We start from the raw sequence: 54542 nt of genomic DNA, 5'->3' as shown, positions 1-54542 counted from the left end.
CGTGGTCGTCGAGCAGGGCCTCCAGCCGCGGCCCGTTACACCAGAGGACCGACAGCGAGAGGTCGTAGCCGGCGAGCCAGTCGTGGAAGTCCGCGACCCGGTCGGGCGAGGCCCGCAGGGGAACGACCACCTTCGCGGGGTCGACCCGCTCCAGTTCCGAGAGGACGCGGTCCGGCGCCAGGCCGGCGTACTCGCGTTCGGTCATCGGGACGACCACCGAGGCCCGATCCGTCGGCGCGGCGGGCGTCGGATCGGTCAGGTCGTGGAGCGTCGTCACGCGTTCCTGGACGTACTCCATCGTCCCTCCCTGTGGGCGGCGCGGACAAAAGCCCGCGGGTGACGGAACGGCCGGACTGTTTTTTAAACCGGGACGCACAATGATGGCACATGAAATCGACGCGGAAGGGGCTCCGTGACGGCGAACTCGTCAAGGATACCTACGAGCGACTCACCTGCGCGGAGTGCGAGAAGGTGCTGAAAAAACGGGACGACCCGGACGAGGTGTTCGCGGTTCGGATCTGTCCCGAGTGTGGTCGGGAGTGGAAGGACCTGCGGTAGTCACTCGAAGACGGCGTCGAACGCCCGCGCACCCAGCGGGTCGAAGGTCCCCGCGGCGACGTTCTCGGCGACGTGATCCGGATCGCTCGTCCCGACGAGCGCGCAGGTCACGCCCGGCGCGCTCCGCGCGAAATTGAGCGCCCGCTGGGCGGGAGTGTCGCCCGCCAGTTCGGCGTCGACGGCCGCCGGCAGCCCCTCCACGAGCTCTCCCTGTGCGAGGCTGGCGCTGGTGAAGACGTCGAGGTCGAGCCCGTGAGCCACCTCCAGTGCCGAGCGCCGCTCGCCCTCGAACTCGTGGGCCGGTGTCGTGAACGCGTCCGCCATGACGACGTTGAAGGGGAGCTGGATCGCTCCGAACCCCGTCTCCTCGCGGCCGACCGTCCCGGCGGCGCGTCGCGCGCGCTCGACCACCGCCGGGAGCGACAGGTGCGCGTCGTGGTCGGGCGGCCGGCGGAACGCCTCCCACGTCGCCACGCCGTAGGCGCCCACGTCGCCGGCGGCGACCCGGCGCTCCAGTCGCTCGAACGTCGCTTCGAGCTGATCGTAGACGGCCTCGCGGGAGCGGACACGGAGCTGCGTCTCGGGGTTGTGGACGTAGTAGCAGTCGACCGTCTCGACGCCCAGTCGGTCGAGCGACCGGTCGACCATCGCGTCGATGGCGTCGGGCGCGATGCAGTGTTGCCCGGCCGCGAGGTCCGCGGGGTCGACCGGGCCGTTCTCGACGAAGCGCGCCCGGAGGTCGGCGGCGGGGTCCTCGGGGCGCTCCCCGTCGAAGGGCAGGAACCCGCCCTTCGTGGCGACGACCACGGCCGACCGGTCGACGTCGGCGCGGTCGAGCGCCCGACCCACCACGCGCTCGCTCCGCCCGCAGCGGTAGTTGGCCGCGGTGTCGACGACGTTGCACCCGCCCTCCAGGCCGGCGACGAGCGCCCGCTCGTACCCGTCGTCGACGGCGTCGGTCGGGTCGCCGAGATACGTGCCGAGGCCGACGCTGGAGACGACGCCGGGGCCGAACCGCCGGAAGTAGGTGCGGCCGAAGCGGTCGCCGAAGCGGTCGCGATACCCCCACGTGGCGCGTGCGGTCGCCATGGACGCGCTACGCGCGACGGCACCAAAAGGGCTACACGTCGCCTTCCAGCGCCCGACGCAGCCGGTCGGTGAGGGCGGCGCGCCGCGCCGGCCAGACGAAGTCGCCGTCCTCGATGGAGATCTGCCCGCCTCCCATGCGGGCGTGGCCGCCGCCGCTGGCGCCCGGCACCTCCTCGAGCGCCGACTCGATGGCACGGCCCATGTGGACCCGGTCGTCCCGTGACCGCCCCGAGAGGTAGAGGGTGCCGTTGCGGGTGCCACAGACGATGGCGGCGGTGACCCCTTCGAGACGGATGAGTTCGTCGGCGGCCTGTGGGATCGCGTCCACGTTCGAGATGTCGCCCACGTCGCTGATCGCGAAGGCGCCCTCCACGTTGCGTTCGCGGATCGCGGTCGCCTTGATCTCCAGTACCTCCGCGCTCACCTGTGGGTTGGCGATGCGGTCGAGCAGGTTCTCGTCGACGCCGGGCGAGAGGTAACTGCTCGCGTCGAAGTCGGCGGGGTCGATGCCGCCCGTGAGCCGGTTCGTGTCCGTCAGGATGCCGAAAAAGAGGCCGGTCGCCACCCGCGAGGGCACCACGTACTTCGCGTCGACCTCGCTCTCGTGGTTCTCGGGCGGTACGGGCGTGGCGTCCAGGTTCTGGAAGTACTCCGCGATCACGCTCGAACAGGCGCCATACTCGGTGCGCACGTCTGTAAAGGACTCGCCGCGTCCGTCCCCGGGGTGGTGATCCACGACCGCCAGCGGGCGGACCCGCTCGGAGTCGGTGAACCCCCGCGGCTGGTTGTGGTCGACGAGGATCACCGCCTCGGAGGCGAGGTCGTCCGCGCGCTCGATGGGGTCGAGTTCCACCTCCAGGACGTTCCTGAACGCGCGGTTCTCCTGGTGGCGGATCTGGCCCGGAAACTGGATGGTCGCCGTCGTGTCCACCTGCTCGGCGAGCGACGCCACGCCCATCGCGGCGGCCATCGCGTCGGGGTCCGGATTCGGATGGGTCAGGACCGCGACGTCGTCGTATTCGGAGAGCAGCGACGCGAAGCGGACGCCGGAGGGGCGGGTGAACTGGTGGAGGACGTAGCCGCCGCCGACGAGTACGGCGACGCTGACGAGCAGCGCGGCGAGCAGTTCCGGGTGCGTCCGGGCGAACGCCACCGCCCGCTGGACGATCTCCTCGGCGGCGACCGACATACCCACTCCGACAGAGCGGAGCGGCAAGAGTATTCTCCTATTGGGTCGTCGCGGCCCCGACGGAATGACGGGCCGTCAGTCGGCGCGAAACGCCTCGATTGCCGGCCGAAACCCCTCTCGAACCGTGGGGTATCGAAGCTCGTAGCCGAGTTCGTGGAGTCGGTCGTTGGCACACCGCTTGCTCGCCCGGACCCGTCGGCTCACCGATCCCTCCGCCGCCGCGCGTTCCTCGACCGTCCGCTTCTCCGGCGGCGAGACGTCACACTGCTCGGCCAGCCAGTCGGCGAACTCCGGCTTCCAGACGGGGTCGTCGTCGACGGCCAGGATCACCTCGCCGCGGGCGACGTCGGCGGTCAGGACGTGGGCGACGACGCCGGCGGCGTCGTCCCGGTGGATCGAGTTGAGATACCCCGCCGTCACCGGGCCGTCGAGGTAGCGATCCAGTCGGTAGCGGTCCGGCCCGTAGAGGCCGCCGAACCTGACGACCGTTCCGTCGATCCCGCGGTCGGCCGTCCCCTCCAGCGCGATCCGTTCGGCCTCCAGGAGGACGCGCTGCCGATCCGTCGCGGGGTCGGGCGTCGTCGACTCGTCCACCCAGTCGCCGCCGTGGTCACCGTAGACGCCCGTACTCGACGTGTAGACGAGTCGGTCCGGCGGCGACGGCCGGTCGCCGAGCGTCTCGACGACCGTTCGCAGGCCGTCGACGTAGGCGGTTCGGGCGGCGTCGACGTCGCGGCCCCCCGCGCTCGCCGCGTACACGGCCCAGTCGGCGTCGGGGACCGCGGCGAGCGACGCCGCGTCGGTCAGATCCGCACGGACGGCCTCGAAGCCCGCGGCCTCGATGGCGTCGAGACCGGCGTCGGATCGACGGACGCCGACGACCTCGTGGCCGGCCTGGGTCAACTGCCGGCCGAGTTCGATGCCGACGTAGCCACAGCCGAGAACGACGACCTGCACGGCGATCAGCGGGCGTTCCGACCCGCGACGTAGCTCTGGATCGCGGCGAGTTCGTCGAGCGTCATGCGGGTGCGGCCCTCGATGGCCTGCTGGATCTCCTGGCCCGAGAGGTCGAGGTCCACGTTCGAGGCGATGGTGTCCACGTCGAGGACGCCCGTCGTCATCCCCATCAGCAGGTAGTCCCGTACCTCCTGGACGATTCCCTGGGCCTCCCGACCGTCGAAATCGGTCGCGAGGATGGCCGCCGCCTCCGAGAGCGTCACCGTCGGCGAGTCGCCGCTGGCGAGGGCGGCGACCGTCTCGGTCGGGACGTCGGCGTCCGTGGCGACCGTCTCGATCCCCTGGGCGTCGATCACCGCGCGGAGTTCGGCGTCGTAGGCGTCGCGGAGCTGTCGGGGGGACAGCGCTTCCGGTTCGTCGACCGCTTCGTGGAGCATACGTTTGCTGAGAGGCGCGCCGACAAAAGGCTTCACTCCGACCGGGGACAGGCGCTCGCCTCCCAGGACGTACACTTCGGCTCCGGCCAGGTGCCCGAGCGTTCGTCCGCGTTGCCGTCCACGTCGCCGACGCCGGTCCGATACGGCGGCACCGCCACGGCGACGACCGTTCCCGTCTCGAAGTCGACCCGCTCGTCGCGGCCGAGACGCTCCCGGCTGCCGTCGCCGTCCACGTCCAGCCGGACGACCGACCCGTCGCGGACGTACCGGGTCGCCCCTCCAGGGGCCGGCGCACCCCGGTCCGTCCGGAGGGTGAACCGGGCGTAGGCCCCACGCACCTCCACGTCCCAGACGTTCACCGTCGCGTACCAGTACCCGGGGACGGGCGCCACCGGCAGTCCCGCGGGGACCGCGCCGACCGTCTCGTTCAGCCGCTTCCGGTAGAGCCGCTTCGTCGCCACGTCGCTCGCCCGGCCCAGGACGCGTCCCCGCACCCGCTCCACCACCGATTCGACCCGCTCCTGTGCGACCGACGTCGAGGGGGAGCGGAGGTCCTCGGCGAAGGCGGCCGCCAGTCGTGTCTCCAGTCGGTCCCTCCGGTCGGGGTCCCGACCCTCGGCCCGGCGGTCGGCCGCGACGGCTATCGCCCTCGCCAGCGAGCCGTTGGCGGCGGCGAGTCCCCGTCGTCCGGGATCCTCCCACCTGGCGAAGCCCTCCGCGACGGCCGCTTCGGCCGCCGTCCGCGTGAGCCGCGTCTCGTCCGCGACGACGTCCCGTGCGCGCTCACGCAGGCCGTCGAGCGACGTCGAAACCGCGTTCCCGAGGCTCGCCCGCCCGTCGACCGAGCCGTTCACCCCGTCGGACGCGACGAGGGTCCGCGCGGCCGTCCGGAGTCGGACCGCCGACGATCCGTCGCTCGCCGCCCCCGACACGGCGTCGGCGGCGTCGCCGTACGGGGCGGTGAACAGGTTGACGTTCTTCGCGGACAGCGGGCGGTACGGCCGATCCGGCGGCACGCCGCGTGCCCGCTCGTGACTCACCGAGGTCACCGTGAGGTAGGCGGGCGAGCCGTCCGGTACGGGGCTCACGTTCCCGCCAGGCGGCGTCCCGTCGATCCCCGCCCGCTGGGTCGGCACCGGCGTCGTCCTCGTTTCGAGAGTTCGCCGCAGGGCTCGCGGGGAGTCGATTCCGACTCGGCCGAGCACCTCGTCGAACGCCCGCCTGGTCTCCGCGTGTCTCGCCGCACGGCGGTCCAGCCGGCGGATCGTCTCGTCGACCAGCGCCGCCCGAGCGGCGACGCGGGCACGATCCGCGGCACCCCGATAGCGACCCGGCGGGTCGATCAGCGCCCCGCGCCGCTGGCGGAGGGTGGCCGCCAGCCGTCCCGGCGGGTTCGTGGTGTACGTCGCCACGGCTCCCGCCCGGACGCCGACGGTGACGTTCGACAGCCGGTTCCGGAGCCCCCGCAGGTCGCGGTCGGTCCACGACCGGAGGTCCGACGGCCGGTCACCGTAGACGGGGCGCTCGGTCACTTCGAGGGCGTCGGCGGCGACGGCCGCCGCCACCGCGTCGCGGCCGCCCTGCCTATCGACGAGTGTCGTCACCGCCTTCTCGGGTACGCCGGCGAGGTTCGGCCCGCCGAGCGCCCCGCCCCGTTCGAACAGTGGTCCGGTCGGCCGATCCGGTGCCGGCCCGTCCGGGGCGTACTCCCCAACGAGCGTCACGCCGACCCGGTACCGCTCCCGCCAGCCCCCGCTCGACACCCGGGTGTCGTTCCCGCGCTGCCACGTCCAGCGGACCCGGTGGTCGAGGACGACGAGTCGACTGAACGAGTCGAATCGGCGCTCGTTCGCCGCGGGCGTCGGCGGCTCGGCGACGGTCGCTTCGACCTCGTCGTCGGTCGTTACCGTCGTGTTGGCCAGTTCCCACCCGTCACCCGGCGGATCGGGCTCCGGACGGGGTTCGTGATACGTCCGCCGGCTCCGCGTCAGCAACCTCGCCTCGACCCGATAGGCGGCCCGGGTGACGCCGTCGAGCGACCGGTTCGACCGGATGGACGTCGTTCGGAGACCGGTCAGGGAGCGGCCGGCGAGCGGGGCCACGTCGACGTCGATGCGGTGGTTCGGAGACGGCGCCGACGTTCCACGGCGGGTCGGGAGGGCCGAGGACGGATCGACCCGAGCGTTCGGTCGCGGAACGACGCGCGTCGCCCGATCCGATCCGATCGGCGTCGCCGCGGTCAGGTCTTCGACCCCGAGTTCGAGGGCCGCCCGTCGCATCGCCTCTCGACCTTCCGGGTCGCTCCGCCCGAAGACCGCCCGTTGGGTTTCGAGGAGGGCGCCGTTGGTCGTCGTCTCGACGTGCCGGTTCGCGACGACGTTGGCGATGGGTGCACCTCCGTACTGAGCGTACCCCCGTGCCCACGCGACCGGATAGAGCCGTGCGGTCAGCCGCCGACCCAGCCCCGAACCCTCCAGCGGGCTCCGGTTCAGCCGCCGTTCGAACGCCGTCGCGCGGTCGTGAAGCGCGAGTACGGGCGTCGAGACGGTCACCGTCCGGGTCCGGTGTTCGCGGGCGACGATCCGCTCCCCGTCGCGGACCGTCACCGTCAGGTTCCGAACCGTCACCCGAAGCGCCGTTCCGTTCTCGACGCCCGCCACGCGCACCCGATCCATCGCCCGCCGGAGTTCGGACGGCGTCGTCGCCCCGGGGAGGGCAGCGACGGCACGGACGGATCCGCGCCGGTAGCGCGTCGCCCGCAACCGCTCGCGGAGGGTGAGGTAGATCCGGAGTCGCAGGGCGTCCCGGAACGGACGGTCGTCGCTCAACAGGCGTCCGAACGGCGTCTCCGCCGGCGCCGTCACCGGCTCGGCCGCGGCCGCGCGTGCCGCCTCGCCGACGGCCGAACGCAGGGCGGCGGTCGTCCCCGCCGACGCCCGCTCCATCGCCACCGCGGCGTCCCTGTCGATCCGACTCGGTCCCTGCGTGGTCACCGTCGCCGCGTACGTCGAGGCGCCGACCAGCAGGAGGACGCCGAGCAGGGCGAAGGGAACGCGCCCGCGACGGTCCTCGGCGAGGCGGGTCACGGCCACGTCCTCACGACGATCCGAACCCGACCGACGCGGACCCCCTCGGCCGCCGCACGCGGCGGGACGTCCGCCTCGCGAAGGTCCCGTTCGATCCGATCCGAGAGCGCGGCTGCCAGCCGCTCGTTGGCGGCGTCGACGCCGTCGTCCGTCAGGCTGGCGTGTTCCTCGACGCCGAACCGGCGCTCGGCGAGGCGATAGCGGTGGCGCAACACCGCCCCGTCCCGTCCGCCGGCGGCGACGCGCGTCCGCGTCGGCGGGAACAGGCCGTCGACGACGCCCCCCGCGACGGCGTCGGCGACCCCCTCGATTCCCCGCTCGTCTGCGGCGGCCCGGGCCGCACTCCGCTCGTTCGGGAGCCCGCTCGACGCCGTGATCGTCGCGGCGTGGACCGGCACGTCCGGCGGCGGCCGCCCGCCGACGACGACTCGTCCGCGCACCGAGGCGTCGGGGGACGGCCGCCAGACCGCGGTGATCCGCGTGTGGTTGGTGCGGATCGCCCCCCCGACCGCACGGACGACCGACCGAGTGAGACCGTCGCGGGCGTGTGACAGCCGCCGCCCGTCGACGGCGAGGCGGCCGACCGCGGCCCGCGCCAGGAGTTCCGCCAGCGTCCCGTGGGCGGTTCGGTCGAGTGCGCTCGCCCGGGTCGGCACCTCGACGCTCGTCGCCCCGGAGCGTGGCGTGAGCGTGTAGTTCACCGTCGCCGTCGTCGTCGCCAGCGTCGAGGCCACGTCGGGGGCGCGTCCCTCGCCCGTCGGCTCCCGCGGCGTCGCCGTCGACACCGTCACCACCGCGGCGCTGATCAGGAGCAGACAGAGTACCCCGTCGAGGACGGTACTCGTCACGTCCACACCTCCACCCGGAGGCGACCGGGACGGACCCGTCCCGGCTCCAGGCGGACGCCGATCGACCGACTCGCCGCGTCGGCTCGCCCGTCCCGTGGCGGGGCCGGTCCCGCCGTCCACCGCCGACCCGCCGCGGCGACGGTGACGTTCAGGCGGTACCCCGACGGTCCGGCACGGTGGGCGCGTCGCGTCCGGTTCGGATCGGCGACGCCGCCGGTTCCGAGCGCCGACGCGACGCGGTCGAGTGTCGGCGTCGCGAGGTCCCTGTCGGCCTCTCGACCGACGCCATCGAGCGCCGCAGCGTACGTCGTCACGGCTCCGGTCACCGCCAGGAGCACCACGAGTGCGGCCAGCGGTTCGACCTGCCCCCTACGCGACGAGCGTGACATCGCACCCCTCCCAGACGACGCGGCGGACGATCAGCGGGCCGTCGACCTTCCGCCATCGAGCGGGGCGGTCGCGTGCCGTCGAGGCGGCCGCACAGAGCGCCCCGGCCGAGTCGAACCGCGAGGATGGCGGCGCGCCGCGGAGCACGGCGGTCAGCCCCGGCCTCCTGGCGGCCGGCGTCACCGGCCCGAACGCGAACGTCGCGTGCGTGGTGCCGGCGTCGTTTCGGAGGCCGAGACGGGTCGGCTCGATCCGGACCTCCCGTGCGTCCAGCGGGTGTTCCGCGGTCACGGGTGCGGCGGCTCCGGCCGCTCGGTCGACCGTGTCCGCCGCGTCCGCGGCGGCCGGCGGCGGCGACGTCGGGAGCGTCACCCCGACGCCGAACAGCGCGACACTCGCGAGCGACAGGCCGAGCCAGGCGTACCAGGCGTCGACGGGAACGTCGAACATGGGTCGGGGTGACCTCGTCACCGCACTTGAATCCTCACAGGAACAGGCCGGCGCCGACGTACGCCGAGCAGTACGCGACGGTCGCGAGACACAGCGCCGCGCCGACGCGATAGCCGACGAGCGTCCGGTCGAGTCCGCGCGTCAACCCCGTCGAGAGAACCGTCAGCGCGGCCGCGAGCCACAGGACGTAGGCACCGACCGCGACGCCGAGAGCGGCCGTCGGGAGCGGGCCGGCGCCGAAGCCGGCGCTCGCTCCCGTCCCGGCGACGCGATCAGAGAGCGCGACCGTCGCACCCCCGACCAGCGGGCCGAAGACGGCCGCGGTGTTGGTGAGCGTGTCGGTCACCCGCGACAGTTCCCGACGCGCCTCGCGCTCGACGCGCCGGAGTTCCTCGACGTGTTCCGCCGTCGCCACGAGTGCGTCGCCCGCCGGTCGACCCTCCGTCGCCGCGAGGCCGAGGAGGGTCGCCATCCCCTCGACCCGACGACTCGGCAGGGTCGACAGCGGTCCCGCCTCGCCCCGGAACGCCTCCCTCACCGGGAGCCCGAGGCGTCGCTGCCGGCCCGCGGCCTCGTCGAGGAGGTCACCCGTCGCGCCGTCGACCCGCCCGGCCGCCTCCGCGATGGCCACCTCCACGGCTTCGCCGGCCGCGACCCGCCGCCCGACCAGATACAGGGCGTCGTGGAGGCCCTCCTCGGTCGCGCGCACTCGCTCCCGGACCCGCTTGGCCGAACGGAAGTGGACCACGAGCGCCGTGCCGGTCCCGAGGCCGAGGGCGGCGACCGGCGTCGCCCACGGCGCCACCGCTCTCGCAGCGACGACGGCCCCGACGGCACCGGCGCCAACGCCGGCGGCGACCCCGCCCAGTCGACGGTTCGGGGTGTCCGGGTGATCAGCCCCGATTCGCGGCGGCGGGAAGGCGACCGGCCGGCGGGCGAGCAGCCACGTCCCCGCACCGACGACCACGACGGGGAGCGCGACGTCGTAGAGGCCGACGACGAGCGGGAGGGAGACACGCACGCCCGTCGCTCGCGCCGCCGGAAGGACGCCGACCAGCGCCAGCGGCAGGAGGACGCCGAATGCGTACAGCCCCGTGACGGGGCCTCTGATCTCGCTCGTGAAGGCCGCCAGTTCGTCCCGGGCGCCCTCCAGAGCCGCCGCGACGGCGCGGTCGAGGTGCCGGTCGCGCTCGTCGGCGGGCGCCGCCGCCGCGGCCTCCAGCCGCGAGGCGGCGCGGGAGAGCGCCGGGAACCCCTCGCTCCACTCGTCGGCGAAGCGCTCGAACCCGCTCCGGGGCGTTCCCTCCGCACGGCCCACGTGCTCGTCGAGGCTCCGGGCGAGCGCGCCGTTCCCCGTTCGGGCGGCGAAGGCAGCCGCCCGCTCGACCGTCGGATCGATGCGCAAACACATCGCGGCCCGTCCGACCAGCGCCGCGGCCGATCCGAGCGCCCGCGTGCGGGCCAGTCGCGCCGCCAGTCGCGGGAGGCGGTTCGCGGCGAGTGGCAGTCCCGCCCCGAGCGCCGCCCCGGCGGTCGCGACGACGGCGCCCCACCGAGGCGTGGTCGCGACGCTCACCGCCGCGCCGAGGGCCACGGCGGCGGCACCGAGCAGCGTCCCGACGACCCGCGCCGCGCCGTCCACCGTCGCGGCGTCGGTCGGGAGGCCGAGATACGCGAGCGCCCCGTCGAGGGCCGGATCCGCCGTCGTCGACCACGGCCACGCCGCGGCGAGAGTCCGGAGGAGCGACGACGGGTCGCTCATTTCGCCACCCGTTCGCGGTGGGCCGCATCGACCGCCTCCGGGTCGGTGCGGTCGGTCTCCGCGAGGTCCGACAGGAGCGCTGCGCGCCCGTCGAGCAGGTCCAGCACGTCCGCGTAGGACTCGTCCGGCCGAGCGAGCGACGCGACGAGGCGGCTGTTCCCCCGGTCGACGACGCCGGTCGGTTCGGTGCCGTCGGCTCCGGGTTCGAACAGCGACTCGAAGGCGACCTCCGACTCGGCGTCGCGAACCTCCTCGATGCTCGCCACGTGTCGGCGCTCGCCGGCGGCGAGGGTCACGAGGAAGTCGGTCGCCGCGAACGACGACGCGGGCACGCCGAGGTCGGTCACCACCCGCTCGAAGGCAGCGTCGGCGCCGTCGCCGTGGATGGTTCCCAGGACGGCGCTGCTGGCCGCCCCGACCCGCATCGCCTCGTAGAGCGTCGCGGCCTCCTCGCCCCGAACCTCGCCGACGACCAGCGCCCCCTCGCCGAGGCGGAGCGCGGTCCGCAGCGCCTCCGCCGCGGAGAGCGCCGGTCCGTCGTCGGCCTCGACGCGGATCGGCTGCACGTCCCGGCCGGCGTCGCAGAGCCTCGCTGCCGGGAGTTCGGGCGTGTCCTCGACGACGACGGTCCGGGTCGACGGCGGCAACTCCCAGAGGAGCGCCGAGAGGAGCGTCGTCTTCCCGGCGCCGCGCGGCCCGGCGACCAACCCCGCGCCGGCGCGCTCGACGGCGACCGAACAGAGGGCCGCGGCGTCGGCCGGGAGCGTCCCGTTGGCGACGAGCGCCGGAAGCGTCCACACGTCCCGCCCACCCGTCCGGAAGGCGAACCCGTAGCCGTCGCTCGCCGGGTCGGTCACGCCGGCGACGCGGACGCGCTCGCCCTCGGCCTCCGTCGTGGCGTCTATCGTCGGGGACGCCCGCGAGAAGGCGCGCCCGCTCTCCCGCCGGAACCGGGAGGCCAGCGCCGCGGCCCCGCTCCGGGTCAGGTGGACGTTCGTCGGCAGTCGCGTTCCGTCGACGGATACGCGAACCGGGTTGTCGGCCACCGGCGCGGTGACCAGTACCTCCGACACCCGCGGGTCGGCGAACAGGTCCTCCAGCAGCCCGTGGCCGCGGGTGTGCCGTCTGAGGACGCGCTCCACCGCCGCCTTCGACACCGTTTCGTCCCGGGCGTCCACGGCCCGGACGGCACGGGCGACCGCCCGGTCGTCGCCCGCTCCCGCCCCGGCCGCCAGTCGGTCGCGGGCGTCGGCCAGCGTCGCCAGTTCGGCCGCGTCCAGTCGCCACCCCGGCGGGTCGAGGTGGTAGTGGCCGCCGCGAGCCGTGCGGTATCGCCGCACCGTCGCGCCCGTATCGAGGTCACGCCGCCCCACGAGCGACGCGTCGGGCGGCGGACTCGCCGTCAGTCGCGCGTCGGCAACCGCCGGCCCGACGGTCGCCCCGAGCGCCGCCTCGTAGCCGTCGACCCGGTCGGCGCCGGCGGCCAGTCCCGTGTCGGCGGCCAGCCTCGACACCGGTCCGGCGCGGCCGGTCGCGGCGCGCGCGGCGCCCAGCGGGTCGCGTCGCGCCCGCTCGGCCAGCGTCTCGTCGTGGACGGCGACGCGGGCGGCGAACCGCCCAGCCGCGACCAGCAGCGCCACCGCGCCGTCGTCGTAGACGCGCTCGCGGCCGTCGGTCGTGACGTGGACGGCGTCGACCGCCCGGTCGGCGAGCGCGTCGATCACCGTCTCCCGACAGTCGGGACTCGTCGCCAGCTCGCCGTCCTCGGGGCAGTCGTCGGCGTCGACCGCGAGCGTGGCGCCGCCCTCGGGGTCGCTCCCGGGCGGCGACCGCACCGTCGGCTCGCAGCGGCAAGCGGTTCCGTCGCCGTCCCCCTCGTTCCGCAGTCGGTCCAGTACGCGCATGCGGCGGCTTGGCCCCCCGATCACCCTTGAACCTCAGCCCCGGGAGACGACGACCCCGACGCCGTCATCGCGGACGAGCGAGACGACGAGCCGGTGTCGCCCCGGGCGCTCGACGACGACGGGTCCCGAGGGGGTCCGGAGGTCGACCCCGGGGAGCGGCCGCCACCGTGGGGGCCGATCGCCGATCCGGTAGCCGATGCGGTCCCGGTCGCCGTCGATCCGCAGGGTCGCGCCCGCGGCCACCCAGGATCGGGACGGGAGGCGATAGCGGACGATCCGTCGCGCGCCCGTCACGCCCGGTCGGGTGGGGTCCTCCCGCGCCAGCAGCGAGCGGACGGCGCGTTCGACTCGGTCCGTGACCCCACCGAGTTCCGTCGCCGTTCGCGCCCGTCGTCCCTCGTCGACGCCCGGAACGGCGACGGCGAGCAGCGCCACCGCCAGCAGGACCGAGAGGACGACGCGGATCACAGCAACCGACGGATCCGCTCGGCCAGCGTGGCCTCCGACGTCCCGTCGTCGGGCTCCGGGGTCGATCCCTCGGCCGCCAGTTCGGCCCGCGCCGTGTCGGCGGCGGCCGCCGCGAGCGTGGCCCTCCCCGGGTCGTCGGCCCCGCCTCGCGCCCCGTTCGCGGCCGACGGGGCCTCCGCCCGTTCCCCGGCGTGCCGACCGTCGGCCGTCCCGGAGTCGGGGTTCGGCGACGGCCGGTCGCCGTCGGGACGCGTGGGATCGGGGTCGGAGTCGCCGCGGCGGGTCGCGCGCTTCCCGGGCGCGATCCGGCCGTCGGTGTCGCGTTCGCCCGGCCGGGTCGGCGTCTCGTCGGGGTTTCGGGGGCGTCCTCGCTCCCCTTCCCGAACCTCGGCTTCGAGGCGTTCGACGCGGGCGATGGCGGCGTTCGCCCGCCGCTCCACCGCCTCGTCGACGGCGTCGACGCCGCCTGCGAACCCGCGGAGGGCCTGCACCGCGGCCTCCAGTTCCGCCAGTCGGTCGTCCAACTCCTCGACGGTCGCCTCGAGTTCGTCCACCCGGGACGCCGTTCGGGCGGCCTCGGGGAGGCCGTCGGCGGCGTGACCGTCGGTCAGTGCGCGTTCGAGTGCGTCGACGCGTTCGTCGAGGGCGTCGTCCATGGCACGCGGTGGCCGCGGCATCGCCCCTAAAGTCTCGGCCCGGGCGCCGCGCGACGACGGTTCTCGCCGCCGCTCGTCGGAGACTTCAAGAGGACGCATGACACACGTCGGACGTATGAAGTCCGTCCTGATTGGTGTCGGACAGGCCGGCGGCAAGGTCGTCGACGCCCTGTCCGATTTCGACGCGCGGAACGGGTTCGGTGCGATCATCGGATCGCTCGCGGTCAACAGCGCGCGCTCCGACCTCCAGTCCCTCCCCCTCGATACGGTCCTCATCGGTGGCTCGCGGGTGAACGGCCACGGCGTCGGCGGCGACAACGAACTCGGCACGGAGGTGATGCAGGAGGACATCCAGGAGGTACTGGGTGCCATCGACGGCCGGGTGACCGCCCACGCCGAGGCCATCTTCGTCGTCGCGGGCCTCGGTGGCGGCACCGGGAGCGGCGGCGCACCCTACCTCGTCAAGGAACTCAAGCGGGTCTACGACGTCCCCGTCTACGGTCTCGGCATCCTCCCCGGCCGCGACGAGGGCTCGCTCTACCAGGTGAACGCCGGGCGGTCGCTGAAGACGCTGACCCGCGAGGCCGACGCCACGCTGCTGGTCGACAACGACGCCTGGCGGTCGTCGGGCGAGAGCCTCGAATCCGGCTACGAGGCGATCAACGAGCGCATCGCCCGCCGGGTCGGCCTCCTCCTCGCGGCCGGGGAGGCCGTCGACGGCGTCGGCGAGTCCGTCGTCGACAGCTCCGAGGTGATAAACACGCTCCGCGGCGTCGGTGTCGCGACCCTCGGCTACGCCGCCGCGGAGGCGTCGGGCGACGCGGGCGCGAACGTCAACGTCGTCACGAGCACCACCCGTCGGGCGATCAGGTCCGGCCTGAGCCTCCCGGACACGACGAGCGCCGAGCGCGGACTGCTGGTCGTCGCCGGCCGCCCCGAGGCCATCTCCCGGAAGGGCGTCGAGCGCGCCCGCTCGTGGCTGGAGACCGAACTCGACACCATGGAGGTCCGCGGCGGCGACTTCCCGATGGCCGACGACCGACTCGCCGCCCTCGTCTTGCTCGGCGGCGTGGCGGACTCCGATCGCCTCGACGGCTTCCTCGAACGCGCCCGGCAGGCCGCCCGCGAGGAGGAGGCGAACGAGGAGCAAAGCGCCGCGTCGGCGTTCGAAGAGGAACGGATCGACGGCCTGCTCTGAGGCGGTGCGGAGGCGGTGCGGAGGCGACGCGGAGGCGACGCGGAGGCGACGCGGAGGCGACGCGGAGGCGGTGTGGAGGCGGTGCGGAGGCGACGCGGAGGCGGTGTGGAGGCGGTGCGGAGGCGGTGCGGAGGCGACGCGGGGCCGAGGCGACCCCGGCGCGACGACCCCCGCTCGACGGATCGTCGACGGTCGGCGGCTACTTCGACGTGACGAGGCTGCCGCCGTCGAAGTCGGTGCGGCCGTACTCGACGTCCATCAGGTCGAGGACTGTCGGCGCGATGTCGAACAGATCCGCGTCCGCGATGGACGCCGCGGGGTCGTCGACGAACAGCGTCGCGTTGTCGAAGCTGTGCATCCCGTTCCGGGGTCCGACGTCGAACACCTCGTCGTGACCCTTGAAGCCGGATTTGAGGTCGAAGCCGTGGTTCGGGATGGCGACGAGGTCCGGCGCGATGTCGTCGTGTTCGCCCCGGAAGGCGTCCTCCTTCTCGACGACGCGGGCACACACCGGGTTCCCGTCCGGACCCTCCAGCCCTTCGAGCGCCGCCTTCAGTTCGTCGCGAACCGCCTCGTACTCGTCTTCGGGCACCGACCCCCGGGGTTCGCGCCCCTCGAGGTTGATGTAGAAGCGGCCGGGGATCAGCGAGTAGGCGCGTGACTCCTCCGCGATGTCGGTCAGGTCGTCGTGGTCGTCGTCCTCGAAGGAGAGCCAGCCCTCCTCCTGGAGCCACGCGTTGCAGTGGACTTCGTAGTCGAGCGACGTGAAGCCGTGGTCGCTGGCGACGACGAGGGTCACGTCGTCGGCGAGGGTCTCGCGAATCCGCCCGATGTAGTCGTCGACCTTCCGGTAAAACTCCATGAAGGCCTCTTTGTTCTCGCCGTCGCGTTCGTAGTCCTTGAACAGGAAGTGGTTGACCCGGTCGGTGGTCATGAAGACGCCGAAAAACAGGTCCCAGTCGTCCCGTTCGAGGTAGTGCGTGAACGCCTCGAACCGGGTGTCGAGGGTGTCGTGGGCGTCCTCGACGAACTCGCTTTTGTCGTCTTTGTGCCCGAGTTTGGCGTTCACGTCGATGGCGTAGTCGATAGACTGCAGATAGTCGCGGAGTTCGTCGGGGTGGGCTGCCTTGTCGACGCCGGGCGAGAGGAACCCCGACACCATCCGCTGGACGTTCCGCTGTGGCGGGAAGGTCACGGGGACGTTCATCACCGTCGCCGTGCGGTCGGCCTCCTCCAGTCGGTCCCAGATGCGTGGCGCCTGGACGTCCTGTCCCATCGGCACGTACGTGTCGTAAGAGCCCGCCTCGCGGTCCTGAAACCCGTAGACTCCCGTCTCGCCGGGATTGACGCCGGTGGTGAGCGCCGGCCAGCAGGCGCTCGACTCCGGCGGCACGATGCTGTCGATGGCGCCCGCGCTCCCCTCCTCGGCGAGCGCCGCGAAGTTGGGGAACTCCTCGGGGTGGTTCTCGAGGAGGCTATAGGGCACCCCGTCGATGCCGACGAACGCGACGCGCGGATGGTCCTCACCGCGCAGTCTATCGAACAGACCCATACCACCGCATACCCGGGACGCCAATAAGAATCTTCGTTTCCGGCGGGTACGGGCGGTATCTACGACGCCGGACGGCTGTTAGGTAACCGTACCTCACCGCCCGCTCTCGGGACGGGTCGACTCCCGTATTGCGGCGCTAATCGACGGACGGAGCGGTGTTAACCGCGCGTACCAAACCCCCTATTACCGCGTCGTCCCTCCACCGTGATATGAGCACGAGTGCCGCGGGCAACGACCTCACCGACAAACAGCGCCGCATCCTCGCGTACCTCCGCGAACGAGCCGCCAGCAAGACGTACTTCAAATCGCGGCTCATCGCGTCGGAACTCGGCATGACCGCGAAGGAGGTGGGGGCGAACATGACCGCCATCCGAACCGGCGACTTCGACGTGAGCGTCGAGAAGTGGGGCTACTCCTCGGGGACGACCTGGAAAGTCGACGTTCAGGGGTCGTAGGCGACGAGGGAGTCGGCGTCGGCCGCGAACGCTCGCGTCTCGGCGTCGAAGGAGTCGGCGTAGCGGACCACGAGCGTGATGACGGTCTCCGGGCGGGCGACGGCGTAGCCGTCCGTCCGGTCCAGCAGCCCCGCGTCGTCGAGCTGTGAGGCGTACGTGCTCACCGTCGCCCGCGACACGTCGAGGGCGCTCGCTATCTCGCTGCCCGTCGCGTCGGGGTGACGAAGGAGCGTCAACACCATTCCGCGGGGCGTCTCGCGGCGCAAGTAGCCCAGCGCCACCTGTTCGAACGTCGAGAAGCGATCCGCGAGGAAGAAACGGCGGTAGTCGCCGTCGCGACGGGAGACGATGGCGCCGTCGTCCAGCAGTCGACGGAGGTGGTGTTGGGTCTCCCCCGTGCCGAGTTTCAGGTCGTCGCGGAGCTTCGAGAAGTGGGCACCGGGCGTCGTGCTCACGTAGCCGAGGATGGCGTCGCGGGCGTCGGTACTCCCCGTCTTCGCCCGTGCCTCCCCGGCACTCAGGCCGGCGAGCGGCGTCGCCGCTCCCAGCGCGGCGAAGCGTCGCAGCGTAGCCCGCTTGTCGGTGTCGACCCCCCGGTCCCCGTCCGGCATTTCCACCTGTACCGTCGTGTCGCCTCGGCAAAAGCGTGTCGCCAAACGCGTCCCAAATCTTTTTAATTTAGGTATGCCTAAATCGAGTCGGTATGTCGCCCCGCAGCCAGCCATCCGATGCCACGAGTGTCGAACCGTCGGCGGACGGTCCAGCCGACGACACCCCCGGACTGAACCTCCACGAGGTCACCTCGGACCGGACTGTTCTGACCGAACCCGGAAACACCGATGGCTGGATCGCGACCGATACGACGGTCCCGCTCCTCGAGTAGGTCCCTTCGTCGCGTTCGATCAGTCGGACGAACGACGCTTGACCAGCGTATCGTCGGCGAGATATCTCTCGAGTACGTGTGCGTCCGATTCGAGCGTCTTGAGGTGTTCGCGCAGTAGTTCCCCCGTCGCGGCGTCACCCACCCGCTCGACCAGTTCGATGTGCTCACGCATCTGCACCGCGAGCGCCGCGTAGCCGTCGAGATCGCGGTCGAGCGAGGAGCGGATGTCGTAGTGGTGCGGGGCTTCGATGTAGAGGGGTGCGTGCTGTCGGATTCCCATCGGGCCACAGACGGGCACGCCGCCGAGTGCGTCGACGCGGATCGCGATGTCGTCGGTCACGTCGGTCAGCCGGCCCGCGGCCTCTTGGAGGAAGGTTCTGATGTCGTCCGATTCGGCGCCCTCGACGAGCCAGTGGTGTTTGCGGACTTGGTTGAACAGGATGTAGAGCCCGGAGAGCTCGGAATTCAACGCTTCGACGATCAGTGCCGCCGATGCTCGGTCGATCCGCAGCTCGGTCTCCTCGACCGTATCCCACTCCCGTCGGACGTGGTCCGCCTCGGGTTTCCGGAGATGTGGCGTACTCGTCATCGTTCGGTCGTCCCCGCTCGAACGAGCGTGTCGTCTTCGAGAAACTGTTCCACGTCGTGGGCGTCCGCCTCGAGCGCTTCGAGGTGGGTCCGCAGTAGCTCCCCAGTTCCGTCGTCCCCGCGTCCCTCGACGAGGCGGACGTGTTCGCGCATGCTCGCGACCAGCGTCGCGTAGGCCTCGAGATCCCCCTCCAGCGACGCTCGGAGGTCGTAGAGGTCCTCGGCTTCGAGACGGACCTCGGCCCGCTCCTGAATCGTCGGCGGCGTGTTCGGCGGGATGCCGCCGAGTTCGACGATTCGTCTCGCGAGGCCGTCGTTGATCCTCCGCACGCGCTTGTACGCCGCTTCGAGGAAGTCGGCGACCTCGTCGTGTTCTGCTCCCGCCGCCGTCCAGTAGTGTTTCCGCAGGAGGTAAAACAGGTTGAACGATCCGGCGTGGTCGACGCTGAGTGCGTCGACGATCACTTCGGCGTCGTCGGGGTCGATTCGGAGTTCGGTCTCCTCGATCGTTCCCCACGCTTGGCGTCGGTCGCCGCTGTCCGGCTCCCTGACCAGCCCGATCTGTCTCTTCGCCATCGTTCTTACCCCCTCAGTGGGTCGCGTCCGCCAAGACGAGCGTGTCGTCCTCGAGGAAGTGCTCGGCCTCGTGGGCGCCCTCTTCGAGGTCCTCGAGGGTCTCCCGGAGCAGTTCGCCCGTCGCGTAGTCGCCGAGGTCCTCGGCGAGCGAGACGTGATCGCGCACCGACTCGATGATGTCGCCGTACATCTCCATGTCGTTCTCCATCGCCGTCCGCACGTCGTAGACGTCCTCGCCCTCGAACTCCACGATGGAGTGATCGTCGAGCGCACTCGGCCCGCTGATCGGCACCCCACCGAGCGCTTGGACCCGCTCCGCGATTTCGTCGGCGTTCTCCTCGGCCTCCTCGGCCGCGTCGCCGAACCAGTCGTGGAGCTGTCCGAACTCCGCGCCCTCGACGGTCCAGTGGTGCTTTTTCAGCTGGTGGTAGAGGACGTACGTGGCCGCGAGGTCGGTGTTCAGCGCCTCGATAACCTGTTCGGCCTTCCCGGTATCGATGCGGACGGCGTTGTCCTCGACGCTGCCCGCCTCACGACGGATGGATTCTTTCGCGCTCATCCCGTCCCACTTGACGCTCCATGCAGATAAACATTATCAGAAATCTAATATTTTAGGCGTGCCAAAAAGTACCAAACTCCCCCGAGAGCCGAGTTCCCCCCGATTCGGACCCCCTCGAAACGACGGCCGCGTCTTCCGAAATGTTGGCACGATTTGATATGATGGGGATCGAGGCAGGTCACGAAACGCGCCGTCTCCGTGGCCGAGCGGTCGGCCGACCGCTGTCCCGTCTCACTCGGCGTTCGACTCCGTCTCCGGCTCTTCGCCCGCGAACTCCGCGCCCTGATCGGCGTCCTGAACGACCTCGTCGGCGCTTTTGATGTCCGTGCCCGCCCCCGATTTGATCGCCTCGGCCTCCTGTTCGAGTTCCTCGATGTCCATCTCCGCGGCCTCGTCGATCTGGCCGAGGATCTCCTCGATGTCGTCGAGGCCGATCAGTTCGCGGGTCTCCTCGTCGAAGTCGAGCGAGTCGAGCGCCTGCGAGTCCTGCACGTCGCTCCCGGTCAACTGCTTGCCGTACCGGCCGACCAGCGACGTGAGTTCCTGCGGGAGGACGAAGGTGGTGGACTCGCCCTGACCGATGCGTTCGAGCGTCTCCATCCCCTTGTCGATGACCGCACGCTCACCCATCGACTCCGCCGACTTCGCCCGCAGCACCGTCGAGATGGCGTCACCCTGGGCTTCGAGGATCTGGCTCTGTTTCTCACCCTGCGCGCGGATGATGTTCGACTGCTTTTCCCCCTGGGCCGTCTCGACGGCGCTCCGCCGTTCGCCCTGGGCTTCGAGGATCATCGCCCGGCGGCGGCGCTCCGCGGAGGTCTGTTGCTCCATCGCCTGCTGGACGTCCTTCGAGGGGTTCACTTCCCGCACCTCGACGCTCTCGACGCGGACGCCCCACTCGTCGGTCGGTTCGTCGAGTTCCTTCCGGATGCGGGCGTTGATCTCCTGGCGCTTGTTCAGCGTGTCGTCGAGTTCCATGTCGCCGAGGACGGCTCGCAGCGTCGTCTGGGCGAGGTTCGACACCGCCATCTTGTAGTCGTCGACTTCGAGGAACGCCTTCTTCGCGTCCATCACCTTGATGTAGACGACGGCGTCGGCGGTCACCGGCGAGTTGTCGCGGGTGATGGCCTCCTGGCGCGGCACGTCGAGGGTCTGGGTCCGCATGTCGAAGGCGTACGTCCGCGAGACGAACGGCGGGATGAACGTGATGCCCGGTTCGAGCAGCCGGCGGTACTCCCCGAACACGGTGAGCGCCTTCTTCTCGTACGCGTCGACGATCTCGACCATCTGGTAGACGGTGACGATGGCGAGCAACAGGACGAGCACGCCGACGAGAAGCGGTCCGATTCCGGGAATCGACTGCAGTACGACGGGGGCCATGGCGGGACTTAGGGTGTGGCCGGCAAAAGGGTTCGCACGGGATCGACGGTCGCGTTAACTTTGGCATCGATTCCACCAGACGGCGAGGGCTTGGAGCCACGATTCTGCGGTCGTCGGCTCCACGTGGCTAAACGTATTTGAAAACGAAGAGGTTCGTCGTTTTACTTCTCTAAAGATACGTTCGACAGCATTCCGATTGCCATGGAGTTCGTATCTGCAATCGAGGCCGTGTCGATTGAGAGCAGTTTGGAGATGTTTGGCGCCATCGACGAGAAACACGGCGGTTTCGACATCGTGTTTCTCGCGTAATTCGCTCAGGAAAATTTCGGTTAGACCGGTCGTATACGTGCTAAAGAGCCGGATATGAAGGAATGTGTTCGTTTCAGGATCGATGGCGGCGTACAGCCAGTATTGCTGATCGTTGATTCGAATCACAGTTTCGTCGAGTGCAACGTGATTCGGGCTCGCACCGCCTTCGGGCTGTAGATCGGCCTTCTGCACCCAGTTGTGAACGGCCGTTCGAGATCGTTCGACACCCAACCTTTCAAGAATCGAGATGGTATTCGAAAGTGATAATCCCGCCACATGCATCTGAATACCGAGCCGCATCGCGAACTCGGGTGTCCGCTGACGCTCCACAAAATCTAATTCGATCCAGTCGCTACCATCGCTGAGGCGGCTGATTTCGGGCATGAACAACTTAGAAATCAGCACGCCTCACTCTTCACGCTAACTTAACGCGACCGGATCGACGCCGGCGACTCGGCTGTCGGCCGCGGCGTTCGCCTGGGAACTAGTGACAATCCATTACTGCCTCCGGCGGCTTCGACGGAACGGGCGCTCACGATGGCCGAACGTCACCGCCGACTCCTCGGATCGCTCCCGATCCTGGTGACGACCCACGCCACCGACGGCGCGGGGACGTACACCGGCGTATACACGAGTCTACAGGTCAAGAGTACCGAATCGCCGAAGGACTTGGTCGGGAAGCGTCTCGACGAGGTGCTCAATCCGGAGGCGACGGAGGCGCTCCTCGACGCCTTCGACGAGGTGATCGAGACCGGCACCCGTCGGTACGTCGAGTTCTCCGTCGAGTTCGCCGACGAGGAGTTCCGGCGGGGAACGTACGTCGCTCCGCTTCCCCCCGACTCCGCGGACACCCCCCAGGAGGTCGTCACGGCCGGCATCGACGTCACCAGATACGACGAACGCGACCGGGCGCTCTACGACGTGTTCGACGCGCTCGAATCCCAATCCGTCCGCAGCGACCTCGAACGCGCGTTCTGTGACCGTATCGTCGAGGGGCGCCGATACGAGATGGCGTGGATCGGCACGGCTGACCACGCCGGCGACCCCAGCGTGCGCGCGTCGGCCTACGCGGACGAGTACCTCGACGACCTGCGCGCCGTCGGTGGCCTGGACGCCACGGCCGACCCCGGCGTTCGGGCGCTGCGGTCGGAGGAGGCCGTCTCCGTGGCGTCGATCGCGTCGCGGAACCGCGACTGGGCGGCGGTCGCGACCGATCACGGTCTGCAGGCCGCCATCGCCCTGCCGCTCTCCCACGAGGGCGTCGAACACGGCGTCCTCGCGGTGTACCTCGCCGACGCGGAGTACCTGGTCCCGTGGCGCGAGGAGGTCCTCGTCGATTACGCGGACGCCGTCGGCTACGCGTTGAGCGCCGCCATGTGGCGGTGGGCGCTCGCGTCCGACACCGCCGCCACGCTCACCGTCGCCGTCCCCGACGGCCTGCCGCTACTGGCGCTCCCCGACGCCGTTGGGGGTCCGCTCGACGTCGTGTCGGTCGTCCCGCGGTCGGGGGAGACGGTGTACTACCTGCGCGGCGACGACGGGTGCGATCCGGAGACGGCGGCGGCCCGCTGCGACGGGGTCGAACCCTACGGCGTCCCCTCCGAGGGGCAGTCGGCCGTCGTCGTGGGGACCGAGACCCCCGAGAGCCGACTCGTTCGACTCGGCGTCCGGTTCCACACGTTTCGGGTGACCACCGACGGGGCGACGATGACGCTGATCGTCCCCGACTCGGGGACGGCCCGGAGCGTTCGGGAGACCCTCCAGGAGGGGTATCCGAACGCGACGATCTCCGTCGAGTGGGGGGACGCCGACCCCGACGCCACCGACCCGATCACGGGGAGCGTCCGGTCCGTGTTGACCGACCGGCAGTACGAGATGCTGGAGGCCGCCTATCGCCACGGCTACTTCGACCGGGACCGGAAATGTAACCTCTCGGAACTGGCCGACGAACTCGGCCTCTCTCGGTGGACCGTCAGCGAACATCTGCGGCTGGCACAGCGCACGCTGTGTTCTCACCTGCTGGATTGAATCCCCACATGTGGGCACCGTCTTTATTCCGTTCTCACCTCGTCATTCGGGTAGTGATGTGTCGACACGCCAGTCGGATCCCGGGATCCACACCGCGTCGGTCGGTCACCGCGGACGGTCAGATATCGGGGAGCGGCGGCCCTCGGATCGGCCGGCCCGCACCCGGCCTCTCCCGGTCCAGCTCCGGAGGTGTCTGATCCCGTGTCGCGCCGATTCCAGTCCAGTTCGCTCGACGACTGTCTGCGAGCGCTGGAACACGACCGTCGACGCGACGTCCTGACGACGCTCTCGGCGACCGAGACGCTCGACCTGGCCGACCTCGGGACGGCCGACCGGGACCGCCTCTCGCTGGTCCACCACCACCTCCCGGTGCTCGACGACCTGGGGTACGTCGAGTGGGAGAGCGAGACTGGGCGCGTCGGCCGCGGGCCGCGGTTCGACGAGATCGACGCGCTGCTCGAACTCCTCCGAAGCCACGAGGAGGACCTTCCCTGGGCCGTCACCTGAGTGACCGTGGATCGACGGGGACGCCGAGCGGTGTCCGCCCCGCCGTGCCCGACCTACCGGTGGAAATCGACCGCGCTCGTCCCGTCGGCGCGGTGGACCGTCGCGCTCGACGGCTCCGTCCGCGCCACGACGTCGCCCTCCCGGAGCACGAGCGTCCGGGGCGCGCGGGTGCGCAGGGCGTTGAACCCGTCGGGGCTGTCGTACACGACGAGCGACCCCTCGTTACCCTCCCGGAGTCCGTACTCGCTCGCGCCGAACACTTCGGCGTTGGCCGCGGTCAGCATCTCCCACAGGGTGGACACGTCGTCGCGACCCGCCATGTGCGCGTAGTGGAGGAGGACGAAGGCGGCGTCGAGCGGGTCGGCCTGCCCGTAGTGATACCACGGGTCGAGGACGGAGTCGTGGCCGAGGCCGACGGTGACGCCCGCCTCGTGGAGTTCGTCGATCCGGGTGTGTCCGCGCCGGCGCGGGTAGTCGTCGTAGCTCCCCTGCAGCACCGAGTTGTCCGGCGGGTTCGTCACGACGCCCACCCCGCTCTCCGCGAGCAGCGAGATCACCTTGTCCGCGTACGCGTTGTTGTAGGAGTGCATCGCCGTGGCGTGGCTCGCGGTCGTGCGGTCGCCGATCCCCCGCTTGAGTGCCTCGCTCGCCAGCACCTCGGTGAACCGCGACCCCGGGTCGTCCGTCTCGTCGATGTGGAGGTCGAGCGGCCGGTCGTACCGTTCGGCCAGGTCACAGACCGTCCGCACGCTCTCGACGCCGTCCTCGCGGGTGTGTTCGTTGTGGGGGATGGCGCCGACGGCGTCGACGCCCATCTCGACGGCCTCGCGGAGCAGGTCCTCGTGGGACTCGTCGGTGAGGATGCCGTCCTGCGGGAAGGCGACGACCTGCAGGTCGACGACGTCCGCCACTCGCTCGCGGAGTTCGAGGAGCGCCTCGACGGTCGTCAGCGACGGCTCCGTCGTGTCGGCGTGGGTCCGGATCCGGGTGACGCCGTTGGCGGCGTACCACTCGACCGTCCGGGTCGCCCGGTCGAGGACGTCCTCGACGGTGATGTCCTCCTTGTACGCCGCCCAGACCTCGATCCCCTCCGCGAGCGTCCCGCTCTCGTTCCAGGTCGGGTCGCCCGCGGTCCCCGTCGCGTCGAGGTGGACGTGGGGTTCGATCAGCGGCGGCGTCACCAGCCGCCCGTCGGCGTCGTACCGGCGGTCCGCCGGGAACGACGACGGATCCCCCTCGCCCGCTGGGACGAGACGCCGGATCGTCCCGTCCTCGATTTCGACGTCGACGATGCCGCCGGCGAGCGTCCGCCCGCGGGTGACGATGTACTCGGACATACCCGTCCCCGAGGGGGAGCCGACACAAATTCCTTCGCACTCCCGGTTTCGCACGAACGTGCGCGTAATGCCAAATTTTATCAACAATACCTGTGCGACAACGGGTAATGGCAACGGAAGACGAATCGTCGGCGTGGCGAACGTTCGTGTTCGGGGACGAAGACCTCCCCGATCCGGACTACCCCATCGATCACGTCCCTCGGGACGAACGCAAAGGCCTCGTGAGTATCTCCGCGGTGTTGCTCGGCTTCGTCTTCTTCGCCGGGACGCTGTGGTCCGGCGCCGAAGTCGGGGCGGCGATGGGATTCGGTCCCATGCTCACGGCGACCGCAGTGGGCTACGCCATCCTCGGCGTCTACGTCGCGGCGCTGTGTGGCATCGCCGCCAAGGCCGGCCTGACGACCGTCCTCCTCGCCCGGTACAGCTTCGGGCGGTGGGGGGCGAAGTTCGCCGACCTCCTCCTCGGCGGCACGCAGGTCGGCTGGTTCGGCGTCACCATCCCGATGGTCGCCATCCCGACGGCCACCTTCTTCGGCCTCGACTCGCCGACGTTCACGCTCGCGCTCATCGTCCTCTGGGGCGTGCTCCACCTCGCGACGGCGTACTTCGGCTACGAGGGCATGGAGAAACTCTCCCTGATCGCCGTCCCGATCCTGGTCGTCGTCGGCCTGCTCTCCGTGTTCATCGCGGTTGGGGACGCCGGCGGCCTCTCCGGCCTGTTCGCCGGGAGCGGCAGCGGGGAGATGGGATTCGCCGCCGCGGTCACCATCGTCGTCGGCACGTTCATCAGCGGCGGGACGCAGGCGCCCAACTGGGCGCGGTTCGCGTCCTCGACCCGCGTCGGCTTCTGGGCCGGCCTCGTCGCCTTCCTGATCGGCAACGGCTTCCTCTTTCTCTCCGGGGCCGTCGGCGGCGCCGTCTACGACGTGACGCCCGCCGGCGACCTCTACGAGGTGCTCGCGGCACAGGGGCTCGCGGCCATCGGCCTGATCGCCCTGATTCTCAACATCTGGACGACGAACGACAACGCCGCCTACGCCTTCGGCGTCGCCGGCAGCGAGGCGTTCGAGTTCGACCGCAAGCGCCCCTTCGTGCTGGTCGGCGGGACGGTCGGCATCCTGCTCGCACTCGCCGGCGCCGAGAGCCTGCTCATCCCCTGGCTGTCGACGCTCGGGCAGTACGTCCCGCCCCTCGGCGGCGTCATCATCGCCGACTTCCTGCTGTGCTGGCGGCTGAGCGTGCCGCGGATGGAGGACGTCGACTTCACCGGGGTCCGCTGGATCGCGGTCCTCGCCTACGCCGTCGGCGTCGTCGTCGCCGTCCTCACCGCCGGACAGGTCGTCCCCGGCGTCCCCGCCCCGGCACCGTTGCCCGGCCCCGGCGGCGCGGCGCTGAACGGCCTCGTCGCCGCCTTCGTCGTCCACACGGCGGCGTACCACCTGCTGGAGGAGACGGGCGTCCTCGCCGGTCACGACGTCGACGCCGCGGCCGAACGGCTCTAGTCGTCGACCTCCTCGACGCGCTTGCCCGTCGCCTGCGGGACCACCCGCCGCTCGGCGTCCTCCCACTCGCGGTCGAGTTCCCGCCCCTCGAACAGGCGGTCGAGAAACACCGCCAGCGCCGCCACCTCGGAGTGGGGCTGGTTCGTCACGCCCACGTTCCAGTCGGCGCGGTCGTACACCTCGAAGTCGACCTTTCCGGCGCCGACGACGACGAGCAGTGGCGCTTCGCGATGGCGGTCCCGGATCGGCGCGATCACGTCCGCGACGGGTTCGCCGTACATCGTCAGGTGGACGACCGTCCCCTCCCACTCCCGGAGGAGCGGCCGGTAGGAGTCGGTCACCGTCACGTCGAAGGGGCCGCCGAAGCGGTCGGTGATGTCGGCCACCGTCTCGCCTGCCTGCGAGGCGTCGCCGACGAGGACCGCCCGGTCGGCGCCGAGCGCCCGCGCCGTCAGGGCCACGTGTGTCGTCATGCGGTCGTCGCGGCCGGGCCGGTGGCCCAGTCGCAACACGACCACCTCGGGGGCGTCCTGCATACCCGACGGGAGGGGGTCGAGGGGGTAACGGCTTTCGGAACGGCCACACCGGGGACCGCCCGCCGTCGCCGGTGCCGTCGCCGGTACCGTCGCCGTCGTCGGAGAGACACGCCTTTACTCGCCGCCCCCGAAGGGGTCGTGTGCAGATCGTCGGCTACGACGCGACCGACGGCGGCATCCTCGTGAGCGACGGGGACGACGCCCTCGACGACGCCCCGCCCCGCCCCGTCGAGTACGTCCCTCTCGACCCCGGAACGGACCTGACCTACCGCCTCGACGACCGCCACTGCGCGGGCGTCGTCACCGACGACGGTCACCGCTCCTGTGACGACCCCGACGCGCCCCACTGTCCGGCCCACACCTCGACGTGGGTCTGTGCCCGGTGTACGGGCACCTGTCTCAAAGACGAGATGGACTGTTTCGACGACCACGCGGTCTATCTGGCAGCCTTCGCCCCCGACACGTTCAAGGTTGGCGTCACGAAGGCGTGGCGCCTGGAGACCCGCCTCCGCGAACAGGGGGCGGACCGTGGCGCCCACCTCCGCACCGTCTCGAACGGGCGGATCGCCCGCGAAATCGAGGCGGAACTGGCCGCCGGGATTCCGGACCGGGTGCGGGCGCCGACCAAGCGCGCGGGGCTCGGTCAGTCGGTCGACGAGGCGGCGTGGGACGACCTGCTGTCGGGGTTCGACCCCCGCGACCGCTTCGCGTTCGACTACGGCCTCGACCTCTCGGAGCGGCCGGTCGCCGAGACGGTCGCCACCGGCCGGGTTCGCGGGACCAAGGGCCGCCTGCTGGTGCTGGATCACGCCGGAAGCACGTACGCGGTCGACCTGCGGGACCTGGTCGGCTACGAGGTGACGCCCGACGGCACCGACCGCCGCCTGCAGTCGAGTCTCGGCGCGTTCGGATAGACGGCAACCCTTTTCGGCGTGGGTTTCGAACCCCGTGGCATGGCAGACGACGACACCGCCGACGAGTCCGAGACAGCGGGTGGCGAAAGCGAGGAGGGCGAGGAGAAGTCCTTCCGCGAGCGGGTCGAGGAGATCCGCGAGCGGCGCGCCGAGGAGCGCGAGGAGGGCGAGCGCCCCGACCCCGAGGAGATGATGGGCGGCGAGGGCGGCCCCGGCGGCAACCCCTTCGCACAGATGATGAGCGGCATGATGGGCGGCGGCGGTCCCGGCGGCATGGGCGGCGGCATGGGTGGCGGCCCGCCCGGCATGGGTGGCGGCCCCGGCCGCGGCGCCGAGGAGGAGTCCGGCGGCAACGAGGAACTCGTGCGCGAGGTCCGACAGCTCCGGGACGAGGTCCGCGACGCGACCCGACAGCTCCAGCGGATCGCGCAGGCGCTCGAAGACGACTGACGCTCTAGCTCACTCGGTCGTACACGTCCGCCAGGCGGTCGACCGCCCGGTCGACGCCGTGCCGGTCACGCCGGGCAAGACACCGCACCCCGAGTTCGTCGCGCTCCGCGAGCGTCCGCCGTATCGACGCCCGGAGCCCGTCGACGTCGCCCGTCTCGAAGTGGTACCCCGTCTCCCCCTCGACGACGGTGTCCGCGAGGGCGCCGTCGTTCGCGCCCACGACGGGCGTCCCGCAGGCGTTGGCCTCCAGGGCGACGAGCCCCTGCGTCTCGATGGGGCTCGGGAAGACGAAGGCGTCGAGGGCGCTGTAGAACGCGGGGAGCTCCTCGCGGTCGAGGAAGCCGAGAAAGCGGGCGTCGACCCCGCGCTCGGCCGCCCGGGTTTCGAGGTCCTCGCGGGCCGGGCCGTCCCCGCCGAAGACGAGCGTCACGTCGAGCGCCGCCGCGGCGTCGACGGCGTCGCGCAGGCGCTTCTCGTAGCCGTGGCGCCCGGTGTAGCCGAGCAGCGTCCCCGCGTCGTCGAGGCCGTGACGGGCCAGGAAGTCGCCGGGGTCGACCGGGCGGAAGCGCTCGGTGTCGATGCCGTTCGGGACGACGGTCACCGGCGTCGAGACGCCAACCTCGTCGGTGAGGTGGGTCGCCGTCGCCTCGCTCGGCGCGACGACGGCGTCCGCCCGGTCGAAGAACCACCGCTCGTACCCCTTGCTCGCCCGCTCGACCAGCGCCTCGACCGCCTCGCCGGGGGCGACGTAGTCGGCGTACTCCGCGGTCGGGGTGTGATACGAGGCGACGAGCGGGCGGTCGCGCCGGCGGGCGAGTCGGAGGCCCGCGATGCCGATGGCGAAGGGCGTGTGGGCGTGGACGACGTCGACGTCGCGGACGCGGCGCGGGATCACCGGCACGCCCAGCCTGAAGCCGGGATAGAAGGGGAACGGCAGGCTCCGAACCGGGTACTCGCCGGCGCGGGCGGCGTAGCCGTCGGTTCGCGGGTACACCACGTCCATGCGGCCGCCGCGGTCGGTCCAGCAGTCACGCCACGCCTGGACGGTGTACGTGACCCCGTTGACCGTCGGCAGGTAGGTGTCGGTGAAGGCGGCGACCGAACGCATTGGCGGCGATTCGGCGAGGAGGGGTTAATCGCTTGTGACTTCGTCGCCCGCCCCCGCGTCCGGCCGGCCGCCCACTGCCCGGTAGGCGTCGACCAGTCTCTCGCCCACCCGCTCCAGCGAGTGCTCGGCGGCCGTCGCCGTCGCGTTCTCGCCGAGTCGGTCGCGCAGGTCCGGATCGCTCGCCAGCCGGTCCAGCGCCGCCCGAAACTCGGCCCGCGTCTCGCATTTCAGGCAGTCGTGGCCGTGGGTGTAGAACTCCTCGAAGACGGGGATGTCCCGCAGGACGACCGGCTTGCCACAGGCCATCGCCTCGAGGACGGCGATGCCCTGGTTCTCCGCCTTCGTGGGGAACAGGTAGACGTCGCCGGCCGCGAAGGCGCCGCGCTTGTCGTCCACCCAGCCGGTGAAGGTGACGTTCTCGGGGGGGTTCGACGTCCAGCGACGCACCGCCTCCGAGGCCTGGGGCCCGGAGTCGTAGGGACCGAACCACGCGAACTCGTAGTCGGTCTCCTGAGCCAGCCGACAGAACGTGGTGAGGCCCTTGCGCTCGAAGACGTTGCCGACGGAGAAGGCGACGAGGCCGTCCAGGTCGAAGCGGTCGCGGTACTCCTCGCGGAGGGCCTCGAACCCCGCGAGCGACGCCGTGTCGACGCCGTTGGTGATCGGCCGGATCGGCGCCTCGACCGGGTAGGACTCGAGGATGCGCTTCGTGTACTCGCTCGGGCAGAGGACGAGGTCGGCCTGCGAGTAGAACCACCGGAGGTAGCGGCCGAGGGGGCCGGCGAGGTGGGTCGACCCCCGGAAGCTCTCGGCGAAGTCCTCCCGGGTGACGTGGGCGTGGAGGACCAGCGGCGTCCCCGTCCGCTCGGCGTGTCTGGCCACCGCGACCGTCCCGGGGCCGATCATGTTGCAGTGGGCGACGTCGTACTCGCGGAAGGCCCCGTTCCCTCGGAGCGCCGACCCGACGGCCCGTGGCGGCGAGCCGCCCGTCCACGGCGAGGTGAGCACCGACACGTCGGTCGTCGCCAGCGCCGCGCGCTGCTGGTCGGCGGCGGTTCCGATCCCGCTCCGGTCGAGTCGGCTCTCCAGTTCGAGGTAGTTCAACACCCGCACGGGCGGCGATTGCGCGGTGACGCTCTTCACGCTGTCGGAAGGCCTTTCTTGCCTCCCGGCCGGGTTCGGGTATGGGCATCGCGGAGGAGCGGATCGACCGACTGGTGGCGCTCGCGGACGAGGCGGTCGCCGCGGGCGACCCCGACCGGGCCCGGAAGTACGTCCGCCGCGCCCGCCGCATCGCCGAGCGCAACCGCCTCACCCTCCCCCGAACCGTCCGCCGGTTCACCTGCGACGCCTGTGACGCCTACCTCCGCCCCGGGCGGAACGCGCGCGTCCGGTTGCAGGAGGGGCACGTGGTCGTCAGGTGTGACTGCGGCGCGACGGCCCGCTACCCCTACGAGTAGCTCCCTGTGACGGCCTGTCGTTGATATAAACTTTCAAACCGATTCGGTGCCAGTGACGGGTATGGATACGCAAGCGCTGCGCAAACGGGCCCACGACCTCGACGTGACGGTCTGGGTCGGGAAGGGGGGCGTCGACCCCGTGGTCGACGAATGTGACGATCAGTTGATAAATGAGGAGCTGGTGAAGGTGAAGTTCCTGCGGTCGGCACAGGGGGGGACCGACGTGGAGACGCTGGCGGCGACCCTCGCCGACCGGACGGACGCGGCCGTCGTCGAGACGCGGGGTAACACCGCCGTGCTTCACCGATGACCGGCGTGGCGCTCCAGAGCGGCGCCATCGCGCGCTTCCTCTCGGAGAGCGGCGTGCCGTACGCCGACGCCATCGGCTCGGCCATCGTCTTCGTCGTCGTCCTCGCCGTCGTCTACGTGGTCGGGCGGGCGGCGATCATCCCGCTGGTGGACCGGGTGCTCGACTCCCGGGGGCTGGAGAAACACGCCCGGAAGCCGCTCCGGAAGCTCACGCTGCTTTTGGTGGTGTTCGTCGGGGTCGCCGTCGCCTTCGGGTTCGCGGGCTACGGCGACTTCCTGCAGTCGCTGGCGACCGTCGCGGCGGCCGCGACGCTCGCCATCGGCTTCGCCATGCAGGACGTCATCGCCAACTTCGTCGCCGGCGTCTTCATCTTCACCGACAAACCCTTCAAGATCGGCGACTGGATCGAGTGGGACGGCAACTCGGGCATCGTCGAGGACATCAGCTTTCGCGTCACGCGGGTGCGCACCTTCGACAACGAACTGCTGACCGTCCCCAACTCCCACCTCACCGACGGCGTCATCAAGAACCCCGTCGCGAAGGGCCAGCTTCGCCTCCAGGTACCGTTCGGCATCGGGTACGACGACGACATCGAGCGGGCCAACGAGATCATCCTCGAGGAAGCCAACGCCCACCCGGACGTCCTCGACGACCCCGCTCCCTCCGTCCGGCTGACCGAACTCGGCGACTCGTCGGTCGTGCTCACCTCGCGGGTCTGGATCGACGACCCCAGCCGGTCGGACTTCGTCAAGACCCGCGGCGAGTACGTCACCGCCGTCAAGGAGCGCTTCGACGAGGCGGACATCAACATCCCCTACCCGAACCGCACGCTCGGTGGCTCGCTCGAACTCGGCGGCGTCGACGAGGCGGTCGTCTCCGACTAGAGTTCGATCCGTTCGACCAGCCCGCTCTCCTCTTTCGTGTTGATGGCGACGATGCGGACGTGATCCTCCAGGGTCGAGTCCCGGAGTTTCGCCTTCAGCAGGTTGTCGACCTGGTAGACGCCCGCGGCGTTCACCATCTCGATTTCGACCAGCACCGCCGCGTCGTCGCCCTCCTCCAGCGTGACGTTCCGGATCGCCCGACTCGACAGGGTGTTGATGCCGCGCCCGCCCTTCTCGTAGGGGATGCGCGAGCGCCCCCGCTCCATGTCGAGGGCGTCGGCGACGCGGATGACGCCCGCCTCGCGGGTCAACGGATCCTCCTCGGTGTGGTGACAGAGGATGGCGTGCAGCGTCTCGGCTTTCACCCGCACCGCCTCCTCCGTGTCGTAGAACTCGGGGAGGAGTCGATCGAGCAGGTCCGAGGCCAGCGGGATGGAGTAGTAGGCGTGTCGGTCGCGGTGGACGACGTGACCCACGTCGTGGAGGGTCGCCGCGAGGGCGACGATGACCGGTTCGTCGGCCTCGCTCAGCCCCTGATCCGTCGCGCCGTTGAACGCCACGCCGGCGCGCTTCAGGAGTTCGTACAGGCGGAGGGCACGGTTCCGAACGATCTCGATGTGTTTCGGGCCGTGGTCGTTGTACCCCTTGCGCGTGACGGCGTTGACGTTCTGGGCGTCGAGGTAGGTTCGCACCTCGGGGTCCTCGACGACGGCCGGGAGGATCCGGTTCAGCTTCTCGTCGGGGTAGGCGTGCGGGGCGTCGGGGTCGTACTTCCGGCCGTCGGGGTCGTCGTCGTCCATACGACCCCGTTGACCCCGGCAGGGAAAAAGCGCGCCGACCGAGGCTCAGGCCGAGGCGTCGGCCGCCGCCTCGCGAACCGCCTCGTAGTCGGGTTCCTGCTTCGGGTCGTCGCCGACCCACCGGTAGGTAATCGTCCCGTCGCCGTCGACGACGAACACCGCACGCTGGGCGACCCGCATGTCGACCGGCGAGAACGTGTCCGTGACGCCGTAGGCGTCGATCAGTTCGCGGCGCTCGTCGCTGAGGAGGCCGAAGTTCAGGTCGTTCTCCCGGCGGAACTCGTTGAGCGTGTAGGGGAGGTCGACGCTGATGCCGTACACCGTCGCGCCGACGTCCTCGAAGTTGGCCAGACGGTCACGGAACGTACACATCTCCGTCGTGCAGGTGCTGGTGAACGCCGCGGGGAAGAAGGCGAGAACGATGGGTGCCTCGTCCAGGTGTTCGGAGAGGGTGAACGACTCCACGTCGCCGTTCGCGAGCGGAACGGTAAAATCGGGTGCCGCGTCGCCGATGTCGACCATACCGTCCGTTCGGCGGTGGCGGACATTATACTGTCGACTGCGGTCGCTGATCGCCCGCAGTCGGGTGGTTCGGATCGCATCGGGGGGCGCCCCCGGGGGGTGGACGGTCCAAAAAGCCTATAATCGCGAATCGGCTACCCAGAGGTAGTGATGTACGACTCAATCGTTCCACTGTTTCCCGGGTTGCCCGGCGGGCCGGAGCTACTCATCGTCCTCTTCGTCCTCGTCTTGCTGTTCGGGGCGAACAAGATTCCCAAGCTGGCCCGGTCGACCGGTCAGGCGATGGGTGAGTTCAAGCGCGGTCGCGAGGAGATCGAAGAGGAACTGCAGGAGGGCAGCGAGTCGTCCGGCTCCGAGTCGTCGGGCGTGTCGACCGGATCCGAATCCTCGGGCGTGTCGGCCGAGGAGTCGACCGAGACGAGCGCCGAAACCGAGAAGAGCAACTGAGAACTGCCGCCGACGACGGGCCCGCCCCGACGTCGCGACCCCGCCCGCCGGTCACCCGGCAGGACGCGGCCTTCGGTCGCGTCGGTCCCCACCCTCGTTTTCCCGTCACCTACGCAGAAATACATTAGTCGATCCCGCGCGACTGGGCGGACATGGACGACCGTGACGACGCCGCCCGGACGGTCCGGCAGTTCCACGAGGAGACTCCCCACGCGGTCAGCGTCTCGGTGACGCTCTCGACGCACACCCGGGAGGTGTTGAGTGCCGTTCGGGACGACCTGAACGACCGCGCGGGGGAGCCGATCCTGGACACGAACGACGTGGTTCGACTCGCGCTCGAAGGTGCGGCGCGGTACCACGACCGCGCCCCCGACGACGGGTCCGACGTGCACGCCCTCACCGCGGCGGTGCGCGACGCGGTCGACGACGGATAACAGGGGGAGCGGCGGGATCAGCCGAGCGGTTCGTCGGTGACGAGGAGGTCGCCGCGGTCCTCGGCGTTGCCGAGACTGCCCGGCGAGATGTCGAACTCGAAGGCCCCCGTGGGGAGCGCGAGCGTCGAGCAGGCGTTCGGCACGTCGACGACGCCGCTCTGGCGGCCCTCGACCGGGACGGTTCCGAGGATGTGGAGGGCCTGTTGGCCCGTGTAGCCGAACTTCTTCAGGTAGTCGATGGCCTGGAGACACGCGCGCCGGTAGGCGGTGTGGGAGTCGATGTAGTGTTGTTCGCCGTCCTCGGTGACGGAGTAGCCACAGAAGGTGACGTAGTCCTCGAAGTTCGGGCCGCGGTGGCCCGGTTCGAAGATGGGGTGGGTGACGCCGTGGTCCTCCATCCCGTTCTTGACGACTTCGAACTTCAGGTCGACGTAGGCGGCCATCTCGATGGCGCCACAGAAGGTGATTTCGCCGTCCCCCTGCGAGGCGTGGAAGTCGCCGATGCCGAACTTGCCGCCCTCGACGTAGACGGGGAAGTAGACCGTCGACCCGATGGAGAGGTCCTTGATGTCGTGGTTGCCGCCGTGTTCGCGCGGCGGCACCGTGCGGGCGGCCTCCTCGGCGGCCTCCTCGGCCGCGTCGGGGTCCATCTCGCCCATCTGGGCGCCGTCCCTGGTCGGGGGGTTGGCGACGCCGGGTTCCTCTCTGCCGGTCGGGTGGTTCTGGATCGATTCGGGGTCCTCCTCGAACTTGTCGATGAGCGCCTGTTCGCGCTCGTTCCACTCCGCTAAGAGTTCCTGGCTCGGGGCACAGCCGGCGAGGCCGGGGTGGATCTTCCCCTCGTAGCGTACGTCGGGGACGTGTCGGGAGGAGACCGTGTAGCCGTCGAGGTCCCAGATGGACTTGGCGGCGGTTGGGAAGTGGTCGGTGAGGAAGCCCCCGCCGTTCTGCTGGGAGAAGGTGCCGGTGAAGCCGAACTCCGAGCGGCCGTTGAGCGGCCCCATGTCGAGGAACTCGACCTTCAGGAGGTCGCCGGGTTCGGCCCCGTTGACGTGTACGGGGCCGGCCAGATAGTGCACCTGATTCAGGTCGACGTCGCGCACCTCGTTGGGGTCGTCGCTGTCGGTGATCTGACCGCCGGTCCAGTCGAGGGCTTCGAGGCGCGCGGTGTCACCGTCGTCGACTTCGACCACTGCGGGGATGTCGGGGTGCCACCGGTTGAACGGGTTGGCACCGGGTTGTTCGTCGGGCGGACTGTCCACGTCGACTTCGAATTTTACTTCGGGCATTGGTATCAGGGGTCCTGAACCCACGAACAAATGTAACTCAAACACACTTAATCCTATTGTAACAAATCAGACCGACATGTCACTGTATTCAATTTCGGAGAGGGGAGGGGAAAACGGAGTTCAGGCCCAGGGCCAGAAGCCCGCAGCCATCAGATAGCCGCCGATGGCGGTGACGACGCCGGTGACGGCGGTGAAGCCACCGACCGGATCGGTGAGGTCGTCGCGCTCCAGTCCGAGGAGGACGAAGAAGGCGGCCCAGAGCACCGCCCACAGGAGCCACAGACCGGTGAGGCCGACGTCCCCGGTGAGGAAGACCAGATACGCCGTCGGGAGCGCCGTCAACGCGACGAAGGCGCAGTACCACCCGAAGGATCGCTGGTCCTCGATGCCGCGGTAGGCGTTCGCCGCGATCCAGAGGTACGTGAAGGAAAACAGCATGGTGCCGGCGGCGTTGAACGGCGTCCCGTCCGAGGCGTCGCCGCCGAACCCCCACCAGAGGACTATCAGGAACGTTATCAATCCGGTGAGGAGGTTGAACGTCGCGACGTCCCTGTTCGACCCGTAGCCCAGGAGCCACATCCCGTTGACGAAGAGGACGCCGCCGACGAACAGCAGTCCCATCCCGAGGATCTCATACAGTGGCATGATTCTCCGTGATCGCCTCTCGTCCGTTCCTTCGGCGCGTGCTAGTCGGCCACATGACACGTGAATCAACGGCGAACCGAGACTTATAATTTACTTATAATTAACTAGATAGAATTTCAGTTAATTCAACACGAATTGGGAGGCAGCGTCGACGCGGAAATTAATGCCGTCCCGACGCGAACGACGAACCGGTACGCCATCGAACATGACTCGAACGACGGCGGAACGGCTGCGGACGCTCGAAATCGTCTTTCTCGTCGCCGTCGGTGGCTTCGCCGGCGCGAACCTCCGGTACGTCTTCTCGCTCGCGATTCCCGGGCTCGGGGGCACCTTCGCGGCGAACGTCCTCGGCTGTCTCGCCCTCGGCTTTCTGGTCTACGAGGCGGAACTCGTCGGCCTGCTGGCCGAGGAGACGGGGTTCGTCGCCGCCACCGGCTTCCTCTCCTCGTTTACCACCTACAGCACCTTCGCCTTGGAGGCCGTCCAGTCGCCGACGCTCACGGCCGTCGGCTACGTCGCCGCTACCTACGTCTGTGGCTTCGGTGCGGTCCTCGTCGGCCGCAGACTCGCGCGACTGCTGGAGGGGGTCGTGTAGTGGTCGACCCCGCCTATCTGGTCGGTGCCGGCGCGGCCGTCGGCGCGGTCCTGCGGTACGCCACCAACCGCTACGTCGACGGCCTCGCGGCCGACCGCCGGTTCCCCTACGGCACCTTCACCGTGAACGTCGTCGGCTCCTTTGTCCTCGCGCTCGTCACCTTCCTCGGCGCCGGCGCGGACGTGCTCCACCTGGTCGGCACCGGCGCCTGCGGCTCCTACACCACCTTCTCCTCCTTCTCGGTCGACACCGTCCGCCTCTGGGAGACGGGGGACCGTCTCGTGGCCGGGTGGTACGCCGCCGCGAACTTCCTCGGCGCGCTGGCGGGCATCGGGCTAGCCTTCGCGCTGTCGACCCTCTAGGCGTCCAGATACAGCCGGAAGACCAGTTCCGCGTCGGGCGTCTCGCCCTCGACGACGGTCGACCCCGCCTTCGACCACGAGTGATCCGCGGCGAGGCGGTCGGCCACCCGCTGTGCCAGGTCGGCGTTCGTCCCCGGCGTGGTCAGCACGGCGCCCCGGTGGTCGGCGTCGACGGCGGCCAGCGCCCGCTCGACGGCCGCCCCGACGGAGTCCGACGGGTCGATCCGGACGACGCCGTAGGTGCCCCCTTCCCGTGAGAGCGTCCGCGGCGCTCCCTCGTCCGCCGCGAGCGCCGAGAGGAGTCGCCGGCGGACCGCGTCGACGTCGACGCCCCCCGCAGTCGCCAGTTTCTCGGCGGCCTCGTCGGGGTCGGCGGCGACGCGGTAGCCGTCCGCATCCGCCGTCACGACGCCGGCCTCGACCAGCCACGACAGCGACGCCGCCGGCTCACCCGTCGCCGAGACGTACTCGTGTTCGCCGCGCTCGACGAGGCGGCGACCGAGCGCCGTCGCCTCGAAGGGGCGGTCCCGGAACAGCGACCGGATCGTCACGTAGAGGTCGATCCGCTCGTCGACGGTCGGCTCCCTCGCGTCGGTCATGGGCCTCCCCACAGACGTGTCGGCGAGACTTAAAGTTCTCCCCGCATCGGCCGACGCCGACGAGAACTGACAGTAGAGCCAATTTATAAAAATAATTATGTTGGTGTGATAACAATAGGCGTGACGGACCATGCCAGAGACCGTCTTCGAGGTAGACACCGACGCGCCGCCCGACGAACAGCCGGACCCCATCGTCAACCGGTGGCATCCGGACACGCCGCCCGCCGCGAGCGTCGAACCCGGCGAGAAGTTCCGGGTCGAGTGCCTCGACTGGACCGGCGGTCAGGTCGTCAACGACGACAGCGCCAACGACATCCGCGACATGAAACTGGCGCCGAACCACCACCTGAGCGGCCCCATCGAAGTCGAGGGCGCCGAACCGGGCGACGTCCTCGTCGTCGACATCCTCGACATCGGCGCCTTCCCCGACCACGAGTGGGGGTTCACCGGCATCTTCGAACTGGACAACGGCGGCGGGTTCCTCACCGACCACTTCCCGAACGCGCGCAAGGCCATCTGGGACCTGGACGGGGTGTACACGCGCTCCCGACACGTGCCGGGCGTCGACTTCGCCGGCCTCACGCATCCGGGCATCCTCGGCACCGCGCCGTCGCACGAACTCCTGGCGGAGTGGAACGAGCGCGAGCGGAAGCTCATCGAGGACGGGCCGACCGTCGAGACGGCGGTCAACCACGAGACCCGCGAGGACGAACCGCCGCTGGCGCTGCCGCCCGAACCCGAGGACACCATGCTGGGGTCGATGGACGGCGAGGAACTGGAGGCGGCGAGCCGGGAGGCCGCCCGCACCATCCCGCCGCGGGAGAACGCGGGCAACTGCGACATCAAGAACCTCAGTCGCGGCTCCCGGGTCTACCTCCCGGTGTTCGTCGAGGGGGCGAACTTCATCACCGGCGACCTCCACTTCTCGCAGGGGGACGGCGAAATCACCTTCTGTGGCGCCATCGAGATGGCCGGCTGGATCGACTTCCGGGTGGACGTCATCGAGGGCGGCATGGAGCGGTTCGGCCTCGATCACGCCATCTTCAAGCCCGGCAACGTCGAACCGCAGTTCACCGACTACATCACCTTCGAGGGCTACTCCGTCGCCGAGGACGGCACCCAACATTACAAGAACGCCAACGTCGGGATGCGGCGGGCCTGCCTCGACGCCATCGACTACCTGAAGAACTTCGGGTACACCGGGGAACAGGCGTACATCGCCCTCAGCACCATCCCGGTCGAGAGCCGCATCGCCGGCATCGTCGACCTGCCGAACACCTGCGTCACCGTCTCGCTCCCGCAGGAGGCCTTCGACTTCACCATCGATCCGGACGACCTGGGCGACGTGGAGAGCGGGTCGAAGGGGACGGCCGCGCGCCCCTCCTGACGCGTCAGTGACCGATGGCCCAGGGGTAGCCCCCGGGGTCGCTCCGGAAGGCGGCGCCGCCGTGGTCGTGATCGTGGTCGTGGCCGCCGTGCCCGTCCGCGTCGGCGGACCCCGCCGTCTCGATGATCCCGTCGATGCGGAGGACGAGCGAGGCGGCGTCCGTCGCGTTGGCGACGACCCGCTCTTTGAGGTGGGCCGGTTCGACGACGCCCCGGTCGACGGCGTCGACGAGTTCGCCCGCGTCGCCGTCGATGCCGACCCGCACGTCGCCCGCGGCGTGTCGCCGCCGCAGTTCGAGCAGGGTGTCGACGGGGTCGAGTCCGGCGTTTCGGGCGAGCGCGACGGGGATCGTTTCGAGGGCGTCGGCGACGGCGTCGACGGCGAGGGACTCCCGCCCGGCGACCCCTCGGCCGTGTTCGCGGAGGTCACGGGCGAGTGCCACCTCCGTCGCACCGCCGCCGGGGACGAGGCCGGGACGGACCGCGAGCGTCTCCAGCAGGGCGATGGCGTCGGTCAGGATGCGCTCCGTCTCGTCGACGACGTGGGGCGTCCCCGCGCGGAGCAGCACCGACACCTGTTCGGACGACGCCTCGCGGACGACGACGAACGACCCGCCGCCGAGTTCGACGCGTTCGACGCCGTCCGCGCGGCCGACGGCACTGCGGTCGAGGGCGTCGAGGCGCATGACCGCCCGGGCACCGGTCGCGCGTTCGAGTTTGTGGACCTCGTCCTGTCGGGTGCGCTCGAAGACGAGGATCCCAGCCCGGGCCAGCTGCGTCCGCAACCGGTCGTCGACCGACTTCTGACAGAACAGGACGTCGACGTCGTGGGCGGCCAGCGTCTCGACGTACCGCCGATACTCCGCCTCCTCGTGGTCCCGTGCGCGCCGCAGGTCGTCGGCGGATTCGAGCGAGTACCGCGAGACCGACTCGGGCGACTGGACGGTGAGTTGGTCGTCGACGACGGCGACCCGCGCGTCGCGGACGCGGCGCGGAACCGGTGCCGGCACGTCCGAGAGGCTGGTCGACGAGGCGTCGGTGTCGATGACGAGGCCGTCGAGCAGTTCCGAGTCGGTCGTCTCCCCGCCGGCGACGCCGTGGATGGTCACGTTCTCCAGGTGGACGTCGCCGTCCGGCCCGCGGGCGGCGCGGTACGCGCGGACGGCGAGGTCGGCCAGAAACGCCGTCCGCTCGTCGTCCCAGCGGCCGGTGATGGCCGTCGACACGACGTCCCGGAGCGACCCGTCGTCGCCGTCGACGGCCATCCCGTCGAGCGTCCCGTGGATCCGCCGCGCCGCCTCGTGGTACCCCCCGACGACCGTCGTCGGGTGGAGGCCGTCCTCGAGGAGCGATTCGGCTTCCTCCAGCAGCGCGCCCGCGAGGACGATGGCCGACGTCGACCCGTCACCGAGTTCGCCGCTCTGGGCGCGGGCGACGTCGGCGACGAGTTTCGCCGCCGGCGACGCTATCTCCATCCGGTCGACGATGCTCGCCCCGTCGTTCGTCAGGACGACCGTCCCGTCGTCGACCATCATCTTGTCCCGCCCGTTGGGCCCGAGCGTCGACCGGAGCAGGTCCGCCAGAGCGGTCCCCGCCGCGACGTTCAGTTCGCTCACTGCCGGCCCCTCCGCTCGCCGCGTCACGTTCGCGATGGCGTCCGTTCCGTTCATAGCGTTGACACTCGTCGGAACGGACGGCCGGTCGGGACATAAATGTACGCTCGGTGACGTGCGGTCCCCGGAGGCGGGTCGGGGCCGGTTACTGCGGTTCGCAGGGGAGCATCTCCTGGTCGTAGTCCTGCTCACCGACGACGACGGCCGCACAGCCGCCGATGTGACCGAAGTCGTACGAGCACTTGTACTCGTAGACGCCCGGTTCGGGGAAGTAGTGGCTGACCGGTTCGCTGCTGAGGTCCTGGTCGAAGCTCCACTCCTCGGCGATGTCCTCGTGGAACTGCGTGGACGTGACGCTGTGGGAGCCGATACCCTCGTAGGACCACTCGACGACGGTGCCCGGTTCGACGTCCGCCACCATCGGGATGAACGTCTTGTTCTCGACGGTGACGCTCTGGACCGGCGCGTCCTCCGGCGGCCCGGAGGGGGTCGGCGTCGCCGTGGCCGTCGGCTCCGGCGTGGCCGTGGCCGTCGACGTCGGCGTCTCCTCTCCATCGCCGCCCCCGCCTCCGCCTCCGCCGCCGCCGGAACCACCTGCACACCCCGCGAGCGAGCCAACGAGTCCGGCAGCGGCTGCAACAAATTTCCTGCGACTGACTGTCATGGTTCGGTCGTGGAGTCCGCTTAGTGAGGCCCCTTCAAAAAACATTCGAGGTCGGGTGAGATCCGGATACGCTCCGATTATCAGACGCCTAGATCGGCCACCAGAGTTTATATTCGGGAACACCCTGAAGTGGTCAATGGCTATCGACGACGCCGAGGGCTCCGAGTCGGGGGGGCTCGACGGCGCGGCGCCAGTCGGCCCGGGTCGCGGGGAACTCGGATCCGCGACGCTGCCCGAACTGCTCGCCGCGGGCGCCACCGCGGCGACGCGGCTCGACGGGGCGATTTCGCGGGCACGGGCGGACGGGACGCCGGTCGTCAAGGACCTCTGGTCGTGGGCGGACTACAAGGAGGAGTTCTACTACGACGCGGACGGGACCCCGCCGACCGACGAGGACGGGGAGCCGATCCCCTTCGATCCCACCGACACGCTCGGGTTCGACCCCGACCGGACGGAGCACGTGCTGTCGGGGGCCGCCGACCGCGCCGCCGAACTCGCCGACGTGATCGAGGAGCGGACCGTCTCGGTCGACGACGAACTCGACGAGGACGCCTTCTTCACCACCGAGTTCGGCACGACGACTGTCGCCAACCGCTACGACTTGGAGAAGACCGTCCCCCTGGAGAAGAAGACGCACTTCGTCGAGGTGGACCGCTACTGGGTGAACAAACCGTACGCCTTCGTCGTCATCTTCCGCTCGCTGAAGGAAAACGAGCGGAAGTACTACGTCGTCCAGCCCCACACGACGCCGATCGAGGACGACCTGGTCGACTTCCTGACGGCCAAGCTTCAGAACGCGATCAAGTACGCCGACGTGGGGGTCGCCGGCGGCCTCGAGGAACGCGAGCGGGTGATCCGCGACGAGACGTACGCCCTCCTCGAACGGTACGACCTCTACGCCCGCACCTCGGGGTCCGGCCTGCTCGATACCATCGCCACCCAGCTCGGCGTCGAGGACGCGGACGGCACCGCCGGCCGACTCCTCTCCAGGCTCGGCTGGCAGCCCGAGAGCGAGGCCGACGAGGAACTCGCCGGGCTCGCGGCCCGGCCCGAACCCGCCGTCGTCGAGGAGGACCCCGAGAACCTCTCGGAGTACCAGGTCGAGAAGCTGCTCTACTACCTCAAGCGGGACTTCATCGGCTACGAGCGCATCGACGCCATCAAACACGACATCAACGTCGAGGACATCTCGTGTGACGGCTACCACTCGCCCGTCTTCGTCTACCACAGCGACTACGAGCAGATCATCTCCAACGTCTACCACGACGACGACGAACTCGACGACTTCGTCGTCAAACTCGCCCAGCGGTCGGGCAAGGGCATCAGCAAGCGCCGTCCCCAGGTCGACGCCACGCTCCCCGACGGCTCCCGGGCGCAACTGACCCTTGGGGAGGAGGTCTCGGACCACGGCACCAACTACACCATCCGCCAGTTCAAGGACGTCCCCTTCACGCCCGTCGACCTCATCAACTGGAAGACGTTCTCGCTGGAGGAGATGGCGTACCTCTGGCTGGCCATCGAGAACAACAAGTCACTCATCTTCGCCGGCGGCACGGCGTCGGGGAAGACGACCAGCCTGAACGCCGTCTCGCTTTTCATCCCCTCGAACTCGAAGATCGTCTCCATCGAGGACACCCGCGAGGTGGAACTCCCCCAGCGCAACTGGGTGGCCTCGGTCACCAGGCCCTCGTTCTCCGACGACGAACAGGGCGAGGTCGACGAGTTCGACCTGCTGGAGGCCGCGCTCCGCCAGCGCCCCGAGTACATCGTCATGGGCGAGATCCGCGGCGAGGAGGGGCGCACCCTCTTTCAGGTCATGTCGACCGGGCACACCACGCTGACGACCTTCCACGCCGACTCCGTGGGCGAGGTGCTGAAGCGCTTCACCACCGAGCCGATCAACGTCTCGAAGACCATGTTCACGGCCCTCGATCTGGTCTCCATCCAGACCCAGACCAGGGTCGGAGGGCGGAAGGTTCGCCGGAACAAGAACCTCACCGAGATCAACTTCTACGACGCCGAGAACGACGAGATCAACGTTCAGGACGTCTACCAGTGGCAGGCCGAGACCGACGAGTTCCTCCGGATGAGCGACTCCAACACCCTGGAGGAGATCCGCTTCGACCGCGGGTGGACCCGGGCCACTCTGGAGGAGGAACTGTTCAAGCGACAGGTCGTCCTCGCGTACCTCATCGAGAACGGCCTCAACACTTACACGCAGGTCGCCGCCACGGTGCAGGCGTTCATCAACGACGAGGAGACCATCCTCGCGCTCATGGCCGAGGGACGCCTCGAACGCAGCCTCGAGGACCTTCGGGAGATGGAGTCGGTCCTGATCGACATCGACCCGGAGAAGGAGGCGATGGTGCCCCGTCCCGACCCGAACGAGGCGGCCCTGGACCTGTGTGCGGACATCCTCGACCGGGCCGAGTCCGAACTGTTCGAGGCGTACCGCGGCGAGGACGTGGCGGGCATCGACGCCGCGCTGGCGGGGATGGACGCGGCCGCGGACGTGACGCCCCGGTCCGAGCCCGGGGGACCCCCGGCCGCGGAGTCCGACGCCGACGCCGCGGGCGACGACGACCGGACGACGGGCACCGACGACGCCGCCCCCGACGGGGACGACCCGTTCGCGGACGACGAGTTCGGCATCTCCTTCGACGACGGGGGCGGCTCGCTCGACGACGAGTGGGGGGAGTCCGCCGACGACGCCGACGTTGACGGCGTCTCGCTGGATTCATCTGGCGACGCCGACGGGGCGTCCGGGGGCGCCGATGAGTCGTCCCCGGACGCCGGTGAGAGCGGGAGCGCCGGAGCGCCCCCCGGCGACGACGCACCGGATGCGGACGCCGAGGCCGACATCGACGAGTGGGGCTTCGGCGACGTGACCGACGCCGAGGGCGGGGGCGAGGAGGACTGACGTGAGCCTCGACGCCGGCGCCGGACTGGATCGGAGCGTCGACAGCCTCGGAGACCTGTTCTACCCCCTCTTTCGCTGGCTGTTCGACGAGGACGGCGACTTCGTCGACGACGTCGAGACGAAACTGGCGCAGGCGCGGATGGCGACGACGGTCGAACTCTACCTCTCCCGCGCCCTCGCCGTCGGCGCCCTTCTCGGCCTCGTGTTGTGGGTCCTGGGGACGTTCCTCGGGTACAGCCTCTTCGCCCTCGGCGTGTTCTCGGCGGAGACGTTCTCGACGGGGGCACACATCCCCAACGAGGCGGTCGTCGCCTTCATCGAACGGATCAAGATCCCCGCGGCCATCGCGCTCACCGGCCTCGTCTCCGGGTCGGTCGGCTTCGTCTCGGGGTTCGGCGTCCTCGTCGCCGTCCCCTACTCGCGGGCCTCGGGGCGGGAGCGGGAGATCAACATGCTGCTCTCTGACTCCATCTCGTTCATGTACGCCCTCTCGGTCGGCGGGCTCAACCAGTTGGAGATCCTGGAGGCGATGGCCCGCGCCGAGGACACCTACGGCGAGGTGGCCCGCGAGTTCCAGAGCATCGTCCAGGAGACGGAGTACTTCGGCACCGACTACCGGAACGCCATCCAGGAACAGGCCGCCGAGACGCCGAGCGACGACCTCTCGCAGTTCCTGACCGACATGCTCTCCATCGTCAACTCCGGCGGGAACATGCAGGCGTTCCTCTCCGACAAGAAGGACAAGCACATGCGGACCGCCAAACAGCAACAGGAGGTCACGCTCGACACACTCGAACTGTTCGGCGAGATGTACATGACCCTCTCGCTGTTTCCCCTCCTGTTGATCATCATCCTCGTCATCATGAGCATGCTCGGCGAGGCTCAGGAGTTCATGCTGTACGCGACGGTGTACGCGCTCATCCCCATCACCGGCGTGATGTTCCTCGTGTTGGTCTCGACGGTGAAACAGGACGAACCCGGCGACGGCTACCTCGAACCGTCGGGCGGGGTGGCGGACCCCGTCGCCGACGCGGAGCGGGGCGGCCTCCGTCACCTCGGCATCGTCGAGGGGTTCGTCGGCGAGTTCGGGGTCTTCGACCGCATCAAGTCCCGCGAGGGAACCTTCCGCACCAAGCAACTGCTGGCCAACCCGCATCACTTCTTCCGCGACAACCCGACCTACACGCTCGCGCTGACCGTCCCCGCGGCGCTCGTGTTGCTGGTCGTCGCCGGCGCGAGCGGCGCGGCGCCGACGACGTGGGACGGCATGGTCGCGGCGCCCGTCTGGGGCACCTTCGTCTGGGTGTACGTCCCCCTCTACCTGCTCCTCGTTCCGCTCGGCGCCTTCCACGAGTGGAACGTCCGTTCCCGGGCGGCGATCACCGGCAAACTCTCGGACAACCTGCGGAAACTGTCGAGCGCGAACGACACCGGACAGACGCTGCTGGAGTCGGTGAACACCGTCGCCGAGACGTCCTCCGGAAAGCTCGCCGACGAGTTCGACGTCATCTACGCCAAGGTGAACTACGGGATGAGCCTGCGCAACGCGCTGGTGGAGTTCAACAACAAGTACCACATTCCGCGGCTGGCGCGGACGGTGAAGCTCATCAGCAAGGCACAGGAGGCCTCCAGCCAGATCACGCAGGTGCTGACGACGGCCGCTCAGGCCAGCGAGAACCAGGACGACATCGAGCGCGAGCGTCGCTCCCGCACCCGGATGCAGGTGGCGATCATCCTGATGACCTACCTCACCCTGCTCGGCGTGATGGCCATCCTGAAGACGCAGTTCCTCGACGTGATGGCCGGGCTGACCGAACAGGCCTCGGGAAGCGGCGGTGGCGGGGGCGGCCCCGCTCAGTTCGGCGGCGGCATCGACACGCAGCTCCTGTCGCTGCTGTTCTTCCACGCCGTGACCCTGCAGGCCATCCTCTCGGGGATCATCAGCGGCTACATCCGGACGGCGAAGCTGATGGCCGGCATCAAGTTCGTGGTGATCCTCCAGACCATCGCGCTTGCGGTGTGGCTGGTGGTAGGATGAGCCGCGACCGCGCCCAGACCCAGCAGGACTTCGCCGTCGGCGTGAGCATCTTCCTCCTCGCGACCCTGTTCGTGTTCGCGTACCTGCCCTCGACGCTCGCGTCGAGCGACGCCGAGATCGAACAGCAGTCCTACGCGGCCGACCGACTGGTCGCGTCGATCTTCACGAACGTCACCGCCGAGGACGGCGCCAACCAGTTGAACCGGACGCGGACCCGTCGCTTTTTCGTCGGACACGACGACAGCACGGCCATTCGAGCGAACTACAGCCTCCCGACGACGATGAGCGCGAACGTCACTCTCGAAACGCTCCAAGGACTCACCGTCGACCTCGACGCCGGTGGACCGACGATCACCGCCGCCGCCGGCGACGCGTACGCCGAACAGGTCGGCGCGACGACGACGCGGATCGTCCGACTGGGCGGCACGCGCTACCGACTCGTGGTACGGGTGTGGTAACGTGGCGGGGATATCTCGTGGACAGGCGTTCACGCTCGAGGGGTTCGTCGCGGCGGCGGTCGTGTTGACCTCGGTCGTGCTGGCGCTCCAGACCGTCGTCGTCCCGCCGGACGCGGGCACCGCCAACCAGGACGATTCGCTTCGGACCCAGGCCGAGGACATCCTCCGGACGCAGGCGAGCGCCGACGGTCGTGACCTGACACACGCCGTGCGGTACTGGGACCCGCTCAGACGGACGTTCGACGGGGCACAGGACCGAGAGGTTGGATACGGCAACCAGTCGCTGCCGGGCGCGCTGTTCGGCGGCGCGTTCGAGCGGACGTTCAGCGCCCGGGGACTGACGTACAACGTCGTCCTCGTCTACCACCGCCCGGGGAACGCGTCGGCACGGGCGGAGCCGCTGCTCTACCAGGGAACGCCGGGCCCGGACGCCGTGACCGCCAGACACGCCGTCACGCTCTACGACGATATGACGCTCACGTCCCCGGGCGCCGGCCCGCGCCGACTCGATCAGTACGACGCCGACCCGGACGTCGACGGCGCCAGCTTCTACCCGATCCCGGACGTGGTCGACGGCCCCGTCTACAACGTCGTGGAGGTGCGTGTAACCGTATGGTGAAGCGTGACCGCGGCCAGATCATGCTGATCGGGGCCGTCGCCATCGCCTTCATCTTCCTCGGACTGGCGGCGGTGTACACCGCGCAGCTTTCGGCACGCCCGGCGACGACCGGCTCGGTCGGGGATCAGGGAGCCGACGCGACGGAGTTCAACAGGGAGGCCCGCCGGAACGTCAGGGCCATCGCGGTCCGGGTGAACCACGCCGAACCGTACTACGCGAGTCGCGGGGCACTCAACGACAGCGTGGCCCGGGAGACGACCAACTACAGCCGGCTGCTGGCCGAAACCTACGCCGGCGGGACCGGGTCGATGGTGGACGTACGCTACGACGGCGCGACCCGGGTCGGCACCCGGACCACCCTCTACGACGACGGCCTGCTGACCGACGACGCCAACGCCACGACCTGGCGGCCGGTCGAGGATCCGGCCGACGTCGGCTGGTTCGTCCTCAACCTCAACGTGACGGCGATGTCGGAGGGGGACCCGTTCGTCGTCCGGATCGAGAACGCGACGGGGGCCGACACCACCTACACGTTCACGCGGAACACGACGGGGCAGTCGGTGCTCACCGTCGAGGTCACGTCCGAGACGGAGATCTTCGGCCAGGGCGGGACCTGTAACCCCCGGGGGAACCGGTCGGTTATCGACCTCACATCGGGGGAGTCGTTCACGTCAACCTGCAGCGTCGAACCGGCCATCGAGGACCTCGACGGCCCGTACACGGTCGAGTTCGAGAACGCGGACAACGCCGCCGGGAAGTTCAGCGTCGTCACCGACACCCGCGAGGCGAACCGGGCGAACGGTCTCGGCGCCTGTCCGCCGACCGGTTCCGATCCGCAGCCGTGTAACACGTACGCCGCGTGGAACGTGACGCTCACCACGCGATACGACTCGGGGGAACTCTCCTACACCAACACGCAGAACGTGACCGTCTACGAGGGGGTGTGACCCGTGTCCGACCGTGCGACGGCACCCGCTCTCACCTACGTCCTCGCCATCGGCATCACGACGATCCTGGTGAGCGGCCTCCTGATCTCGGCCTCCGGGTTCGTCGACGACCGGCGCGAGCGGACCGTCCGCGAGGAACTGGAGATCGTCGGCGAACGACTCGCGGCCAGCATCGCGGCGCTCGACGCCGCGAGCGACAGCGGCGGAACGGTGTCGCGTCGGATCGAGGTTCCGGCGACCGTCCTCGACGCGGCGTACTACGTCGACGTGGTCGACTGCGGGGGGAACGCCACCTGTCTGGAACTCACCGCCCCCGACCCGTCGCTCGATCTGACGGTCACCGTTCCGGTCCGGAACCGGAGTGCAATCGACGTCGAGCGGTCCCGACCGCGATCGGTTACGATCACCGCCGCGGCGGGGAGCGACCCGCCGCCGAGCGCGGACGCGGACGTGTCCGTGGCCCCGGACGTGGGCATCGCTGACGGGGTCGACCCGGGCTTCTCGACCGGCGGCGCGGTCCTCGGGAGCCAGCAGTCGCTCGTCGTTCCCGGATTCGACTACCGCCCGTCCCCCCCCGCGATGAACGAGACGATCACGTTCACCGCCGACGTGGGCGGGAGCGGTGCCGGGAACCTCACCTACAAGTGGGATTTCGACGGGGACGGATCCTACGAGACGACGGGCAACGCGACGGTCGCGGAGACGGTCACGCACACGTACGCGAACCCCGGACGGAAGTCGGTCGAACTCTCCGTCGAGGACGCCGCCGGAACCAACGACTCGGTCACGCGATCCCTCCGGGTGTCCGGACTCGTCTTCGACGGGAACAAGCAGGTGGTCGACACCGACGACGCGGACGGGGACAGCACGCGGGCGACCGTCCGGTTCGACGTCAGGAACAACTTCGCGGACGAGGACGTCACGATCACCGACGTTCTCATCGATCCCGAGGACGCCGCCATCGAGGAACTGGAAACCTCCGGCCGTGAGATCGAGATAACCAACGAAGCGGGCAACACCGGCCACTACGACACGTGGGGGAGGCTGCGGATCGCGGAGGACGGCAGCATCGCCGACCTCGACGACGACGTCACGCTGTCGGACGACGAGTCGGCGACGGTCGAGATGGGTAAGTTCCGGGACGGCGGCGGCGATCAGTTCGACATGACCGACCAGAACGTCTCGGTCGCCTTCCGGTACCAGATCGAGGGGACGAAGCGAAACTACGTCTCCGAGTTCGACATCAACGCGGGCGACGACGGTGGGGACGTGGGCGGCGGGGGCGATCCGCCGGTCATCGAGTCGGCCGAGCCGACGACGTTCATCGAACTGATCTTCGGCGCCGACACCGCCATGGATCTGGAACTGTCCGACCCCGACGGCGACCTCGATACGGTGGAGTTCGAGGTCGTCGACGACGACGGCACGACGTTCTACACCGAGACGAACGACGTGTCCGGGGGCGATCTGGACCGCGAGTTCCTGATCGGCTACGACGACGAGGAGGGGGACGCCGACGAGGTGCGCGTGATCGTCACGGACGAGAACGGCAACTCGGTGTCGACGACAGTCGGGGTGTCCTGGTGGCCATGACGCCCGGTGGTCGCTCTCCGGACGGGTCGCCGGCCGCCCGCGCGGTCAGTAACACGGTCGCGTTCGTGCTCGTGTTCTCGCTCATCGTCACCTCGGTGGGGCTCGTCACCACCGTCGGTCTCGGGTCGCTTCGCGACGTGCAGACGAGCCAACAGGCGGAGCTCTCGACGGGGGCGCTCCGGGCCGTCGGCGGCGAGATAGACGAGATAGCGGCCGGCAGCCGCCCGGCGTACCGTGACTCGATAGAACTCGGCGGCGGCCGGATCACGGTCGTCGACGAGACGGCCGTGGACGTGACCGTCGCCAACGCCACCGGGACGGTGTTCGAGGAGACGTATCGCCCCCGGGCGCTCACCTACGCGTACGAGGGGCGGAACATGTCGTACGGATCGGGCGTCCTGGCCCGCGGGAGCGACCGCCAACCGGCGGTGCTCGTCTCCGGACCGTCGACGATCCGGTGTGTGCCCGCGAGCGACGTCGCCGTCGTCACCGTGGTGCAGTTGGTCCCCGACGACGGGAGCGGGGCCAGCGGCGGCCCGGTGACCGTCGAGGCACGCCGGATTCGCTCCGCGCCGCCGACGAACGTCTCCCGTCTCGACTACCCGACGACGCGCCCCTCCCCGACCGCGACGAACGTCTCCGTGACCGTCTCGGGGCCGTGGCAGGCGGCGTGGATGGAGGCGCTGACGGCCCGAGGGTTCACCGCGACCGGCGGGGGGACGGCCACCTGTCCCGCCAACCGCGTCTCGGTCCGGCTGGTTCGCGTCGAGATCGCCCTGCTTACCTGAGCCCCCACACGGACCCGTCCCGGATCAGTCGCCGACGCTCGCGTGGACCTCCCGGACGTCGAAGATCTCGGTGACTGACCCTGATTCGTCCAGCCCGATCTGATAGAGCAGGACGATCCGACTGGTCTCGCCGTCCGCGGTGTACTCGAAGACGATCACCGCCTCGTTGCTTTCGAGTTCGAGTTCGCCGTCGGAAATGTACGGCGCCAGCGTGTCGTTGACCAGGTCGGCCTGGTACCACGCCTCGTCGTCATCGGGCAGTTCGCTGACGTTCGCCCCGTCGAGGAAGACCTGTGCCTCGTCGGGGCTCACCACCTGCCTGGACGAGTTGTCCACGTCGGTACACCGGACCCGTCGGTACGGCTGGTTCGTCGTCTCGTTGGTGACGAACACGTCGGTCAGTTCGTAGGCGTCGGGTTCGCAGTCGTACGAGACGGCGGTGACGTTGATGAGATTCCCGTCGGACGCCGAAGCGGAGAACTCGAAGCCACCACGGTACCGCGGGTCGTTGATGTCGTACGAGCCGTTGATCCGGTTGATGTCCGGGTTCGAGTAGCCGAGTGCGGGCTCGATCCGTCGCCCGCCGATGGATAACTGCGCCGTGGTCGGCCGGTGGACGATGGCGCTCACGCTCGTGATGTTCGACAGGATGTTCTGGAAGACGTCGTTGAGCTCGGTCGCATTGTCGGCGAACCGATAGGTGCCGCCGGTGTCGTTCGCCACGTCGCGCAACAGCTCCTCGTCGGGGTTGCCGAAGCCGATGGTGAAGACGGTGACGTTGTTCTCGGCGGCCCGCTCGGACTGATCGAGCGTCCGGTCGTCGTCGGAGTCGTCGCTGTTCTCCCCGTCCGAGAGCAGGATCACCACCTTCTGCGCACCGGCGCGGGCGCGGAAGTCGTGGACCGTGTTCGCCTTGTCGAGTCCGGTGTTGATCGCGGTGCCACCGTCGGCGACGTAGGTGTCGATGGTCGCGTTGGCGTGTGCCGTATCGTTGGTGAAAAAGTCGTTCTCTCCCTCGATGCGGTGGTACGTGGAGGAGTCGTTGAATCCGACGAACGCGACGCGGTCGCTCGATGCGTTGATCGCGCCGACGAAGTTCCTGGCGGCGTCTTTCGTGGCGTCGGCCTTGTCGCCCGCCATCGACCCCGACTCGTCGATGACGAACACGACGTCGATGGGGCGTCTGTAGACGGTGTCGCCGTCGACCTCGCGGATGGAACTCGACTGCGTCCCGTTGCCGAGCGGTAGGGCGACGGCGGTGTAGTTGTTCCCGACGCCCTTGTCGACCTGGAGGGTGTCCGTCGTGGTGCTGTAGGTGTACGACGGGGCGCTCGTCGGTGCGCCGTTCGACGTGACTGACGCCATCGAGGCGTCGCTCAGATTGACGACGTGGTTCGTGGCGTCGTTCGCCCGCGACGGCAGCCAGGACTGGTTCAGATACACGCGCGCCGTGCCGTTGGCTGGGTCCGTGGTCACCGGCCGTCCCGTCTCGTCGGCTAGGTGGTCCGCCCACGCCCCGTAATACCGGGACTCGACGGTGACGGTCACGTTGTCCGGACGGTTACACGACGGATGGCCGTGCGTGAGCCGTTCTCCGACCGTGCGGCTCCGCGTCTCGGACAGGTTGGTGTTCTTCGTGAACCGAACCGTTCGGTCGTCGATGTGGCCGGTCACGTCGTACGTCGTGATGTCCAGCGTCCCGTTGTCGGCCGTGAACGACGGCGGTTCGACCACGGCGCTCGACTCGCCGTCCGCGCTGCGCGTGAACTGGCCGCCGGCCTGCAGCCCGACGGAGCCTCGGGCACCCTCACGGTCGTACTCGATAGTCGACAGCGGGAGCGTCGCAGTACACCGGCCGCCGTTGACCGACAGTTGGATGTGGCCACTCGACGCGTTCGACCTGACCCGAACGTCGGTCGGGTTCTTTCCCCGGAGTTCGAACCGCGTCGAGTTCACACGCGTCCCCGAGAGTGCCGAGAGGCGTTCGTTGGCGCTCCCGAGCGAGACGTCCGTGCTCTGGTCGTCGATATCGCCTTTGATGTCGTCGACCAGCGACCCACCGAGCAACAGTATCGAGACGATACCGACGGTGACCACCCCGATGAGCAGTACGTAGCCGACGACCTCGGAGACGCCCCGGTCGTCGAGGCGGGTCAACGGCGGCCGCATCCCCCGGCATCCCTCCCGTGGCAGTCGGGATCACGACGCCCTGCGAGGCGGGCCCCCCGGCTCCCCGTCGCCTCCGCCACCGAGTGCCCGTCCCCGTCGATCATATCCCCTCCTACCCCGGTGAGAGACATAAACGCTTCATTCAATTCTCATACGTGATATTTTGAAGGTCGCTCGGGACGACAAGTCCTTTGGTTCGGCCCGAGTAGGGGCAGGACATGCACCACGACACCACCTTCCTCGACGACCTCGGCCTCGCGGCCGATCAGGTCTCCGTCGGGGACGCCGACCGCGAACAGCGCTCCCACGACTGGGGGACGCCCCGCGAGGAGGGCGTCCGCCCCGACGTGGTGGTCTGGCCCGAGTCCACCGAGGACGTCGCGTCGGTCCTCCGGGCGGCGACCGACCACGGCGTCCCCGTCACGCCCTACGCCGCGGGCACGAGTCTGGAGGGCAACGCCGTCCCCATCCAGGGCGGCATCACCCTCGACATGACCCGGATGGACGCCGTCCTCGACGTGCGCCCGGACGACCTGCAGGTCGACGTCCAGCCGGGCATCCTCGGCGACGACGTCAACGAGGCGGTGGCGAAACACGGCCTCTTTCTGCCGGCGCTCCCCTCCTCGGGCGCCATCTCGACCATCGGCGGGATGCTCGCCAACGACGCCAGCGGCATGAAGACGGTGAAATACGGCGAGGTGAGCGACTGGGTGCTCGGGATGGAGGTCGTCCTCCCGACCGGCGAGGTCATCACGACGGGGAGCAGGGCGGTCAAGACGTCGAGCGGCTACGACCTCGGCGACCTGATCGTCGGCAGCGAGGGGACGCTGGGCGTCATCACGCGCGTGACGATCAAGTTGGCCGGGCGCCCCCAGCAGATCCGTGGCGGCCGCGCGCACTTCGAGACGCTCGACGACGCGGCGGAGGCGGTGTTCGACGCCGTCCGCTCCGGCGTCGACGTGGCGAAGATCGAACTCATCGACCGCCTGAGCGCCGCGATGTCGAACGCCCACCTCGACACCGACCTCCCCGACGTGCCGATGGTGTTCGTCGAGTTCCACGCCGACCACGGCATCGAGGACGAAATCGAGTTCTGCCGCACGGTGTTCGACGCCCACGGCGTGACCGAGTTCGAGGTGGCCGAGAACGACCGCGGGATGGACGAACTCTGGGCGGCGCGACGGGAACTGGCCGAGGCGCTCGAACCGTACGAGGACGACCGCTCGCCGCTGACCCCCGGCGACGTGACCGTTCCCATCAGCGAGTATCCGGGCATCATCCGCTACGCGAAGGAACTCGGGGAGCAGGAGGGCTTTCCCATCCCCTG

57 protein-coding genes (2 of these 57 running past the window's edge) are annotated in these 54542 nt (G+C 69.8%); 25 read left to right on the top strand and 32 right to left on the bottom strand.

From position 1 onward, the window contains the following. Positions 1-298, bottom strand: partial view of a glycosyltransferase family protein gene (locus NBT67_RS07385; protein ID WP_251344202.1) — the 5' end (the start) only. 794 nt of this gene lie to the left of the window's left edge; the window shows 298 of its 1092 coding nt (coding positions 1-298); it begins with the start codon at positions 296-298; the stop codon falls past the left edge of the window. Between the two features lie 89 nt (positions 299-387). Here NBT67_RS07385 and NBT67_RS07380 point away from each other — a divergent pair, with 89 nt between their 5' ends. Beyond that, on the top strand, positions 388-558 hold the full coding sequence (locus NBT67_RS07380) for an HVO_0758 family zinc finger protein (protein ID WP_251344201.1): 171 nt from the start codon (positions 388-390) through the stop codon (positions 556-558). Here NBT67_RS07380 and NBT67_RS07375 read toward each other — a convergent pair whose 3' ends face one another. From NBT67_RS07375 to NBT67_RS07320, 12 genes are all read right to left on the bottom strand, one after another. Then, on the bottom strand, positions 559-1647 hold the full coding sequence (locus NBT67_RS07375) for an aldo/keto reductase (protein WP_251344200.1): 1089 nt from the start codon (positions 1645-1647) through the stop codon (positions 559-561). It abuts the gene before it with no gap. A gap of 31 nt (positions 1648-1678) precedes the next feature. Then, positions 1679-2836, bottom strand: a complete 1158-nt coding sequence (locus tag NBT67_RS07370) for a DHH family phosphoesterase (RefSeq protein WP_251344199.1) — start codon at positions 2834-2836, stop codon at positions 1679-1681. Positions 2837-2911: 75 nt separating this feature from the next. After that, positions 2912-3793, bottom strand: coding sequence for an SDR family oxidoreductase (locus NBT67_RS07365; protein ID WP_251344198.1), 882 nt, complete (start codon positions 3791-3793; stop codon positions 2912-2914). Positions 3794-3798: 5 nt separating this feature from the next. Further along, on the bottom strand, positions 3799-4230 hold the full coding sequence (locus tag NBT67_RS07360; protein ID WP_251344197.1) for a DUF5791 family protein: 432 nt from the start codon (positions 4228-4230) through the stop codon (positions 3799-3801). 32 nt (positions 4231-4262) lie between these two features. Next, positions 4263-7316, bottom strand: a complete 3054-nt coding sequence (locus tag NBT67_RS07355) for a DUF7286 family protein (protein WP_251344196.1) — start codon at positions 7314-7316, stop codon at positions 4263-4265. Then, positions 7313-8170 carry a DUF7284 family protein gene (locus tag NBT67_RS07350; RefSeq protein ID WP_251344195.1) on the bottom strand — a complete coding sequence of 286 codons (858 nt, stop codon included), beginning with the start codon at positions 8168-8170 and terminating at the stop codon, positions 7313-7315. The genes NBT67_RS07355 and NBT67_RS07350 overlap by 4 nt, the downstream gene beginning before the upstream one ends. Beyond that, the gene (locus NBT67_RS07345) at positions 8161-8553 is read right to left on the bottom strand and encodes a DUF7285 family protein (RefSeq protein ID WP_251344194.1); all 393 of its coding nucleotides are present in this window, start codon (positions 8551-8553) and stop codon (positions 8161-8163) included. Before NBT67_RS07345 ends, NBT67_RS07350 begins: the two co-directional genes overlap by 10 nt. After that, positions 8534-9001, bottom strand: coding sequence for a DUF7283 family protein (locus NBT67_RS07340; protein WP_251344193.1), 468 nt, complete (start codon positions 8999-9001; stop codon positions 8534-8536). Before NBT67_RS07340 ends, NBT67_RS07345 begins: the two co-directional genes overlap by 20 nt. A gap of 34 nt (positions 9002-9035) precedes the next feature. Further along, the gene (locus tag NBT67_RS07335) at positions 9036-10763 is read right to left on the bottom strand and encodes a type II secretion system protein (protein ID WP_251344192.1); all 1728 of its coding nucleotides are present in this window, start codon (positions 10761-10763) and stop codon (positions 9036-9038) included. Continuing rightward, on the bottom strand, positions 10760-12667 hold the full coding sequence (locus NBT67_RS07330; protein WP_251344191.1) for an ATPase, T2SS/T4P/T4SS family: 1908 nt from the start codon (positions 12665-12667) through the stop codon (positions 10760-10762). Before NBT67_RS07330 ends, NBT67_RS07335 begins: the two co-directional genes overlap by 4 nt. 33 nt (positions 12668-12700) lie before the next feature. Continuing rightward, complete coding sequence (locus NBT67_RS07325) at positions 12701-13135, bottom strand: DUF7311 family protein (protein WP_251344190.1); 435 nt, start codon at positions 13133-13135, stop codon at positions 12701-12703. Next, positions 13132-13791 carry a DUF7310 family coiled-coil domain-containing protein gene (locus tag NBT67_RS07320; RefSeq protein ID WP_251344189.1) on the bottom strand — a complete coding sequence of 220 codons (660 nt, stop codon included), beginning with the start codon at positions 13789-13791 and terminating at the stop codon, positions 13132-13134. Before NBT67_RS07320 ends, NBT67_RS07325 begins: the two co-directional genes overlap by 4 nt. Positions 13792-13906: 115 nt before the next feature. On the opposite strand from NBT67_RS07320, the gene NBT67_RS07315 reads away from it, so the two are divergent. Further along, positions 13907-14989 (top strand): tubulin/FtsZ family protein, encoded by a 1083-nt coding sequence (locus NBT67_RS07315; RefSeq protein ID WP_251344188.1) that lies wholly within the window; start codon positions 13907-13909, stop codon positions 14987-14989. A 199-nt stretch (positions 14990-15188) separates the two neighbouring features. On the opposite strand, the gene NBT67_RS07310 is transcribed toward NBT67_RS07315, so the two are convergent. Continuing rightward, positions 15189-16541, bottom strand: a complete 1353-nt coding sequence (locus NBT67_RS07310) for an alkaline phosphatase family protein (RefSeq protein WP_251344187.1) — start codon at positions 16539-16541, stop codon at positions 15189-15191. Positions 16542-16750: 209 nt separating this feature from the next. Here NBT67_RS07310 and NBT67_RS07305 point away from each other — a divergent pair, with 209 nt between their 5' ends. Next, positions 16751-16996, top strand: a complete 246-nt coding sequence (locus NBT67_RS07305; RefSeq protein ID WP_251344186.1) for a DUF7123 family protein — start codon at positions 16751-16753, stop codon at positions 16994-16996. On the opposite strand, the gene NBT67_RS07300 is transcribed toward NBT67_RS07305, so the two are convergent. After that, a complete protein-coding gene (locus NBT67_RS07300) occupies positions 16984-17607 on the bottom strand; it encodes a winged helix-turn-helix transcriptional regulator (protein WP_251344185.1) in 624 nt (207 codons plus the stop codon). The two genes, NBT67_RS07305 and NBT67_RS07300, sit on opposite strands and share 13 nt — an antisense overlap. A gap of 92 nt (positions 17608-17699) precedes the next feature. On the opposite strand from NBT67_RS07300, the gene NBT67_RS07295 reads away from it, so the two are divergent. After that, positions 17700-17879 carry a hypothetical protein gene (locus tag NBT67_RS07295; protein ID WP_251344184.1) on the top strand — a complete coding sequence of 60 codons (180 nt, stop codon included), beginning with the start codon at positions 17700-17702 and terminating at the stop codon, positions 17877-17879. Between the two features lie 19 nt (positions 17880-17898). Here the strand turns inward: NBT67_RS07295 and dpsA (NBT67_RS07290) are convergent, their stop codons facing one another. The 5 genes from dpsA (NBT67_RS07290) to NBT67_RS07270 all read right to left on the bottom strand — a co-directional run bounded on the left by dpsA (NBT67_RS07290) (position 17899) and on the right by NBT67_RS07270 (position 21675). After that, positions 17899-18468, bottom strand: coding sequence for a DNA starvation/stationary phase protection protein DpsA (dpsA, locus tag NBT67_RS07290; protein WP_251344183.1), 570 nt, complete (start codon positions 18466-18468; stop codon positions 17899-17901). Beyond that, positions 18465-19043 carry a DNA starvation/stationary phase protection protein DpsA gene (gene dpsA, locus NBT67_RS07285; RefSeq protein ID WP_251344182.1) on the bottom strand — a complete coding sequence of 193 codons (579 nt, stop codon included), beginning with the start codon at positions 19041-19043 and terminating at the stop codon, positions 18465-18467. The genes dpsA (NBT67_RS07290) and dpsA (NBT67_RS07285) overlap by 4 nt, the downstream gene beginning before the upstream one ends. 13 nt (positions 19044-19056) lie before the next feature. Further along, positions 19057-19602, bottom strand: coding sequence for a DNA starvation/stationary phase protection protein DpsA (gene dpsA / locus NBT67_RS07280; protein WP_251344181.1), 546 nt, complete (start codon positions 19600-19602; stop codon positions 19057-19059). Between the two features lie 231 nt (positions 19603-19833). Next, the gene (locus NBT67_RS07275) at positions 19834-20982 is read right to left on the bottom strand and encodes an SPFH domain-containing protein (protein ID WP_251344180.1); all 1149 of its coding nucleotides are present in this window, start codon (positions 20980-20982) and stop codon (positions 19834-19836) included. A 54-nt stretch (positions 20983-21036) separates the two neighbouring features. Further along, entirely contained in the window at positions 21037-21675 is a 639-nt protein-coding gene (locus tag NBT67_RS07270) for an IS6 family transposase (RefSeq protein WP_251344179.1), read from the bottom strand. Between the two features lie 153 nt (positions 21676-21828). Between NBT67_RS07270 and NBT67_RS07265 the strand changes: the two genes are divergently transcribed. Both NBT67_RS07265 and NBT67_RS07260 read left to right on the top strand, forming a co-directional pair. Then, positions 21829-23319 (top strand): helix-turn-helix domain-containing protein, encoded by a 1491-nt coding sequence (locus NBT67_RS07265; protein ID WP_251344178.1) that lies wholly within the window; start codon positions 21829-21831, stop codon positions 23317-23319. Positions 23320-23520: 201 nt separating this feature from the next. Continuing rightward, positions 23521-23826, top strand: a complete 306-nt coding sequence (locus tag NBT67_RS07260) for a hypothetical protein (RefSeq protein ID WP_251344177.1) — start codon at positions 23521-23523, stop codon at positions 23824-23826. Between the two features lie 53 nt (positions 23827-23879). Here NBT67_RS07260 and NBT67_RS07255 read toward each other — a convergent pair whose 3' ends face one another. Next, the gene (locus NBT67_RS07255; protein WP_251344176.1) at positions 23880-25163 is read right to left on the bottom strand and encodes a cytosine deaminase; all 1284 of its coding nucleotides are present in this window, start codon (positions 25161-25163) and stop codon (positions 23880-23882) included. A gap of 107 nt (positions 25164-25270) precedes the next feature. Between NBT67_RS07255 and codB the strand changes: the two genes are divergently transcribed. Continuing rightward, the gene (gene codB / locus NBT67_RS07250) at positions 25271-26665 is read left to right on the top strand and encodes a cytosine permease (protein ID WP_251344175.1); all 1395 of its coding nucleotides are present in this window, start codon (positions 25271-25273) and stop codon (positions 26663-26665) included. Here the strand turns inward: codB and NBT67_RS07245 are convergent. Next, positions 26662-27201, bottom strand: coding sequence for a tRNA (cytidine(56)-2'-O)-methyltransferase (locus tag NBT67_RS07245; protein WP_251344174.1), 540 nt, complete (start codon positions 27199-27201; stop codon positions 26662-26664). The two genes, codB and NBT67_RS07245, sit on opposite strands and share 4 nt — an antisense overlap. 140 nt (positions 27202-27341) lie before the next feature. Between NBT67_RS07245 and NBT67_RS07240 the strand changes: the two genes are divergently transcribed. Together NBT67_RS07240 and NBT67_RS07235 are read left to right on the top strand one after the other, a co-directional pair. Next, entirely contained in the window at positions 27342-28115 is a 774-nt protein-coding gene (locus NBT67_RS07240; RefSeq protein WP_425498909.1) for a DUF2797 domain-containing protein, read from the top strand. Positions 28116-28154: 39 nt separating this feature from the next. Next, positions 28155-28565 (top strand): hypothetical protein, encoded by a 411-nt coding sequence (locus tag NBT67_RS07235; RefSeq protein ID WP_251344173.1) that lies wholly within the window; start codon positions 28155-28157, stop codon positions 28563-28565. A gap of 4 nt (positions 28566-28569) precedes the next feature. On the opposite strand, the gene NBT67_RS07230 is transcribed toward NBT67_RS07235, so the two are convergent. Next, positions 28570-29673: a glycosyltransferase gene (locus NBT67_RS07230; RefSeq protein ID WP_251344172.1), complete on the bottom strand. Its 1104-nt coding sequence runs from the start codon at positions 29671-29673 to the stop codon at positions 28570-28572. 24 nt (positions 29674-29697) lie between these two features. After that, positions 29698-30786 (bottom strand): glycosyltransferase family 4 protein, encoded by a 1089-nt coding sequence (locus NBT67_RS07225; RefSeq protein WP_251344171.1) that lies wholly within the window; start codon positions 30784-30786, stop codon positions 29698-29700. 71 nt (positions 30787-30857) lie between these two features. On the opposite strand from NBT67_RS07225, the gene NBT67_RS07220 reads away from it, so the two are divergent. The 3 genes from NBT67_RS07220 (at position 30858) to NBT67_RS07210 (ending at position 32327) form a co-directional block, all read left to right on the top strand. After that, positions 30858-31133 carry a ribonuclease P protein component 4 gene (locus tag NBT67_RS07220; RefSeq protein WP_251344170.1) on the top strand — a complete coding sequence of 92 codons (276 nt, stop codon included), beginning with the start codon at positions 30858-30860 and terminating at the stop codon, positions 31131-31133. Positions 31134-31194: 61 nt separating this feature from the next. After that, a complete protein-coding gene (locus tag NBT67_RS07215; protein WP_251344169.1) occupies positions 31195-31443 on the top strand; it encodes a YhbY family RNA-binding protein in 249 nt (82 codons plus the stop codon). After that, complete coding sequence (locus tag NBT67_RS07210; protein WP_251344168.1) at positions 31440-32327, top strand: mechanosensitive ion channel family protein; 888 nt, start codon at positions 31440-31442, stop codon at positions 32325-32327. Before NBT67_RS07215 ends, NBT67_RS07210 begins: the two co-directional genes overlap by 4 nt. Here NBT67_RS07210 and NBT67_RS07205 read toward each other — a convergent pair. Both NBT67_RS07205 and NBT67_RS07200 read right to left on the bottom strand, forming a co-directional pair. Further along, on the bottom strand, positions 32324-33127 hold the full coding sequence (locus tag NBT67_RS07205) for an HD domain-containing protein (protein WP_251344167.1): 804 nt from the start codon (positions 33125-33127) through the stop codon (positions 32324-32326). The genes NBT67_RS07210 and NBT67_RS07205 overlap by 4 nt on opposite strands. 45 nt (positions 33128-33172) lie before the next feature. Continuing rightward, on the bottom strand, positions 33173-33649 hold the full coding sequence (locus tag NBT67_RS07200) for a redoxin domain-containing protein (protein ID WP_251344166.1): 477 nt from the start codon (positions 33647-33649) through the stop codon (positions 33173-33175). A 150-nt stretch (positions 33650-33799) separates the two neighbouring features. Here NBT67_RS07200 and NBT67_RS07195 point away from each other — a divergent pair, with 150 nt between their 5' ends. Both NBT67_RS07195 and NBT67_RS07190 read left to right on the top strand, forming a co-directional pair. Next, positions 33800-34096 carry a Sec-independent protein translocase subunit TatA/TatB gene (locus NBT67_RS07195; RefSeq protein ID WP_251344165.1) on the top strand — a complete coding sequence of 99 codons (297 nt, stop codon included), beginning with the start codon at positions 33800-33802 and terminating at the stop codon, positions 34094-34096. A gap of 152 nt (positions 34097-34248) precedes the next feature. Beyond that, entirely contained in the window at positions 34249-34530 is a 282-nt protein-coding gene (locus NBT67_RS07190; protein WP_251344164.1) for a hypothetical protein, read from the top strand. Between the two features lie 17 nt (positions 34531-34547). Here NBT67_RS07190 and fmdA (NBT67_RS07185) read toward each other — a convergent pair whose 3' ends face one another. Next, a complete protein-coding gene (fmdA, locus tag NBT67_RS07185; protein WP_251344163.1) occupies positions 34548-35819 on the bottom strand; it encodes a formamidase in 1272 nt (423 codons plus the stop codon). 120 nt (positions 35820-35939) lie between these two features. Then, positions 35940-36464 carry an AmiS/UreI family transporter gene (locus tag NBT67_RS07180; protein WP_251344162.1) on the bottom strand — a complete coding sequence of 175 codons (525 nt, stop codon included), beginning with the start codon at positions 36462-36464 and terminating at the stop codon, positions 35940-35942. Between the two features lie 205 nt (positions 36465-36669). Between NBT67_RS07180 and NBT67_RS07175 the strand changes: the two genes are divergently transcribed. Further along, a complete protein-coding gene (locus NBT67_RS07175; protein ID WP_251344161.1) occupies positions 36670-37059 on the top strand; it encodes a fluoride efflux transporter FluC in 390 nt (129 codons plus the stop codon). Then, positions 37059-37421 carry a fluoride efflux transporter FluC gene (locus NBT67_RS07170; protein WP_251344160.1) on the top strand — a complete coding sequence of 121 codons (363 nt, stop codon included), beginning with the start codon at positions 37059-37061 and terminating at the stop codon, positions 37419-37421. Before NBT67_RS07175 ends, NBT67_RS07170 begins: the two co-directional genes overlap by 1 nt. On the opposite strand, the gene NBT67_RS07165 is transcribed toward NBT67_RS07170, so the two are convergent. After that, entirely contained in the window at positions 37418-38020 is a 603-nt protein-coding gene (locus NBT67_RS07165) for a hypothetical protein (RefSeq protein WP_251344159.1), read from the bottom strand. The two genes, NBT67_RS07170 and NBT67_RS07165, sit on opposite strands and share 4 nt — an antisense overlap. 130 nt (positions 38021-38150) lie before the next feature. On the opposite strand from NBT67_RS07165, the gene fmdA (NBT67_RS07160) reads away from it, so the two are divergent. Further along, the gene (gene fmdA / locus NBT67_RS07160; RefSeq protein ID WP_251344158.1) at positions 38151-39407 is read left to right on the top strand and encodes a formamidase; all 1257 of its coding nucleotides are present in this window, start codon (positions 38151-38153) and stop codon (positions 39405-39407) included. A 4-nt stretch (positions 39408-39411) separates the two neighbouring features. Here fmdA (NBT67_RS07160) and thsA read toward each other — a convergent pair whose 3' ends face one another. After that, on the bottom strand, positions 39412-41076 hold the full coding sequence (thsA, locus tag NBT67_RS07155; RefSeq protein WP_251344157.1) for a thermosome subunit alpha: 1665 nt from the start codon (positions 41074-41076) through the stop codon (positions 39412-39414). Positions 41077-41164: 88 nt separating this feature from the next. Then, positions 41165-41683 (bottom strand): cupredoxin domain-containing protein, encoded by a 519-nt coding sequence (locus NBT67_RS07150; protein WP_251344156.1) that lies wholly within the window; start codon positions 41681-41683, stop codon positions 41165-41167. 136 nt (positions 41684-41819) lie between these two features. Between NBT67_RS07150 and NBT67_RS07145 the strand changes: the two genes are divergently transcribed. From NBT67_RS07145 to NBT67_RS07115, 7 genes are read left to right on the top strand one after another with little or no spacing between them, the layout of a single operon-like run. After that, positions 41820-44603 carry a type II/IV secretion system ATPase subunit gene (locus NBT67_RS07145; RefSeq protein WP_251344155.1) on the top strand — a complete coding sequence of 928 codons (2784 nt, stop codon included), beginning with the start codon at positions 41820-41822 and terminating at the stop codon, positions 44601-44603. Between the two features lies 1 nt (position 44604). Next, positions 44605-46641: a type II secretion system F family protein gene (locus NBT67_RS07140; RefSeq protein ID WP_251344154.1), complete on the top strand. Its 2037-nt coding sequence runs from the start codon at positions 44605-44607 to the stop codon at positions 46639-46641. Next, a complete protein-coding gene (locus NBT67_RS07135) occupies positions 46638-47099 on the top strand; it encodes a DUF7287 family protein (protein ID WP_251344153.1) in 462 nt (153 codons plus the stop codon). Before NBT67_RS07140 ends, NBT67_RS07135 begins: the two co-directional genes overlap by 4 nt. 1 nt (position 47100) lies before the next feature. Then, entirely contained in the window at positions 47101-47718 is a 618-nt protein-coding gene (locus NBT67_RS07130; RefSeq protein WP_251344152.1) for a DUF7288 family protein, read from the top strand. Next, complete coding sequence (locus NBT67_RS07125) at positions 47712-48665, top strand: DUF7261 family protein (RefSeq protein WP_251344151.1); 954 nt, start codon at positions 47712-47714, stop codon at positions 48663-48665. Before NBT67_RS07130 ends, NBT67_RS07125 begins: the two co-directional genes overlap by 7 nt. 3 nt (positions 48666-48668) lie before the next feature. Continuing rightward, positions 48669-50258 carry a PKD domain-containing protein gene (locus tag NBT67_RS07120; RefSeq protein ID WP_251344150.1) on the top strand — a complete coding sequence of 530 codons (1590 nt, stop codon included), beginning with the start codon at positions 48669-48671 and terminating at the stop codon, positions 50256-50258. Next, positions 50255-51046, top strand: coding sequence for a DUF7289 family protein (locus NBT67_RS07115; protein ID WP_251344149.1), 792 nt, complete (start codon positions 50255-50257; stop codon positions 51044-51046). The genes NBT67_RS07120 and NBT67_RS07115 overlap by 4 nt, the downstream gene beginning before the upstream one ends. Before the next feature lie 24 nt (positions 51047-51070). Here the strand turns inward: NBT67_RS07115 and NBT67_RS07110 are convergent, their stop codons facing one another. Then, positions 51071-53215 (bottom strand): vWA domain-containing protein, encoded by a 2145-nt coding sequence (locus NBT67_RS07110; protein WP_251344148.1) that lies wholly within the window; start codon positions 53213-53215, stop codon positions 51071-51073. A gap of 218 nt (positions 53216-53433) precedes the next feature. Here NBT67_RS07110 and NBT67_RS07105 point away from each other — a divergent pair, with 218 nt between their 5' ends. Then, positions 53434-54542: the 5' portion of an FAD-binding oxidoreductase gene (locus NBT67_RS07105; protein ID WP_251344147.1), read on the top strand. 286 nt of this gene lie beyond the right edge of the window; 1109 of the gene's 1395 nt are visible here — the first part of the coding sequence; the start codon lies at positions 53434-53436; the stop codon falls past the right edge of the window.

Source organism: Haloplanus sp. GDY1 (genome assembly GCF_023703775.1).
GTDB classification, from domain to species: domain Archaea; phylum Halobacteriota; class Halobacteria; order Halobacteriales; family Haloferacaceae; genus Haloplanus; species Haloplanus halophilus.
Note: the sequence above shows the minus strand (reverse complement) of the source record. Positions and strands in the feature narration are given on the sequence as shown.

Coding starts and splice junctions, on each gene's coding strand:
- NBT67_RS07380 (WP_251344201.1), top strand. CDS start 388: ATGAAATCGACGCGGAAGGGGCTCCGTGACGGCGAACTCGTCAAGGAT.
- NBT67_RS07375 (WP_251344200.1), bottom strand. CDS start 1,647: ATGGCGACCGCACGCGCCACGTGGGGGTATCGCGACCGCTTCGGCGAC.
- NBT67_RS07370 (WP_251344199.1), bottom strand. CDS start 2,836: ATGTCGGTCGCCGCCGAGGAGATCGTCCAGCGGGCGGTGGCGTTCGCC.
- NBT67_RS07360 (WP_251344197.1), bottom strand. CDS start 4,230: ATGCTCCACGAAGCGGTCGACGAACCGGAAGCGCTGTCCCCCCGACAG.
- NBT67_RS07345 (WP_251344194.1), bottom strand. CDS start 8,553: ATGTCACGCTCGTCGCGTAGGGGGCAGGTCGAACCGCTGGCCGCACTC.
- NBT67_RS07340 (WP_251344193.1), bottom strand. CDS start 9,001: ATGTTCGACGTTCCCGTCGACGCCTGGTACGCCTGGCTCGGCCTGTCG.
- NBT67_RS07335 (WP_251344192.1), bottom strand. CDS start 10,763: ATGAGCGACCCGTCGTCGCTCCTCCGGACTCTCGCCGCGGCGTGGCCG.
- NBT67_RS07330 (WP_251344191.1), bottom strand. CDS start 12,667: ATGCGCGTACTGGACCGACTGCGGAACGAGGGGGACGGCGACGGAACC.
- NBT67_RS07320 (WP_251344189.1), bottom strand. CDS start 13,791: ATGGACGACGCCCTCGACGAACGCGTCGACGCACTCGAACGCGCACTG.
- NBT67_RS07315 (WP_251344188.1), top strand. CDS start 13,907: ATGAAGTCCGTCCTGATTGGTGTCGGACAGGCCGGCGGCAAGGTCGTC.
- NBT67_RS07310 (WP_251344187.1), bottom strand. CDS start 16,541: ATGGGTCTGTTCGATAGACTGCGCGGTGAGGACCATCCGCGCGTCGCG.
- NBT67_RS07305 (WP_251344186.1), top strand. CDS start 16,751: ATGAGCACGAGTGCCGCGGGCAACGACCTCACCGACAAACAGCGCCGC.
- NBT67_RS07300 (WP_251344185.1), bottom strand. CDS start 17,607: ATGCCGGACGGGGACCGGGGGGTCGACACCGACAAGCGGGCTACGCTG.
- NBT67_RS07295 (WP_251344184.1), top strand. CDS start 17,700: ATGTCGCCCCGCAGCCAGCCATCCGATGCCACGAGTGTCGAACCGTCG.
- dpsA (WP_251344183.1), bottom strand. CDS start 18,468: ATGACGAGTACGCCACATCTCCGGAAACCCGAGGCGGACCACGTCCGA.
- dpsA (WP_251344182.1), bottom strand. CDS start 19,043: ATGGCGAAGAGACAGATCGGGCTGGTCAGGGAGCCGGACAGCGGCGAC.
- dpsA (WP_251344181.1), bottom strand. CDS start 19,602: ATGAGCGCGAAAGAATCCATCCGTCGTGAGGCGGGCAGCGTCGAGGAC.
- NBT67_RS07275 (WP_251344180.1), bottom strand. CDS start 20,982: ATGGCCCCCGTCGTACTGCAGTCGATTCCCGGAATCGGACCGCTTCTC.
- NBT67_RS07270 (WP_251344179.1), bottom strand. CDS start 21,675: ATGCCCGAAATCAGCCGCCTCAGCGATGGTAGCGACTGGATCGAATTA.
- NBT67_RS07265 (WP_251344178.1), top strand. CDS start 21,829: ATGGCCGAACGTCACCGCCGACTCCTCGGATCGCTCCCGATCCTGGTG.
- NBT67_RS07255 (WP_251344176.1), bottom strand. CDS start 25,163: ATGTCCGAGTACATCGTCACCCGCGGGCGGACGCTCGCCGGCGGCATC.
- codB (WP_251344175.1), top strand. CDS start 25,271: ATGGCAACGGAAGACGAATCGTCGGCGTGGCGAACGTTCGTGTTCGGG.
- NBT67_RS07245 (WP_251344174.1), bottom strand. CDS start 27,201: ATGCAGGACGCCCCCGAGGTGGTCGTGTTGCGACTGGGCCACCGGCCC.
- NBT67_RS07235 (WP_251344173.1), top strand. CDS start 28,155: ATGGCAGACGACGACACCGCCGACGAGTCCGAGACAGCGGGTGGCGAA.
- NBT67_RS07230 (WP_251344172.1), bottom strand. CDS start 29,673: ATGCGTTCGGTCGCCGCCTTCACCGACACCTACCTGCCGACGGTCAAC.
- NBT67_RS07220 (WP_251344170.1), top strand. CDS start 30,858: ATGGGCATCGCGGAGGAGCGGATCGACCGACTGGTGGCGCTCGCGGAC.
- NBT67_RS07215 (WP_251344169.1), top strand. CDS start 31,195: ATGGATACGCAAGCGCTGCGCAAACGGGCCCACGACCTCGACGTGACG.
- NBT67_RS07210 (WP_251344168.1), top strand. CDS start 31,440: ATGACCGGCGTGGCGCTCCAGAGCGGCGCCATCGCGCGCTTCCTCTCG.
- NBT67_RS07205 (WP_251344167.1), bottom strand. CDS start 33,127: ATGGACGACGACGACCCCGACGGCCGGAAGTACGACCCCGACGCCCCG.
- NBT67_RS07200 (WP_251344166.1), bottom strand. CDS start 33,649: ATGGTCGACATCGGCGACGCGGCACCCGATTTTACCGTTCCGCTCGCG.
- NBT67_RS07195 (WP_251344165.1), top strand. CDS start 33,800: ATGTACGACTCAATCGTTCCACTGTTTCCCGGGTTGCCCGGCGGGCCG.
- NBT67_RS07190 (WP_251344164.1), top strand. CDS start 34,249: ATGGACGACCGTGACGACGCCGCCCGGACGGTCCGGCAGTTCCACGAG.
- fmdA (WP_251344163.1), bottom strand. CDS start 35,819: ATGCCCGAAGTAAAATTCGAAGTCGACGTGGACAGTCCGCCCGACGAA.
- NBT67_RS07180 (WP_251344162.1), bottom strand. CDS start 36,464: ATGCCACTGTATGAGATCCTCGGGATGGGACTGCTGTTCGTCGGCGGC.
- NBT67_RS07175 (WP_251344161.1), top strand. CDS start 36,670: ATGACTCGAACGACGGCGGAACGGCTGCGGACGCTCGAAATCGTCTTT.
- NBT67_RS07165 (WP_251344159.1), bottom strand. CDS start 38,020: ATGACCGACGCGAGGGAGCCGACCGTCGACGAGCGGATCGACCTCTAC.
- fmdA (WP_251344158.1), top strand. CDS start 38,151: ATGCCAGAGACCGTCTTCGAGGTAGACACCGACGCGCCGCCCGACGAA.
- thsA (WP_251344157.1), bottom strand. CDS start 41,076: ATGAACGGAACGGACGCCATCGCGAACGTGACGCGGCGAGCGGAGGGG.
- NBT67_RS07150 (WP_251344156.1), bottom strand. CDS start 41,683: ATGACAGTCAGTCGCAGGAAATTTGTTGCAGCCGCTGCCGGACTCGTT.
- NBT67_RS07145 (WP_251344155.1), top strand. CDS start 41,820: ATGGCTATCGACGACGCCGAGGGCTCCGAGTCGGGGGGGCTCGACGGC.
- NBT67_RS07135 (WP_251344153.1), top strand. CDS start 46,638: ATGAGCCGCGACCGCGCCCAGACCCAGCAGGACTTCGCCGTCGGCGTG.
- NBT67_RS07125 (WP_251344151.1), top strand. CDS start 47,712: ATGGTGAAGCGTGACCGCGGCCAGATCATGCTGATCGGGGCCGTCGCC.
- NBT67_RS07115 (WP_251344149.1), top strand. CDS start 50,255: ATGACGCCCGGTGGTCGCTCTCCGGACGGGTCGCCGGCCGCCCGCGCG.
- NBT67_RS07110 (WP_251344148.1), bottom strand. CDS start 53,215: ATGCGGCCGCCGTTGACCCGCCTCGACGACCGGGGCGTCTCCGAGGTC.